Raw genomic sequence first — 57,671 nt, forward strand, 5'->3', positions numbered from 1 at the left:
CTCTTTGAAAATCCATATCTCAAAAGTACATTTTTAGAAGCTAAAAGCGAAATGCACTAAAGTACATAGTTTTAACTATTTTTGGGACCAATAAACTAGAGCGTCAAAACAATATAAAAGACGGAGTAAACCTTTTAAAGACAAAAGAAGAACGACTAGATTATTTAGAAACTCTAAAAATGAATCTTTTTCAATTACTAAAAAGAGGTTTTAATCCTTTTCAGAACAATAGTGCTCTTAAAAAAGAATTATTAAACACCAAAAAAATCGATGAACCAGAAATGGTGATTCCAACTCCTGAAATGGCTTCACAAGTCATTAAACCTAAAATCGAAGTTCCTGAAATTTCTATTCCTCAAGAAATGACAATTCGAGAAGCGTTTGATTTTGGATTAAAAATTAAAGCCAAAGTCATAAACAAAACTTCTTATAGCGGATTACAAGGAAGGATCAACCGCTTTTTGAAATGGTTGGATTTAAACAATGGCTCTCAAAATGGTATTTCAACTTTAGACAAAAAAACCATCATCACTTACCTAAATTTGGTTTTAGAGAATACTAGTGCCCGTAATAGAAACAATACCCGTATCGATTTAAGTTCTTTGATTCAAGTACTGGTTGACAATGAAATCATAAAAGATAATATTGTAAAGTCTATCAATACATTAAATTCAAAGCCTGAACGAAACAAAACCTACTCTACCAATCAAGAGATCGATCTATTAAAATACTTGCACGAAAACGACGAAATTCTGCTTTTGTTTATACAGTTTATATACTATAATTTTTTAAGACCTGTAGAAGTTTGCAGACTTAAAGTAGGTGATTTGGACTTAGAAGGTAAAAAACTTTTTGTTAGAGCCAAAAACAAAGCTGTCAAGATTAAAATCATACCTCAAAAGCTAATCGATTTACTCCCTGATTTATCAAAAATGAATCCAGAACATTTACTATTTACCCCTACTCAAATTGGAGGAGAATGGGATGCGGAAGAAAAGAATAGAAGAGATCATTTCTCCAAACGATTCAAAACCGTAAAAGATCAGTTTAAATTAGGTAAAGATTATGGGCTTTATAGTTTTAGACACACCTCAATAACCAACTTATACAGAGAGCTAAACAAAAAATTGACTCCATTTGAAACCAAAAGTACTTTAATGCAAATTACGGGACATCAAACTATGGAAGCGCTTGAAAAGTATCTACGTGATATTGATGCTGCCTTACCTGAGGATTATTCACATTTGTTGAAATAAAAAAACAATGAAAAATTATATAATAAACTATAACGGAGAACATTTAGACGATGTACTCCAAAAAATTAATTTAATTTAAGGGATCCCATTGTCAGATATTAAAATTAAGGACTTAGTATTCAATCGTGTTGATGGAAAACCTATTCGAACAGGTTGTGGAGTTTATATATTTAAGAACTCAGAAAGAACATATTACATAGGTAATTGTGTTGCAAGGAATTTTATTGAGCGTATTCCTGCTCATTTTGACATCAGGCATGTTGGATGGTTTAATAGCTTATTGAAGGCAATAATTAAAAATAAAAATATTTTAATAAAGGATATGATCAGCTCTGAAATCAATTACGAATTAGAAAATTCAGCCCAATTTGCTTTTGATAATCTTAATTTAATTTTGATGAATTTTCCAACCTACAGCAAAGATCAAATTAATAATCTTGAAAAATTATTAGCGGAAAAACTCATTCCAATAAATAAAAGATTTAGAAGGTTAAAAAACAATACTATTCCCTTCACAGTGCAGAATTCCATATAAACTACCCAAACCCCTCCAACTTCTTTTTCCAACGCTCCCACAACGGGTTTTCTTTGGCCTGTAAGTCAAAGAACTTCTGTGTATGGTTGTGGTGTACTAAATGGCAAAGTTCATGGATAATTACATACTCAATGCAGCCTTTTGGCGTTTTGATTAATTCAGGGTTTAAGATAATCTTACCTTCTGGAGTACAACTGCCCCAACGGGTTTTCATTTCTTGAATATAAATACCTGTTGGCTCTACATTGTATTTTTTGAACTTTTCTATTATTGGTTCTGCAATGAGTTGAAATTTTTCTTTGGCTTTGATGCGATACCAATCATTTAGCAACTCTTTAGCTTTGTTTTTATTTTTGGTATTGATCTGAATGTAGCGTCCTTTGTAATGCACTTCATTCTTATTGTCTTCAATGATTTCAATACGATATTGCTTTCCTAAATAGAAATGAGATTCTCCAGTAACATATTTTTTGTCGTTGGGTTTTGGATGAAAGGTCAAAAAGAATTTGAGCTGCTTGATAATCCAAGGCGCACGCTTTCTAACTTTAGCTTCTATCAATTCTAAAGACGTATCCTCAGGTGCTTTTACAACGATCCCCATATCTGGATTGACTATAATACCTAATGTCTTACGTTTTGTATACAAAATGGTATACACTATTTCCTTAGAACCAAAATTAAGGGTATACAACATGATTATTTATAATTTAACTTAGCAATCTCAATACATTTCTCTGCCATTTCATCGGCTTTTTCTATTGAAATATGCAATTCGTCAATTAAAAATTCCCCAATATAAAAGGTCATTTTTCTAATAATATCTGGTTTTGTGCTCCAATCTACAATCGAATATTGTTTGATAATCTGATCTACTTCCACAGCAAACGGAATAGTATAATCATCCGAAATAAAATCATTTGCTTTTGCCAGGCGATAAAACGGAATCGCTTTGTCATTTTGTGAAATAGCTTCTGGAATATCATCCGACTTTTTACTGATCGCCTGTTCTCTTAATTCCTTCAATCTATTGATCGCTACAACATCCGAAATACGTAATGCACGCAAGTCAGAAATAGTTTCTCGAATCAACTCAGATAGTTTTTTGTAAAAAATTGGATCTTCATCCATTCGCTCCGAAATATGTTTTGCTGTTCTGCTCGCAATCGTTTCTGCTTTGGCACGTGTACCAACTACTTTTTCGAGTTCTTTTTCGAATGCTTTAGCATCCAAAATAGAAACTTGCTCCGTCAATCGAATCACCTCTTCGGTGGTTACATGTTGATCTAACAGTTTTTGCAATTGCTTTTCGTATTTCTTAAAATCAATTTTATCCGAATAGGTATTTATAATCGAAATTCTTAATTGTGCGTAAAACTTAAAATGTGTCTTATAAAGTTCTTTTGTTTTATCAGGTGTATTATTTTCAAAATCTATAGAAGAAAAAGCTAATTTTAAAATCTTGGCAAACTCCAAAAACTTTTGATAAAACTCTACTCGAATCGCTTCATCTGTTAATAAGGCTGCATAACTACTAATATCCCATTTATTAGCTACTTGCTTAAAAATAGCGTTTAGTTCGGTATGCAATTGCGGTAATTTTGCAATCTCTGTTTTAATATCGGTAAAAGTCCCTGCTAAATCATCGTCATCAAACTCGTTGAAATCCGAATAGGCATTCATCGCTTCGTCTAATTCTCCAATGATTCCTTCATAATCTACAATAAAACCATATTCTTTGCCCTGAGCCACACGGTTTACTCTCGCAATCGCTTGTAGTAAGGTATGGTCACGTAATTTTCGACAAACGTACATGACTACTACTCTTGGTTCGTCAAAACCCGTTAGCAACTTATCAATTACAATTAATAATTCTGGATAGTCTGTTTTTTTAAACTGACTGATTAATGTTTTATAAAAATCTTTTCCGTGTTTGACCTCCATTTGTCGCCAAAAAGCAACTACTTCATTGCTGGGTTCTCCATGAATATCGTCATTGCCCTCACGTGTATCGGGTGCAGACATAATTACTTCACTGGTCACTTTACCAATCAGGTCAAACGCCTTTTTGTATTTGACCGCTGTGGCTTTATCTGGTGTTACCACCATTCCTTTGAAACCACTTCGCTCCCCTGTTTTGTCTAATCCCCAGTTTTGGGTATAATGATCGGATATATCTCTTGCTATTTCGTCAATTCGTTGTTCTGTTTTCGAAATTAAATTAGCTCTACTAAATTTCTTTTTCAAATCGACCTTTTCATAATCGCTCAATGGTTCAGAAACACTATCAAAACCACGGTCTAATGCTTTTTGATTAACATCTTGAATGGCATGACGGCCTTCGTAAATAATGGGTACAATAGCACCATCTTCTACCGCTTGCAAAATAGTATAGGCATCAATGATTCCACCAAACTTTTGTGCGGTACTCTTTTCTTTTTTCATCAAAGGCGTTCCTGTAAAAGCTAGAAAACAGGCATTTGGCAACACCTTTTGCATTTTTACATTGAAGGTTCCGTATTGCGTTCTATGGCCTTCATCAATCAATACAAAAATATTTTCGCTTTCTAATGGAGTTGAACCCAATTGATTTACAGCTGCTTCAAATTTATTGACAATCGTAGTCACCACAGCATCACTTTTGCTCTGTAACAGTTCTACTAATTGGTTTCCTGTTTTGGCATTATGTACAGGCACTTCTACACTCCTAAAAGTATCTGTAATCTGCGTATCTAAATCTACTCTATCAGTAACTAGAATAATTTTAGGATTTCTGATAGTTAGGTAAATCTTTCTTGCCAACATGGCCATTGTGAGTGATTTTCCGCTTCCTTGGGTATGCCAAACCACGCCACCGTTTCGCTTTCCTCCTTCAGTTATCTGGATTCTTTTGATGATTTTATTAATGGCAAAAAATTGTTGGTAACGAGCAATTTTCTTTCGATTACCGCCTTCAAACAAAACAAAATCTTCAATTAAAGCCAACATTCGCTCTGGACGACAAAGAAAATACAAATAGCGATCTTGTTCACTTACAGCAATCTGCTCCTTTTCTTTAAGCTCAATAATGCGTTGCTCCCACTCTTTTCTGTTTTGGAATAATTTTGATTTTTGGGTAGCACTCAAAGGTTGATTTATTAAAGCTGAAATTATGCTTTCATTGGCATCGCTTTTCTCTTTCCACGAAGCCCAAAACTCTTCTTTGGTATCGGTTGTTGCATATTTGGCTTGCAAAGTAGCAATACTCAATAACAGTTGACTGTAAATATATAAATGTCGGATTCCATCTTCCTGTTGGTTTCGGGTATGTTGCGAAATCGCTTCGGTAATGGGATCTTTTATATCGGGGCGTTTGCATTCGATAATAGAAAGCGGAATACCATTGACAAACAAAACAATATCGGGACGGTAATGATCCTTGCTTCCTGTGCGCATCACACTAAATTCCTCGGTAACATGAAACACATTGTTCTCAATATTTTTCCAGTCAATATATTGCATGGTAAAACTCTTTTTGTCGCCATCAATACTTTGCTCCAAAGCTTTACCCAGCGTAATCATTTCGAAGATTTTCTTACTGGCAGCAATGTAACCTTCGTTCATAGGAATGTCTTTGAGTGCCTGAATACCGTTTTCGATATTAGCATCACTAAACAAAGCCATTTTTGTAGAACTGACTTGAATACTATTGATTTCGTTAAGCTGTTTTCTAAGAATAGGTTCCAAAATAACCGAAGCCGTTTTGTTGCCACGAAGATCATCTACCTCTTCTGGACTTAAATAAGTATAGCCTAACTTTTGCAACAGTTGCAAGGCTGGAATTTGTGATACTTGGTCTTCTTTGAATGATGGTGTACTCATTATTACTCTGCGTTTTTGGATTGATTGTACAACTCTCCTAATTCGTGTAATTTATCTCTGAGTAGTTTTTTATCAATTAATTTAGTGGTATACTCCGCTACTTTTGTTGGCGATAGCGAACGACTCATTGCAATTTCTACAATTTCATCGTCTTTACTTTTGCAAAGGATTATTCCAATACTTGGGTTTTCGTGAGGTTGCTTGTGCTCTCTGTCAAGTGCTTCCAAATAAAAATTCATTTTCCCTAAATATTCAGGTTTAAAATCAGTAATTTTTAATTCAAAAGCGACCAAGCACTGTAGAACTCTATGGTAAAATAACAAATCTATTTCGTAGTCTCTGTTGGCGACTTGCACTCTGTATTCTTCTCCAACAAAAGAAAAGTTGTTTCCAATTTCTAAAATAAATTTTTTCAGATTTCTAACTATTGATTTCTGTAAATCATTTTCGCTAAAATCATCCCCTAGTTCTAAAAATTCTAAGGAATAGATGTCTTTTAGATGCTCATTTACATTGGTTGGCAATTGTGTCGGCAGTGCCGACATATTTGTATTGCTTAGTGCAAAGCGTTCATAAAAACCACTTTCTATTTGTCTTCTTGTTTCCCGTTGACTCCATTTTTCTTTTGAAGCCATGACTAAGTAAAACAATTTTTCTTGTGGCAACTTACAAAGCATAATCTCTACTTTTATCCATTAATACAAAATACTTTCTCACTTCAATCATCTATTTATATTTAAATCAAAATAAAACCTACCTTTGCATTGCTCATTCTGCCATATTAGGAGAACTGAGTTTCGAGGCTCGTTACATCACGAAATGTAACGAGCCTTGCGGTTTTTATGCCTTGGCCGTTTCTTCCCGTCATCAAGACCTGTATCAATCTAATTTCTTTAATCTGAATTAAGTTAATCTTTGTTTTCTCTTAATCCTTCTCTTAATTCTTCTCTTAACTCTTCTCTTAATCCTTCTCTAACCTCTTCTCTTAATCCTTCTCTTAACTCTTCTCTTAACTCTTCTCTTAATTCTTCTCTTAACTCTTCTCTTAACTCTTCTCTTAACTCTCTTCCCTTAATTCTTCTCTTAACTCTTCTCTTAACTCTTCACTTAATCCTTCTCTTAAACTAGCATTAGATTAATATTAACTTAATTCCCATTTTGAATCTTTAAAATTACCTATGTTGTGTATTTTATCTTCTTTTCGTAATTCAGAAAGTAAATTCCCTACTTTATTCTTTTTTTGATTATCATTCATCCAATCAGGAAGTTTGTTCCAAAGTAAATCATCTATTTCTTTTCTACTCAAAATCTTATGTTGTTTTAATGCCTTTATAATAAGGTCTAAATAATACTGTTTATTAAAAGCTTTGTTTTTGGTATATGCTGCTTTTTCCCCTGTTTTCTCTGCTACCTTTAAACCAATGAAAAAATTAGGTTTTCTGCCTTCAATGAGTTTTTTGTTTTTTAGTAGTTTTTCTTCAAATGAAGTAAGTGGTATTTTTTTCTGAACTTTATCAAGCATCATTATTTCTTCTAAGGTCAATTCTTTATGATTAGCTAGTAAACGAGCATAATCCATATCGAGAATTTTACCTGAAATCACAACTTTTACTTTCTCCTCAGACAGATCGTAATCTGGCATCGGAAAATAACGTGCTCTTTGATAATTGAAAATTTTCTTAATTCCACCTCCTGCAGTATCTACCATTTTCAGGTTAAACATTGCAGTTGCTAAAAATCTATTTCGATAAAATTCTTCTGGAGCATCTTCAATAACTACTTTTTCTACACTTCCAGGAATAAAAGAACCTTGATTTGTAAAAATCAACTGGTCATCCATTTCTATTACATTAATTCTTGCATTTTTTGTATAATCTTGATGCGCAATACAATTGTTAATAGCTTCACGAATAGAGAAAGGCTCATATTTTGCAACTTCAGCAGGAAAAATTGTCCCCTCTTGCATATATCGGTATTTGATATTTCTAATTTTTGCAAAAACTTTTTCAACTGATAAAATTAAAGGAAGTCCAAAAATATCATAATCAATGTCAATACCATTATTATCAATCAGTTTCCAACGAATTTTTCCTTCTGCTGGATTAAGAAAATGTTCAGATTCGTCCTTTCCTAACAAAATTAGAGCTGTTCGAGTTATTTTACCTTTGATAGTAACTTTAGCTTTATTCAAGAAGGTTATTGTATTCCAACCCTCCATATCTTCTGCATTTTCTGGAAATTTATTTTTATAATTTTTTCTTGCTAAAGCAATGGCATCGTCGTCTAAATCTTCTATTGACGCCTCAGTAACTATAACTGCACTCCAATCTTCTTTAATTGATTGCGCTCTTATGCGTTCAATTTTTTCAATATTTAATGGCGCTAACTCTTCGCCTTCTCGTGCATAATAATGGCCATCAAAAGCAACTGGGATTCCTTTTGGTGCAGCAGGTATTTGAAACATAAGTACCCTACTATTTGATTTGAAAATTTCATGAATTTCTATGAATGAAATAGCGTTCGTTGTTTTTTTTGCTATTTCACCTTTTAGACTATCTAAATCTTTACGATGAATACGGAATTGTGAGCCTACAATCGAATGCTTTTTATCTTCGACACCAAAAATGAGCCAAGAAAAAGCTTTTCCTTTCAAGTTTGCCTCATTAGATAATGCTGAAAAATATTTGCCTAACTTAGAAAAATCATAGTTTTTACTAGCTTCTTTAAACTCTACAACTTCGTTTTCTGCTGTTAGATTGCAAAGATTTTCTAAAACAGCATGTAATTGTTCTTCTGTCATAACTTTTATTTTAATACACCAACCTTTTCTTCCCAGTCAACAACACCTGCATTAACCCTTTTTTCTGGTCTTTGAGTTGTTGTAATTTCTTTTTTAATAATTGTATATCTTCATCGGCACATTGTAAAATATTGGCAATGGCGGTTTGTTCTTCGATTGACGGAACTTTAATTTCTAATTTAAGAAAGTCCTTTTTACTCATTACTCTGTTTCTACCTGCTCCACCAGGAGAAATTAAATCCAACATACTTTTAAACTTACTTCCAAGAATAAAAAATTTAAAATATAGAAAAACTGCACTTTTAAAATTAAAAGTATACGTTGGAAATCTATGAGATACCAAACCTCCTTCATCCTTTTTCGAAGCTATTGCAACGGCTTGTTCCCATGCAAAAGTTATATTTATAACTAAATCATTTTCTTTAACTACATATAATTTATCCATTGCGATTGCTTTTGGATCAAAATCAATTTTATGAAAAACGCCTTTTCCGTGACTTCTCAATCCTAATGCTAAAAATGGTGTTAATGGTTTATCAACTTCTCTTGGCGTGTAAATTAATAAATCACCTAATTTTTTAACTTCCCAATTTTTAGTAAACCCTTTCAATCTTTTTTTACCAGAAAGCAATTGTTGCATTAGGGCTTTTTTACGCAATTCTTTTTGCGCAATGATTTGGGTTTGGGTTGCAATGGCTTTGTCCCAAGTAGAAAGACAATTGGCAATGGCGGTTTGTTCTGGGAGTGGCGGGACTGGTAGCTTTAGTTTTGATAAATCTTTAGAATAAATATGAACTACAGAATTCCCTTGTCCTAGTACTCTTTTTTGTTTCTTAACAGAATCAATTTCTAAAATGTATGAAATACATTCTACATTTATTTCATCATTTGTATTTAGAATAATTACATCACCACCAGCAAATGCTTTTTTATCTCCTAAGTATGCAACTGCTTTTCCAATTTCCTCTACAGTTTCACCTGAACCTGCAAATAAAATATCTCCCTTTTTAATTTCTTTACTTTCCGATGCTACATTTTCATTTATAAATGACTTGAACTTTTTAATAATAAAATCGTGAGTTGTATATATTTCACCATATCGAATACAAGGAAAACCTGTTTCTGACAACTGGTCTTTTGTAATTCCTTTCCCTTTAGAGAAACTTCCTAATTCACCTAAACACTTCACTTCCCAATCCTCAGGAATTAAACCTAAAGGGGAGTTTTTGTATTGGGTTTTATTTTGAGTTACGTTCATTATTCTTCTTTCTTTTTGGGAGTTGCAATTTTCTTTTTCTCGCTATTCTCAATTTTCTTAATACTGCCTTCTACTGGTAGGTTTTCGGGCATGGTACCACCTAATTCTTGAATGGTTTTTCGAACTTTTTTACCCACTTCAAAATGGGTTTTATTGGCAGTGGTTTTCCCTTTTACATTATCACGTAGTAGTTTCTCTTCTGTTTGCGTAGCTCGGAAGAGATTGGCTGCTAGTTCTGTACTACCCATGTGATCCAGAATTTGTTGGCTTTTTTTCAAGCCCTTTTTGGCATGAATATCCTTTGCCCCCAAACCTCCGTACAATCCCATATACCCATGATTTTGAAAAATGGCATAATCAAGAGGTTTGATTACTCCAGCATTTTTAGCGGCTTCTGCCAATTGTAAGTTGTGCTTTTTTAATTCATCCCGCAAAAACAAACGTTTTTCGTCTTCGGTAGAGAGACGGTTGTAATCGTCCATTTGCTTGATTTCCTGCAAACGAGTTTGAATCGCAAAATAGGTTTGTCCCTGTGCCACCACTTCTTTGGATGGATCTGCATTTTGAACAATGAGGTAACAGGCAAAACGAGAAAGTTTTACACTTTCCATTTTTCTCTCTGCACCAGAACCAATAGCAACCATCTCGAGGTAATCCTCGAAATGGTCTGCTATATTATATTGACTATTTTTACACGCTTCTTTAGCACGATCGACAACAGGAAGAAAATGTCTAAACTCAGAGTATTCAAGGATTTTAGATAATTTTCTTGCTCCCCAAAACTCATTTCCATTTTCATCAATTTCTTTTATTTGCTCAAAAATGGTATCATTTGTGCTTTTTAGCTCCTTTTTCATAATAAACTCTCCTTTAATCGATTAACACTTTTAAATACTCTTGCATCTGTAATTGCACCTCTTTCAACTCTGTTTCTAGTTTCCCTATTTCTAGTTGTACAGCATGAATGTCAATCGCTTCCTCTTCTTCAAACGTATCTACATAACGAGGAATATTCAAGTTATAATCATTTTCGATAATAGCCTCTACTGTGGCTACAAAACTGTATTTGTCTTCTGCAATTCCGCTTTTTAATTTTCCGTTATGAAAATCATCGTAGGTCGCTACAATTTTGGCAATGTCGCTGTCACGTAGTTTGTTTTGGTTTTTACCACTTTCAAAATGTTTGCTAGCATCTACAAACAAAACATCCGTATTTTTTCCTTTGTCTTTATTGAAAACCAAAATAGCTGCTGGAATCCCTGTTCCAAAAAACAAATTGGCAGGCAAACCAATTACGGCTTCCAACAAATTATCTTCAATGGTTTTTTGACGAATTTTACCTTCGCTACTTCCTCTAAACAAAACCCCGTGCGGAACTACAACACCTGCTTTTCCTGTTTCGTTCAAGGTTTCGATCATGTGACTGATAAAAGCCCAATCGCCTTTACTCTTAGAAGGCACACCACGCCAAAAACGGTTATAGACATCGCTCACCGCCATATCGGCTCCCCATTTATCTAATGAGAAAGGAGGATTGGCTACCACGGTATCAAATTTCATTAACGCATCGCCTTCTTTTAGTTTTGGGTTTCTAATGGTATCTCCCCAACGAATGGTTGCATTATCAAATCCATGCAAAAACATATTCATGACCGCCAAAGCCCAAGTGCTTCCGTTGGCTTCTTGCCCATAAAGCGAAAAGTTATTGCTTCCTACTTCACGACCTGCTTTTATCAACAACGAACCCGATCCGCAAGTAGGATCACAGATTCTTGCTCCTACTTTAGACCTAGTTAATTTGGCCAATAAAGTAGAAACTTCACTAGGCGTAAAAAATTCTCCTGCTTTTTTTCCTGCATCGCCTGCAAAGTTGGCAATAAGGTATTCGTAAGCATTCCCAATAACATCTTCACGCTCCAAATGCGACGGACTTAAATCGAGTTCGGCAAAATCACCTAACAAATGTTTCAGTCGAGTATTTTTGTCTTTTACATCACCAAGGTTGCTGCTGTTGAAATCGATGTTTCTAAAGATTCCGCTACCGTCCTCGCTGCTTAATTTCTCACGATTGGCTTCTTCCAAATCAGCCAAAGCAATATTGATTAATTCCCCAACATTGGCTTCGCTTCGATGCTCATATAAATAATCAAAACTGCAATGCTCAGGAACTTGAAAACGTTCCATTTTCAAAGCTCGGTCTGTTCTCGCTTCGTCACCATTGTATTTTTGCAAATAGTCATTTCGTTTTTCTTTGTTTACATCACTTATATATTTCAAAAACAACATGGTCAAAATGTAATCTTTGTATTGTGAAGGATCAATAATACCTCTAAAGGTATCACAGGCTTTCCAAACGGTTTGGTTAATCTCTTTTTGATTTATTTTGGCACTCATGTTATTGTATTGATTTGTATGTTAGTTCGTTTAAATATTCTTGTTTCAATTGCATTATTTGCTGTTGTAGCTTTCTTTCCTGTATTTGTAAATTTGAAAACTCTAAAATAGAATTTTGTTTTGACAAAGAAGGTATTGGAATTTCTATTTGTTCTAATGTCGATTTGCTAATAGAGCTAATTGCTGTTCCTCTAGCAAAAGTAGTCAGGAGTAATTGTGTTTTGGTATGATTAAGAAACCATACAACATACTCTGGAAGTACATTTTTTGCCTGAACCTGCAACACTAAAAATGTAGATGAAGCTACGGCAGGCTCATAGGTTCCGTCGTAAAGCACAGCAAAAAACTCTCGCCCTTTGGCAGCAAAAAGAACATCTCCTTTGTTCAAAAAATGTCGACTTAAAGTAGTGGCTTTACTCAAAACAGGACTAAGGTTTGTAACCCACTTTTTATCTGAATCAAAGTCTGTTGACTGGATATAATAGAGGTCTGGATTTGTATCGCCTTTGGCAAACACTCCCGATTTCATCCTTACTATATCAATTAGTTTGTAGCTCATAATTTCATTCAGTACACCGTATACTTAATTTTTTTTGTAAAGTTAATGAATTTTAATTAAGTTTGACATAGAAACTGGAGTATGTTTCGTACTAAAAAACATTCACAACATAGGTGTAAAAGCAAAGAGGCTGCCTAACTAGACCGCCTCTTTATTGAATTTGATTTACAATACCAACTGCTAAACTTAGCAGAATAGACAGTTCTTAATCTGTAACTACCGAAAACCCTTTGGCTATTAAGGCATTCTTATCTATAATCCCCTGTCCCGTTGGAGGTGCTTTTGGGTTTTGACTATATAGATAAATAGCTTTTGCAGACAAAGCCGCAAATGTAATTGTATTATTGAAACTACTCAATAATTTATTCACTTCTAAAGTCGTTAGAGAATTCCCCGTTAACAACACAAAATTTGCCGCATTGACATAAGTTAAATTAGGAATTTTTATATTCACTAATTTACTGTTGTTCATTACCGCAATATCACCATTTACAGCATTGAGCGATGGTAATTCAAGAGACACTAAAGAATTTCCTGTAATTGAAATACTACCACTAGTAGTCAGTAAAGGTACCGTAAGAGATGTAAGTAAAGAAAGCCCACTAAGACTTAAATTACCAGACTTTAATTGAGGTAGACTCAAAGTTGTTAAAGATGCACCACTTACTGAAATATTTCCAATACTAAGTAAAGGAGTTGACAACGTTGTTAATGAAGATAGGCTTGATACGTTTATGTCACCCGATTTTAACTGAGGTAGACTCAAAGTCGTTAAAGTCGCACCACTTATTGTAATATTTCCAATACTTAGTAGCGGAGCACTTAAAGAACTTAGAGCAGACATCCCTCCAAAAAGTTGTAGTGAACCATATTTTAATTGTGGCAAACTTAATGAAGTTATGATTGGACAATAATTTATACTTAAATAAGAGGAACTTATAAGATTATTGAGCGAAACTGATTGAAGTTTGCTTTCATTATTTATCGTCAGACTATTTATACTTTGTAATCCATTCAAGTTAACCGTAGTTAAGTCATAATTGTTATTTATATTTATTTCCCAGACAGAAGATAAAGTACTAAGATCTATAGCCGTTAATCCACTTGTGTATCCAACACTAATATGGTTGTATTTGTTCCTGCTTCCTGAGCTATTTGTGCTGCGGCTTGTTGATTCGTGAGGTTTCCTGTTATAAAGATGTGTGTTTTTCCCAGACTAGTTATAGTTCTATTGGCTCCATTGGTTCCGCTAGTTCCATCTGTACCATTAACCCCGTCTTTTCCTGCTACTCCCTCTTGTGTACATGACAATACACAAAACAGTACTGCAATTCCTAATATTATTTTCTTCATTGTTATATTTTAAATTTGAAAAATTATCTTTTTACCTAACAATTACAGTGTAATTTACATCTGTAGATTGACTTTTGTAATAAGCTACAGCAATGTCCTTAACAGCGTTTACTCGTTGTTTTTCAAGTCCTACTGCATCATTATATTGTTTCATTTGAAAATCCCATTCTTTCTTTTCCTCCGCCGTAATTTTTGACTCTACCGATTTTGCAATTGATTGTGCTTCTTTAAAACAAGGCGACGCTGGATCAACATCTAACAGCAAGTTTAGCGTTTCATTATACTCTTTCATAGCCATTGCATTTTTGGCCAACTGAATTTGCTTTGTACAATTTATTTTTTGGAAGCTTTTGTAAGCTTCAATTGCTTTTAGTTGAATTTGACTATAGCAGCTCGTCCCTTCGGGAACAGACATAAGCAAACCTATTGCTTGTTCAAATTGTTGTGTTTTGACCAAAGCATCTGATTTGTTGCTAATTTCAGCGCATTTCGACTCATAATAACTGATGATTTTGGTTTTACTTTTTTCTATAAAAGCTTTGAAAGCAGCATCGTTTGTACTTATTTGCACAATTGCATTGGTAATTGCTAATTCCTTAGTCCTCCCACTACCTTTAATCGTTTTACTAACTGTTGCAAACAAAATATTTCGTTCTATTTGCTTGACAAACAAACTCAAATCTGCACTTACAACCGTTATATTCTGCATTCCACCTTCGACCACGTTTGTTTCATTAATGGAAATTTTTGGATAAATAACAAAATTATTAGAATACCCTGAATCTGATACGCCCGCTGAAGTTACTATCTGAGCAATTTTTGTTTCTAATTTTGACAACTGAGATTCATTTAAATCTGTAAAATAGTCAGGCATAACAACTGACAGCGCTATCTGACCAATTTCATTTGTTGATTGTGCATTAGATGCAAAAGAGCAAAGCAATAAACTGAGTATAAAGTAATAATACTTCATCATTTAATTATTTAATAGTTATATAAATGGTATTGCTTTTAATATCTTTTGCAGGCTGTAACCCGATCCCTTTGAAGAACTTAAATAATTCTAAAGCAAATTTATTTGGATTGTAATTATTCCCTGTGGCTTGGTCTTTTAATGGGATTTTGACATCATCAAGAATCATTCTTAGGTCAGTTGTCCCTTGAATATGATAATTGTTTTTAAACGCATTTTTCTCCATCCACATTTCGATTTGATCTGATAATGGAAGACCATCGGAACCAATTTCGGAAGAAGTCTTGTATTGCGAACCTGCATCAAAACTAATATCTACTATCACAGATTTACCATTATTTACAATGTCTGTAAACTTGGCTTGCATGACATTCAAAAAATCCTCGACACAACTTTCAACCGCTTTAGAGGCTAATTTATTGAAATCATCGGTGTAAAATCTACCGCTTTCGCCTACTTTATTGGACAATGAATTCCCTGTTGACGCTTCATATCCCGTAAGAATAAGTTTTACCGAATTTCCGCCCTCTCCTTTTTCAGCAATAACTTCGGCTTGTACATAAACATCTGCACCTGACATTTGAATAATTTGTGATTTTATATCGGTTTGATTATCCGATGTAAATACATTGTTGTCTTTTGCTGCCTTTAGTTTTGCAATAAAATCTACAGTAGTAAAACTTCTACTATCAAAACCTTCCTTGATCTTTGTGATTGCAATTCGTTTGTTGGCATCAGCTTCCAAAATGGTTCGTAAATCCTCACCTTCTTTAGTATAAGGAATAACCATGATTTTGGGCTGTACAGTAGTGACCAATCCTCCGCTATTTGTTGCCGAATTTTGACCAAAACTTATGTTTGAATAACCAACTATGACAAAAAATACGATGTAATTAAGAAATTTTTTTTTCATGAAATATGTTTTAAAATCCAAACTTGCGGATTATATTATTTTGCTCTAAATCCTTTCGCAATGCGACCAAGTTGATTTTAATATCTACTGCCAAACTTTTTGAAACACCATTTTGTTTAGACAAAATACTCACTGGAATACTAGACATTACAAACGTTTTATATCTCATTTGAGAATAAAATTTATCAAAATAGGATTTGTTTTTCGCTAACTCTTCTGCTTCATTGGTTCCAACTAAAGCTGTTTTTTGTTCCGATTCAGGAAGCCCTCTGAATAAAATCACATTGAAAGCATTTCGTTCTGCATCACTGATTCCGTCTTGCTCTTTTTGTCCATTTCCTATTGCTCTCATGGTAATCGTTCCGCTGTTTCCTGATATGAAATTAACCTCAGACGTTGGTAGTGTTTTTTTACTACACCCCACAGAGCTAACTACTAGGATTGCAAATAATAAGCTACTTAATTTTTTATATGAAATCATTCGGATTACTTTATTAACAGTTTGCAGGTTAATTTCTCGGCAGCATTGAATCTCGCTAAAATTTCTTTACCTCCATCTAAAACGGTACACTCAGAAAAATCAGCACCAGCGATTTTATTAATTTTGAGCTCTCCAATTTGCGACGGATAAGGTTTACCATCTATCATTTCGTTTTTCTCCACAATAAATTTATCACCTTCTTTTAGGCCTAATTCCGTACCCCCAGAAATTAAAACTGTCGATGCGGACTCTTTTTTTGAAGTAAGGACTCTGCTTATCTTTGTTTTAACTGGAAACGTTTTGGTGAAATAACTAGTTAATTTCGGCTCAATTGACTTTAATGCCTCATTCACTGCACTTTCAGGAGAAAGCATCAAAGGACTTACTTCTGTTTGAAAACTTTCTGCTTCGGTGGTTTTCCCACTTTCCACTTCATTGACTTTTAAAGTAAAGGCCACACTAGATTTATAGCCATTTACACTACCATCAGAATTTTTCATAGCATATACACTCATCTTCAAAATATTACCAACAATCATGCTTTCTGCTGCAAGAGCAACATCTTGTTTGGCTGTATTTTTGGTATCAAGAAATGCTTCTGATTTTTGAAATTCCAATTCTTGTTTGACTTTGTCATAACTAGTTCTGTCAACAACGGTAAAACGTTTTGTGTTAGTGACAATTTGAACTACTTTCTCTGCAACGGCAGTGGCATATTTTGAATTCACTTCTGAAGTAAATTCTGCAACTCCAACAACGGGTTTTGTATCTATTTGTGAATAGCCAACTAGGCTATTCACGAAACAGAATACAACTAAAATAAAATTCTTCATTTTATAAATTATTAGAAGATTTCATAGTTGCAATTAAATTATTGATAACTTTTAGGTTAAGACTTAATTCAGGTAGCACTAAAGACATAACATCTTTTGAAAAATTTAATGATTTAGTTCCTTTTGGAAGCTGCATCATCCCAGCACTTTTTAAATCTGTTGCAGCTGAACTTACAGAAGCTGTAGCAGCAGTTACCGCAGTGATTTGTGACGCAATATTCACACCTACTGTCGCAAGTTCTTCTAGACTTGGTTTCTTAACCGTTACATCTGCAACTCCATCAACCGACTCCCCAATTGTTCTTTTGTACATTTCAGGAACTATAGTATTAATTTCTTTTGTAGAAAGTAACATTTTTGATGAACTTGCAGCTAAATCATCTACACTAGAAATACCAGAAGTTTTTGGTTCACTTAATTTCTCGAATTTAATTTTGCGTTCTTCAGCATCTTTAGATCTCATTTCAGATTTTAATACTTCTAATTCTGCTTTCAATTCGTCCTTTGTTTTTTCTTGTGCAAAAACATTTTGTTGCATTACTAAAATTAAACCAAGACAAATAACCGATCTGAAAATTGTTGTTTTAAACATTATCATTAATTTTATATTTTTCTTACTCTTATGGATTTTCAGGTACTCCCCGTTTTTATTTTTGTGGTTTCTGGACTCCACAGGATTCTATTTAAAAGTTGTTTCAAATAAATATTGTCCAAACATACTACCATAAAAAACACCGTCATTACGGGAAACCGTAACGAGGTTAAAAAACTAAATAATATTATTATTCCTATTTATTAAAGAACTGATTTATTGATTGTTCTGTAATTGTAATTTGACAAAAGAGTGATGCTTTTTTTAGGCTTAGAGTAAAAAAACAAATTAAACAAAGATTTGTTTTGCTATTTTGATGAAAGCAGGTAAAGTTCAAATTTGAAAAAAAGGGATTTACTAGCAATAAATTTACAATTTTCAACTCTTGAAATTTATTTTCTTGTTTGGGTCATTAACATCAATTAAAATTGATTAATTTAGCTTAAAATTTTAATATTAATCAGTACACGATTTCGTACACACTTTTGATATATATCTAGTAAAACAAGGATATTTTCGATAATTTTTAAGAACTTTTATCGAATTCATAACCCTGAGGTCACGAGTTCAAATCTCGTTCTCGCTACGGAAATAAACCCTTAAACAACAATTGTTTAAGGGTTTTTTATTGCGATAAAGTCTGCTGAAAACTGGTATGTTCTGCTTTTTAAAATTATGAAAGCTTTTAAATTATTCACAAGATCATTCACCGCGGCGAACTCAATACATAAATAAACCCTTAAACAGTAACTATTTAAGGGTTTATTATTATAATTAAGTGTCCTAAAAACTGCAATATTCAGCTATTTTAAATCTTTTAAAGCACTTAAATACTTCACATGATCATTTGCCACGGCGATCTCACTACAATCTTTTTTAGATAGGATATTTTTAGCAATTTGAAATTCACTTGTGCAAATTTACCACAAACTATATCTTCTTTCCTTTACTCACCTGTATGTCATCACCTATCCTACAATTATTTTGTACCATTATTAAAATTCTATAAATCAATCAAAGAATTATATAACAAAATAACAGTGTAACCATTGCAACTTTGTAGTATGCTGAATTGTACCATAGCTAAGACACGAAATTGCTCAAAACTGATTTGTAGCTTACAAAATAAAAAACCACATTATGAAAACACTATCTATAACTTCAAGTAAAATTGCCACAATGTTTCAAGACATAAAATTACAGTTAGGCGGAAAACTAGTGGCCAATTCTAAAGAATACAGATTAGAAATTGACAATGAAGTTGCCAAAGGTACCATATCGGGCATTTGTGTTGAGAGTGCTATTTCCTATTTGGAATTTGATATTGTTTTTCATCACGATCTTTCGGTTGTACATCAACCAGACCAATCTGGTTTTATTCATTTTGGCTATTGCTCGAAAGGACAGATAATACAAAACTTAGGAACCAGTAGCAAGCGAACTGTATTGGGTCAGTTTCAAACAGGTATTTACTCCAGTTCTATCAAGAAAAGTAGTTTTTTAGGTTTCGAAAAGAAAGAAAATATTAAAGTCTCCATTATAACTGTTGATGTTTTATCTGTATCGGATACTGAATTTAGATCTCAATTGAGAAAAACATTCTTTAACAAACCAGAAAGCACTGATTTTTTATACATTGGTTCTTTAAATTTAAAAATCTTCGACAAGATTCAATATTTAAGTACTATTAGTCAAAATGGATTGGTGCGTAGTCTATTAACCAACAGCACAATTTACCACATATTGGCACTAGAAATTGAGCAGCACAAAATGGATTTATTGAATTCAGAAATAGCTGCCAATCAATTAACACAATCAGAAATGGAAGCAGTCAAAGTGTTGTCTGACTATATTTCAAATAACCCTGAGATGCCGTATAGTCTAAAGTATTTAACCAAAAAATCTGGTTTATCCCCGCTTAAATTACAAGAAGGTTTTAAAATTTTACACAATAGAACCGTTACCGATTATATTAGAAATGTAAGAGTTGAGGTGGCCGAAAATTTAATCCGAACCTCGGAACTCAATATTTCTGAAATAGTATATACTGTTGGACTTACCAGTAGAAGTTATTTTTCTAAAATTTTTAAAGCAAAGTACAATTGTTGCCCAAAACACTATCAAAATAACTTAGCGGTGTCAGCCTAAAAATATTTAAAAAACGCTCTAAATTTAAATACTCTAAGGCGCAAGTAAGCGATGTAATTGTATTAATCACTTTTTTTACAATATTCAAGCATTAATCATGAGAAATAATCGACTTGCAATTATAGGGTCTGGCCCCACTTCCATCTACTTATTAAAGAAAATATCTGATAACATAGAGATCCTAAAGAAGGACATTAGCTGTATCACCATTTTTGAAAAAGGAGCCATCTTAGGTATGGGTATGCCATATAGTCCAGAGAATACAGACATACATAACCTTGCAAATATCAGCTCAAATGAAATTCCAGAACTCCCTCAAAGTTTTGGAGAATGGCTACGGCTTCAAGAAAGATCAGTATTAAAATCATGTAACATCGATGATAAGAAAATTGATGATAATGCATTTTATAGTCGATTAGCTTTGGGACAATACTTTCACTCACAATATAAGCTACTATTAAAAAAATTGAGAGCTGGAGGAATTGTAGTGAATGAACTAGCTAATCATGAGGTAATTGATATTATTGCTTATCAAGGTAAAAGCACGGTAGAAATTGAAGTAAAAAAAGATCATTTCTATACATTTTCGAGAGTAGTAATTGCTACCGGTCATAGTTGGACAGAAAAGGATCAACCATACAAAGGATACTACGCTAGCCCATGGCCGATTTCTAAATTATTAAGCAATAAAAAGTATTCCAATTTTAAAGTGGGTATCTTGGGCGCCTCATTAAGTGCTTTTGATGTGGTTACCACTCTTGCCCATCGTCATGGAGTCTTTATGGAGTCAGAAAAAGAATTGGTTTTTCGTCCCCACAAAAATTGTATGGATTTTAAAATTATTTTGCATTCATCTCAAGGTTGGCTTCCTAATTTACAGTATGAGCAAGAAAAATTAATCCGTGAAATTTATAGACATACTACTCGTGAGGAAATATTAAGCTTAGTCGATGATCATGGGTTTCTAAATATTGATGTATATTTTGACGCCATTTGTCGCCCTGCTCTTATTATTGCATTCGAAAAAGATAAAAAAAATGAATTAATAAAAGTACTAGAAGACCCTTTGATTCGATTTGAGGATTTTATTAATTTAATGACCAATAAGCGGAATTATATAGATTCCTTTCTTGGAATGCAGCGCGAAATGGAGTTTGTTTTGGAAGCATTAAAGAATAATGAACCCACACACTGGATGGAAACCCTAGACGATTTAATGTATTGTTTAAATTTTCACGTTGAATTGCTTCCGGCAGAAGATCATTTATATTTTAAAAAAATCATCAGACCATTTTTAATGAATGTCATTGCTGCAATGCCAATTGGCTCTGCAAAAATATTACTAGCCCTGTATGATGCTGATTGTATAGACCTGGTAACCGGCAAAGTAACTATCTTAGAAGGAAAGCCTGACGATAAAAAAACAAGTATTGAAATAAAAGGAAATAATGATATAGTGACCTCTACCTCATTTGACCTGTTTATAAATTGTAGTGGCCAAAATAATATTCCATTCGAAAATTACCCTTTTCCTTCCATGATTAATTTGGGTATAATTAGAAAATCACGAGCAAAATTCAAAACTCAACCCTCCATTATTGAAATAAAATCTCTAGCAAAGCCTGAGAATTTATTTTATGACCATCAAATGGCCTTTTTACATATTGATGGAATCGATATTGATGCTTCTTACAGAGTTGTTCGGCAGGATGGTAATATAGAAACTAAAATTCATGATCTGACATTTACTCATACCAGTGGTTGTAGGCCTTATTCATATGGCTTGCAAGCGTGCTGCGCTACAAGTACTATTTTAGTTGATTCATGGATTACACTGGGTGCAAATAAAAATAAAATAGACATCGATACCATCACCGAAATATATGAAAATGATATCGAATTGTAATCGAAGATCATTTCACTTTTATACTAGTCCTACTATTACACAATCGTAGGTTTCACCCTCTACTAAATACATAAATCACTATAAACCAATAATATTAAAAATATATTTTATTTTTTACGGATTAATTTTTTTACGGATTGAGTTACTTTATTCACATAAAAAAATAGAATTTCGTGAGACAATATAAGCACTAATACACAATTAAAATTGTTCTATTGTGAAACTTTTAAAACAACATTACCATGGCTAATGATAAAAAAACAAATTCTGAATCAAAAAAAATTAATGACCTAAAATCTTCTGAAAAAGAGTTTAAGGGTTCCGTAATGACTACCAATCAAGGATTGAAAGTTAATGACACAAATAATTCACTCAAATCTGGGGAAAGAGGTTCTACCTTACTAGAAGACTTTTTATTGCGTGAAAAAATTACCAGCTTTGATCATGAACGCATACCAGAACGCATTGTACATGCACGAGGAAGTGCCGCTCATGGCTATTTCGAATTATACGAAAGTATATCCCAGTATAGTAAAGCAGGGATTTTTACTGATGTGAATCGAAAAACTCCCGTTTTTGCACGATTCTCTACAGTTGCTGGATCCAAAGGTTCACCAGACCTAGCACGTGACGTACGAGGGTTTGCGGTAAAATTTTATACACAAGAAGGTACTTGGGACTTAGTAGGTAATAATATGCCTATCTTCTTTATTCAAGATGCTATGAAATTTCCTGATCTAATTCACTCAGTAAAACCTGAACCTAACAAAGAAATTCCACAAGCAGCCTCGGCACATGATACTTTTTATGATTTTGTTTCTCATGCGACTGAAACACTTCACAACCACATTTGGGTGATGAGCGATCGTGCAATTCCGCGTAGTCTTAGAATGATGGAGGGATTTGGAATTCATACTTTTCGATTCATTAATAGTAAAAACGAGTCTCACTTTGTACGTTTCCACTGGAAACCGAAATTAGGAGTTCATTCTATCACTTGGGATGAAGCCGTTAAAATTAATGGAGCCGATTCAGATTTTCATAGACGAGACTTATGGGATGCGATCGAAGCAGGACACTTTCCTGAATGGGAACTTGGAGTACAAATAATTCCTCAAGAGGATGAATTCAAATTTGAATTTGATTTATTAGACCCTACTAAGTTAATTCCCGAAGAAATGGTTCCAGTGAAAATTATTGGAAAGATGGTCTTGAATAAAAATCCTGAAAATTTCTTTGCAGAAACAGAACAAGTTGCTTTTTTACCTGGTCATATTGTACCTGGAATTGATTTCACCAACGATCCCCTACTTCAAGGGCGTTTATTTTCCTATCGCGATACCCAATTATCAAGATTAGGAGGTCCCAATTTTCATCAAATTCCGATTAATCGTCCTGTTGTTGACACACACAACAACCAACGTGATGGAATGATGCAAACAGAGATCCCAAAAGGGCAAACAGCTTATTTCCCAAATAGCTTGACTGGAGGTTGTCCCCATTTGGCAAAGATAGCCGAAGGTGGATTTCATTCTTATGAAGAGCGAATTGATGCTAAAAAAATAAGAACAAGAAGCGAAAGTTTCAATGATCATTTTTCTCAGCCTGCACTTTTCTATAGAAGTTTGGCAAAATGGGAACAGCAGCATGTAGCAGATGCTTACACATTTGAATTGGGGAAATGTAATCACGATCACATTAAAGAACGTATGCTTTGGCTCATTGCTGAAATTGATAGTACGTTAGCTAAAAAAGTTGCTGAAGGATTAGGCCTAGAAATCCCAACATCTATAGAGCAACCAGTAAATCAAGCCATTGGTGCAGATGAAGAAGTAAGCAAACATCAACCTCCAAAAAAGAAAAATTATCTTGATCAAGCGCCAACATTAAGCCAATCGAATACTAAGTTTGATAGTATCGCTACGAGACAAATTGCAGTAATAGTAGCTAATGGTTTTTCGATGAAAAATTTCAAAAAAATGAGCGATGCGCTAGAAAAAGAAGGTGCTATGATAAAATTGATCGCACCACATGGAGGAACAGTTAAATGTGATGAGGGCATGTCTCACAAAATAGACGCTGCAATCATTACTACCGAAAGTGTATTATTTGATGCCCTTTACATCCCTGGAGGTAAAGATGCTGTTGTTAAATTAATGACCGAAGCAAAGTTTATTAAATTCATTAACGAAACATTGAAACACTGTAAGGCCATTGCAGTTGATCAAGAAGGTGAGGATTTAATTGATAAAACATTTGCTATCAATTTTAAGAAAGATACAGCTGTTTTGATTAATAAAGAGCCAATTGACTTTATCAATGCCATTAAAAAACATCGTAATTGGGAACGAAGTGAACTTGTTAAAGATATTCCGGTTTAATGTACAATAAATTTAACTTGTTTTTTTAATAGCACTTTGACAGAGGCTTCAAGTAAACCCTATAATAATTAAATAGTATGGTACCCATTAAATACACAGAACAGATAGTTACAAAATTGCAAAATCTTCTGGAAGGAACCTACCAAGCTGAAAAAAGGTTTAAAGAGGCTGCAAATAGTACAGCAGATGGTTTTTTATCAGTTTATTATGAAAAGAAATCTATGGAAAGATCCGATTTTGCAAAGGAATTATATGTAGAGATGAATCACTTAGACATAAAATTGGGACATGCCCTAGAAGTAGATCTAGCCATAAACAAAGCTTATTTTAGCCTGAAGGAATTTTTCTCAGTAACTACTGAAGCAGTGACTTTACAGCAAATTATTAAATTAGAAAAAATCGCCTTAGATGAATACGAGAATGTACTTAAGGAAACTTCACTGCCGTTTATCACCTATGCTACCTTGTTAAAACAAAAAACTGCTATTGAAAGTGATATGATAGAGATTAAAATCCGAAATTGTATCTAGTAATATGATTGTCAATGGCAATCTATCTTCATACATGTATCCTATTTATAAGGTAATAATTCAAATAAAAAAAATAGTTATTCTTTTTGCATTTGCGTTAAAAACAAAATTAATAGTGTTAATTCATTACTTAAAATCGCCTTAAATTTGATTTATAACGGAGTAATTATCAACACTCTCTATAAATTTATACTTATTTATTAACTTAAAATTCAAAATTATGTTACGATGGACAGTCACATTTATCATCTTAGCTCTTATAGCGGGTGTATTAGGTTTTGGTGGTATTGCCGCTGGAGCAGCTAGTATAGCGAAGGTTTTATTCTTCATATTCTTGGTATTATTAGTGATTTCACTATTTACTGGAAGAAAGAACATCTAGTTAAAAACAAACAACAATTATTTAATTTATATACCGTCAAAAAATAAAAGGATTAATTTTATATTTTGACGGTTTTAAATGGTTTATTTCATATCGCTGATTATCCATTTAAAACGTTGTTTTGAAAAGTTACTATTAGTGAATTAAATACTATTTATAACAAATAGATAACGTTACTATTCATTGAATCCTCCATTACTTGTTTGTCTAAAAAGCTTAATACATTATCATATTTAAAAATTTAAAAAAGGAGAGAAGTTTCATTGAGATTTATTAATAAAATCGATTTAAAATAAATTTTCATTTTGAATAATGAATTTATCAATTTAGAAAAAAAATAACTTGCGAGCTTTATGATAAATTGCAAATCCTTGAAAAATTAATATACCCTTAATCCTTTTCGCCATCACCTGTAAGCACGCTAACCAATCCACTTTGAACGTTAATCCATAAGTAATTAAAAAATGATTTAGTAGCATCTCTTTCAGCTTCTATGTCTCCGTAACGAAAACCATGATCTTTATTACCATCAGATCCTTTCTTAATAAAAAGGCTTCCAACTGCGGTTAAAATCTGGTTCACTTTGGAACTGTTTTTACGAAGAATTTTAACTTTAAAATCTCCGTATTTCATTTTCATTCCTCCCTTAGAGGCTATTCGATCTCCTTCAAAAGTGAAGTACATCTGTTTTAATGTTCCTTCTGTCAAAACATTCATATTTCGTTTCAAAAATGGATCTAACACAGTAGCAGGCAAATTCATTACAGCTCCTGAAACAAAAACAGCATCAGTTTCATTATTGACATCAAAACTCCAATTTAGTTCCAGGGAAGCAGCTCCCATAAAAGTAGAATTTATTTTGATTTCTGTTTTCTTCGTTTCTTTCCTATTCGATATATTATCCAACGTAGCGGATACCTTTTCAAAATATAATTTTCCTGCGTTACTATCCGTATCGACCCTCTCCGTATACGAGATATAGCCATCTTTAATTTTAGTTTGACTAATCTCTAAATCAAAAGCTAAATTACGTAATGATTTGCTGTACAAAGATTTAACAGATTGATCATCAGGCACCAATTTATCTCGATAAATCTCCAAGTTAGGCTTTATTATTTCTACTAATTCTGCACTACAGCCTATCTTATTTTCTTGTAATTGTAGACCAATCGCATCTATTGTAATTTTAGGAATGCTCAATTTGACATAATCACGCTCCGTTTCCAGGTGCTTAGAAAGCTCTACTTTATCATATTCAGGAATTATTTTAAAATTTCTAAAAACAATCTTATTTTTATTAAGGGTTAAACTATCAATAGCAAATTTTTCAAAATCAGTGTTTTTAAAATAAACTTTTTGAGCCGATATTTTTACATCTTTTAGGTTAAAAGGCAACTCCTTAAAGGGATGTTCAGTACCGTTAAAATTAATAATATTTAGGTTTAAAGATCCAATAGCAACCGTAGCATCCTCTTTATTATTAAGTACTTTCAAACTTCCGTTACTCATTATAATTTCTCCAATATGAATGGCTTTCGAATCATTGTTTGAATGGTCCTTTTCGACTGGCAAACGAAGATCTGGATAGTACGCTAAATCTGGGTTCACAAAAGACAACTCACCAAGAGACAATCGGTCAGTAAAGAGTAAATCATAATAGTCAATACCCCTTAGGTGCAATGCCTCAAAATACAAAACGGAGTGAAATTCGGTTGCTTTTTTACTTCTAATATTAACTGAAACACTATCCAAAACAATAGAACGTTTGAACAAATTAACGTTTAAATCCGTATAATTTAATGTGACGGTAGAAGGGATCTTTTGCTCCAAAAAATTTTTTAAATATCTTTTTGCATACCATGGAACTATGAAAAACCCAGATAACAAAAAAATACCCAAAAATAAGAGTGCAATACTTTTTTTGTTGTTTTTGATTTCCATATTTTTTTATTTTTAAAGACTTTCACATTGCTTTTATATTATAATTACAATGGGCATAACGTTAAACACCTCCTAAAACTGAAGGATAAGATACAAAGAATACGGTACACATTGTACTACTCTCCCTTTTAATATACATTATAAATTGAGAGAAGTAATTAAAACATGTACCGTATTCTATTTCAACCAACGAGGATTTGATTTTATGATTTCATAGCTTATCCTGAATACCTTACTTAAGAACTACATCAATAATTTTTTTGATAAATGCTGGTAAGTCACCAGGATTTCTGCTTGTAACCAATCCATCATCTTCGACAACCTCTTTGTCTTCCCATTGAGCTCCTGCGTTAATAACATCTTGTTTGATACTTTTATACGATGTAACGGTTCTATTGGATATCACACCAGCACTTATTAGCAACCATGGCGCATGACAAATTGCTGCTACAGGTATACCTTCTTTAAAAAATTCTTTAACAAAATTGAGAGCATCCTCATTAACTCTTAATAAATCTGGATTAATTACACCGCCAGGTAACACTAGCGCATCGTAGTCTGCTACAGTAGTATTTTGCACCAATTTGTCTACAACTATAGAAATGCCCCAATCTTTCTCATCCCAACTTTTTATTTCGCCTTCTTTTATTGAAATAATATGCACTTCAGCACCTTCTTTTCGTAAACCTTCTAGCGGCTCAAATAATTCAGATTTTTCAAATCCATCTGTGGCCAATATTGCAATTTTTTTATTATTTAACTTCATCTTAATTATTTTTTAAACTTAATTATTACTATTTAATTACCTCATCATTTATAAGGTTGAATAAAGGTAATATTGAGATTGTATAAGGCCGTGCTCTATCGCATTTTTCATTAACCTGAAAAAATATCCTGTTTATTACTTTTATGTACCCTAGGCTTTACTAATTATATGGTTACCTATTTAAATAAAATCGTTATCTATTTTAGTAAAAAACAAAAAAGTAGAATTGAGCTCTATTTCTATTATTTTATAGTCCATCCAATACCTTGCTAAATTCCAATATATTAAGCAAATGAAAATTGTATAAACTATCACCGATATTTTGTAATTAATTAAGGCGATCTACTTCGTTACTTTGTATTACAAACAATTGAATAGTAGAATTCAGAAAATAAATTCTTATCATTTGATCAAAATAATATTGATAAAAATTAGAATATAATAATAAATAAAAACAAACAAAATGAAAACAGGTAACACAATTATTAGCGTATTAGGTGGAGTTATAGTAGGAACGGCTTTAGGAATTTTATTCGCTCCAGACAAAGGAACAGCAACTAGAAAAAAAATTGCAAAAAAAGGTAATGATGTAAAAGAAGAAGCTATGGGAAGTATTACTGATCTTTTGGGTAACTTATCTGAAAAGTGTAATTCAATAGTCGAAAAAGGAGAAGTTTTAGTCCAAAATGGTATTGAATCCATACAAAATGAAATTGATTCTGCTAAAAAGCAAATGAACTAAAAAATAAGTACAGATATGGAAAATATTGCAACAAACATCGAATTATTATACGAAAAAGCTAAAAACTATGCAGAGGTTAATTTAGAATTAGCGAAGCTTAATACTATTGATAAAACGGCAGATGTAGTTTCGTCTCTGTTGGCCAGATTGTTAGTAATTATGGTTGTTGCAATGTTTTTACTATTCTTTAATATCACGATTGGGTTGTATTTAGGAGAAGTTTTGGGTACCGATTACTTAGGATTTCTGGTGGTATCTAGTATCTATTTAATTTTAGCATTGATCCTCCATTTCAAAAGAGATTCTATCATAAAAGTCCCTTTAACTAATGTAATTATTGCAAAATTATTAAAATCAAAAGTAGTAGCTAATAACTCTAAAGAAAGTACAGATGGCAGCTTATAGAAACCAAAATACAGAACTAGAACATGCAATTACTCGTCTTGAACTACAAAAAGCAATTCAATTACGGGAATTAAAGAAGCAACTCACACTAACCTATGAAAGCGTTAAGCCGTTAAATATTCTAAAAGAATCTCTAACTGATTTGAAACATATGCCCGAAGTAAAAGAAAACCTTGTCGAAACTGCACTCAGTTTTGCCGGCGGATATTTTTCTAAAAAATTGGTAATGGGAAAATCCAATTCTTTGTTCAAAAAAATAATGGGGTATGCTTTACAATATGGTGTCTCTAAATTCATTTCGAACAAAGTTCATACAAAAGCTTAACTCACCCAATAAAAATAACTCTTACTCCCCTATTCTTTTTAATTCATCATTTCGTTACAATATTTGCAACTATAGATTTTATCAAAATTATGAATTTGGAAAGGGACCGATCTGAATAATACTACCTCTATAACTTCTTTTAAATTGGAATTTATAATGGCAAATACAAATAAAATTTTACTCCACAAAAAAAGCCTCTCATTTCTGAGAGGCTTTACTTTCTGGGTGGAAGACGGGACTCGAACCCGCGACACTCGGTACCACAAACCGATACTCTAACCAACTGAGCTACAACCACCATATGTATTGCGGTTGCAAAGATACAACTAAACTTCATATCTGCAAACGTTTTTACAAAAAAAAATAAATAAAATTATTTCAAATCGCTTAAACTATTGACTGCCAAATATCTTTCTACCGTAAAACCTTCAGCATATTCTACTCCTGCTAACCTTCCAAGGTCTCTTGAACGGTAATTTATACTTTCCAAAAAGGTTTTAGAGGTAATTGGCGACTCAGGTTCTTTTGAATTCGGGTCATAAAACTGTGAACCATAAGCCAAAATCGCATCTTCTTTTTTCTTTTCATAACCAGTTATATCCACAACAAAGTCTGGAACAATATTTTTCCATTGAATATAGTGGTACACTAGCTTTGGTCTCCAAGCATCTTGTACCTTACCGTCTACAATTGTTTCTATCATTCGCAAGCCCGACAAAAAACAAGCATCTGATACTAATTTACTACCTTTTTCGTGATCAATATGTCTATCATCAATCGCGTTACACAAAACAATCTCTGGTCTGTATTTACGAATCATTTTAATCACTTCTAATTGATGTTTTTCATCGTTGACAAAAAAACCGTCGCGCATTTCTAAGTTCTCACGAACGGAGACTCCCATAATAGTTGCGGCAGCAGTAGCTTCTTGAAGCCGAATCTCTGCCGTACCACGAGTACCTAACTCTCCTCTAGTCAAATCTACAATTCCTACTTTTTTCCCTAAATCAATCTCTTTTAAAATTGTTCCAGAGCAACCCAACTCAATATCGTCAGGATGTGCTCCAAAGGCTAATATATCTAACTTCATTTTTACTATTTATAATTTATTGCAATCTTTTATTTTTATTTTTGGTTTTATAGATTTATAAAACTCTTTTCATCGTGGTGGCTTTGTTGACGCTTTCTTTCCATTCTTTAGCAGGTACACTATCTTTTGTGATACCACAGCCTATGTACAAATGGGCTTCTTTTTTCTTGATTTGCATACATCGCAGATTAACATACAAATCAGATTTAGTTTGATGCTTATCAAATTCCTTTATATTCAACTCTCCCAAAAAACCTGTATAATAACTTCGATCGTAATTCTCATTATTCAGAATAAACGATTTAGCATCCTCTTTTGGTAATCCGCAAACGGCTGGCGTTGGATGCAAAACTTTAACTACAGCACTCAAATCTGAGTTTTCGTTAATTACCCCTTCAATATCCGTGATAATGTGTAACAACTTACCTGCTTTTAAAGTGTACGGACTAGAAACAGCCACTTCAGATGTTTTATCTTTTAAATTATCTAAGATAAAATCAGTTACAATTTGTTGTTCCTCCTTTTCCTTTGGTTGCCATTCTACCTCATTCACATCATCTCCAATTTTCGTTCCGGCTAGTGCCATAGTGTAAAATCGTTTTTTATTCGCCTTCAACAAGCGCTCGGGACTAGCGCCCATCCACAAACCAATTTTTGGATGGTACCAACAATAGCAAAAGGCACTGGAGTAATTTTGTATTAACTTTTTAAAAACAGTTACCAAATCAAATTCAGGAACAGCTACAATCTCCTCTCGAGACAAAACTACTTTATGAAAAAGCCCATTTTCTATTCCTTCGACCCCTTTAGAAACTAAGTTTTCGAAGTATGATTTCGCATCAGGTTCATCTTCTCCAGCCACTTCAATATCATTGATCGAAAAATCGTTAGAAATAGTAATTTTGGTCTCCCATCTCACTGCTTCCTCTTTGGGAATAAGTAACATTTGATTACCATGAAAAGGAGCAAATACGAAGCCTCTTTCTTTGAAGTTTTCTGCAAAATACAAATGATCGTTATTCTGAAAAAAACCAACTAATTTCTTTTTATTTGGTTTTTTAAAAATAACAAATGGCAAATTTTGAGCTTCTTGTTGTTTTACTTTTATAAAAAAATCAATCATATTGTATACCTAATTGTATTTGTAAAGTCTATTTTATTTAATCTGTGGTTTTTTATCTAAAACGATATTCGAAAGCTTACATAGTGAAATCAAATCACCCGCTTCATTAGTGATTTTAATCTCCCAAAGATGAATCGTTCTTCCTTTATGGATCAATTTTGCTGTGCCGTATACATAACCCTCACGAATACTTTTGAGGTGATTAGCGGAGATCTCAATCCCTCTTACTTCTTGTAAATCGGAATTAATAAAAAAATGAGAAGCAGTACTACCTACACTTTCTGCCAGAGCAACAGAGGCACCTCCATGCAACAATCCCATTGGTTGATGAACTTTAGAATTCACCGGCATACGCGCTACCAAGAAATCTTCGCCGGCATCTACATATTCAATATTCAAAGTTTCCATTAATGTGTTTTTGGAAATGCCATTGCATTTTTCCAAAATCTTGGCTTTGTCTAATGTCATAATTTTAATTTTATAGAACGTAAAAATAAGAAAAAGTTACCGACCAAAATAATAATCACAACTGCTTTTCTACAGGCAAAACTAAAAATCATGTTCAAAACAATTTTCTTTTTTCTTATTTTTACAAAAAACTAATTCCATGCGTCATTTTACTCTCTTGTTATTTATTGGTATCTTACTTTCTATTTGCTCTTGCCGCACAGATTTTGAAACCGTTACCAGTACAGGAGAATTAGCTTTTTCGAAGGACACTATATACTTGGACACTGTATTTACAAACATTGGTTCCAGCACTTATACATTAAAAGTATACAATCATTCTAAGAACGATATTAACATACCAACAATAAATTTGGGCAAACGGTTAAATTCCAAATACCGCATGACCGTAGATGGATTGACCGGTACACAAGGAAAAGAATTCACTAATGTGACTTTACTTGCCAAAGACAGTTTGTATATTTTTATCGAAACTACCGCTTCAGCAAGTGATGCCAATTCAACCGATTTTTTATATACGGATGAAATCCAATTTGGTGGTGGAACCAATCTGCAAAAAGTAGCCTTAGTAACATTAATTCAGGATGCCGTATTCTTATACCCTCAAAAATTTACAGACGGCACCACAGAAACGTTAATTATTAACGATGAAAAAACATATGGATTTTACCTAGACGAAAATGATCCTACCCATGGAAACGAACTCAACTTTACCAACAAAAAACCCTATGTTGTCTATGGATATGCTGCTGTTCCTGAAGGAAAAACTGTCACCTTTGATGCTGGGGCTCGTGTGTACTTCCATGCCAATTCGGGTTTAATTGTATCCAAAGGGGGAAGTTTAATAATCAATGGAACTGCGTCCTCAACAGAAAAACTGGAAGGAGAAGTAGTCTTTGAAGGCGACCGACTAGAGTATTTATACGATGATATCCCAGGACAATGGGGGGCAATTTGGCTACAAAACGGTACGAAAAACAATAGTATCAATCATTTGACTTTAAAGAATGCAACAATTGGATTATTGATCGAAAATAATACAACTGTTATACCTATTAAAAATAGTCAGTTTTACAATTGTACTAATTATGGGATTTTGGCGAAAAATGCAAAAATAAATGGAGAAAATATCGTGATGAACTCCGCTGGACAAGCAAGTTTGGCGTGTACGTATGGTGGAGATTACAAATTCACCCATTGCACCTTCAATAACAATTGGAATGGAAATAGTCCTACTTCAGTCAGTGTGAGTAACTTTGAATCGGGAGCCAATCCAGAGGTAAAGGATCTAACCCAAGCTACTTTTAATAACTGTATTATTTATGGTTCGTATTCAAATCAATTAACTTTAAACAAAAAAGATGGAGCAACTTTTGAATATAGCTTCAATAATTGCTTGATTAAGTACTTTGGGAGTACTACTACTGGCCTGTATCAAGTTACCACAGATACTGCCCATTATACAAACATAATTTTAAACAAAGACCCCGATTTTTACAAAAGCAGTCTTAATAATTTTAATATTGATGCTACTTCTAGCGCTTTCGCAAAAGGAAATACTTTATACTTAATTTCGACAGATATAAATGGTACAACACGAACTTTACCACCGGATTTAGGTGCTTACCAAAATAAAGAATTCCCTAAAAAAACATAAAAAAGTTACCTTTACTTAACACAACTACGTACTAACCATAACCAAGATGTATTATTTTTGCATCCTTATTTGAATACTAATTAATGCGTACATATGAAACTAAATTTACTTTTTCTATCCCTATTACTCACCGTAGTAGGTCATGCCCAAATTCCGGCCAATTATTATAGTTCCGCTACTGGTACAGGCTATACTTTAAAAACCCAATTGTACAATACTATTAAAGACCACACTGTAAAAACATACAGTGAATTATACACGACCTATCAAACTTCGGATAGAGATTATTATTATGAAAATGATGGGACAGTTCTAGACATGTATTCTGAAAAACCATCGGGTACAGACCCTTACAACTATTCATCAGGAAGTACACAACGCTGCGGTTCGTATGCTGTAGAAGGAGATTGCTACAATAGAGAACATATTGTTCCACAATCTACTTTTGGATCTGCTTCTCCAATGGTATCAGATGCACATTTTATTGCACCTACAGATGGAAAGGTAAACGGAATTAGATCAAACTATCCTCATGGAGTAGTTGCTACCGTTGACATAACAACATTAAACGGAAGTAAACTAGGTTCAAGCGCTGTACCTAATTACACAGGACCGGTTTTTGAACCAATTGATGAATTCAAAGGAGATATTGCTCGTATGTACTTTTATTTTGCTACGCGTTACGAAACTACGGTTTCAACCTACCCGTACGCAATGTTTAACGGAACAAGCACTCAAGTGTTCACGACCGATTTCTTGAACATGCTTTTGGCATGGAGCGCAATGGACCCCGTAAATCAAAGAGAAATTGATCGAAACAACGCTATCTATGCACAACAAGGTAACAGAAACCCCTACATCGACCATCCTGAATATGTACAAAAAGTTTGGAATGCAGATCCTGACACACAAGCACCAACAGCCCCTAGTAATTTGATGGTAACAAGTACAAATGCAACAGCAATAACTCTTAGTTGGACTGCAGGAACAGATGATGTAGCTGTTACAAGTTATGCCATTTATGTTGATGGAGTTTACAAATCAGCAAGTACAAAGACAACTGCAACGATTCAAAACCTATCTTCTTCAACTTCCTATTCTATCTACGTACTAGCAAAAGATGCTGCAACAAATGCTTCACCAACTAGTAATACAGTAATCGGAACTACTACCGCTCCCATTATCGATACCGAAAGCCCAACGGCTCCAACCGCTTTGGCTAGTACCTCAAGCACCTCTACATCAGTTACGTTGAGTTGGAGCGAAAGCACAGATAATGTAGGTGTTACTGGATATGATGTATACGTAAATGGTACATTAAGTATAAGTACAACGGGTAATACGGCGCATATTACAAACTTAACAGCATCGACTGCCTATACATTTTATGTAATTGCAAAAGATGCTGCTGCAAACTATTCAACTGCAAGCAATTCTATAATGGTTACTACTCTAGAAAAATCAGCTGTAGCAGAATTTTGCGCCACTGAAAATTTTGATAATGTACCTACCACATCACCAAGTAGTTATACAAATCGCACTTGGACTAGCAACGGGATTACTTGGACCGCTACCGATGCTCGTGCCGACCAATCCTTGAATACAACTAAAGCAATTACTATTCGTAACGGATCTTTAACCTCATCAACAGTAGAAAATGGAATTCATGACCTTAAAGTCACTACTCAACTTATTTACTCGGGTACATCTGGGACATTTATAGTTCGAGTAAATGGAAATGCAGTAGGAACGGTACCTTATAGTGATACTGCCACAACTACCACAATCCCTGGAATTGACGTGACAGGAAATGTGGTGATCAGTTTTACAGACAACAGCAGTAGTAATAAAAACAGAGTAATTTTTGATGATTTGAGTTGGTCTTGTTATACCGAAGATTTGGCAGTGAATGATTTTGATAGAAATACGTTTAGTGTATATCCAAACCCAGTAAACGATCAATTGTTTATTGAAAATGATAGTCAACCGTTTTCAATAGAGATCTATTCTACCATAGGTCAACTAATTAAGAAACAAACTAGCACTGACGGCGCTAGAATTACTGTAAAAAACTTGAACAAAGGAATCTATTTTGTTAAAGTTAAAGCGGGTAAAAAATCAGTAACTAAAAAAATAATTGTGAATTAAGGTCGGTTTCAAAGACAGTTCACGTTTATTAAAAACTATAACTTCCCTATTGTTTACCTAATTATTCTAGGTAAATAAAAGGGAAGTTTTTTTTATGCTTATTTTTCATTATCGAAAGTTAGAATTTGAAGTAGTAGCATATACTCACTAGTGTGGCTTGCGTGAGGGATAGAAATGAAAATCCTTTTTTGAGGCTTTTTTTTGCCTCAAAAAAGATTGTAATGAATAGCCCGGCCCGTAGTTTTTTTACGGAGGGACACGCCCAAAAAAAACAACTATTAAAATGCAATACAATCCCTATTTTTAGTCACTTAAAAATAGGTTTACAAAACTGTTGTATAACCTTATTTTTTTGTTTTATCTTAAATCTAAATTAACTAAATTTGCACCGCAATACAACAAAACTACCATGATGATTCATTTCTTTGAAAACCAAAGCAAAACCATTTTTGCCGTACAGACGCAAGACAAAATTTCGGCTGAAAACATATCAAAATTAAACTGGCTTTTTGCAGACGCAAATAAAATAGAAAAATCCGCTTTGACGGATTTTTTTGTTGGTCCACGCGCCACTATGATTACGCCATGGAGCACCAATGCGGTAGAAATTACCCAAAATATGGGAATTGAAGGAATTATTAGAATTGAAGAATTCCATCCTGCGACTGCAGATTTCAATGATTTTGACCCAATGCTTTCGCAAAAATATCCCGAGCTAAATCAAGATATTTTCACCATCAACATCGCTCCCGAAGCTATTTTGGAAATTGATGATATTGCGGCTTATAACAAACAAGAAGGTTTGGCTTTGAGTCCAGAAGAGGAACAATATTTGAATGATTTAGCGACTAAATTAGATCGAAAATTAACCGATTCTGAGATATTTGCTTTCTCACAAGCAAACTCTGAGCACTGTCGTCACAAAATTTTCAACGGAACTTTTGTAATTGATGGCGAAGAAAAAGATACTTCTCTTTTCAAACTAATCAAGAAAACATCACAGGAATTTCCTGGTGCTATCGTTTCGGCTTACAAAGACAACGTTGCTTTTGTAAAAGGTCCAAAAGTGCAGCAATTTGCACCAAAAAGTGCCGATAAAGCCGATTTTTATGAGACCAAAGAATTTGATTCGGTAATCTCATTAAAAGCAGAAACACACAATTTCCCAACCACTGTAGAGCCTTTCAACGGTGCTGCAACTGGAGCAGGTGGAGAAATCAGAGACCGTTTGGCAGGTGGACAAGGTTCGTTACCACTTGCAGGAACAGCTGTGTACATGACTTCGTACTCGCGCCTTGAAGCCAATCGCCCTTGGGAAGAGGCTATGACCGAAAGAAAATGGTTGTACCAAACACCAATGGATATTTTGATCAAAGCATCTAATGGAGCATCTGACTTTGGAAATAAATTTGGGCAACCGTTAATTACAGGTTCTGTGCTTACTTTCGAACATGAGGAAGACGCTCGTAAATTGGGTTTCGACAAAGTCATCATGCAAGCAGGTGGAATTGGATACGGAAAACTAGAGCAAGCATTAAAACATACCCCACAAGTAGGTGACAAAATCGTTATCCTTGGTGGAGAAAATTATAGAATCGGAATGGGTGGAGCTGCGGTTTCTTCTGCAGATACAGGTGCTTTTAGCTCTGGTATTGAGTTGAATGCTATCCAACGTTCGAACCCAGAAATGCAAAAACGTGCTGCCAATGCTATTCGTGGAATGGTAGAAAGCGATATCAACCCAATCGTATCGATTCACGATCACGGTGCAGGTGGACACTTAAACTGTTTGTCTGAACTTGTTGAAGATACTGGAGGTTTAATCGACCTTGACAAATTGCCTGTTGGTGACCCTACCCTTTCGGCTAAGGAAATCATCGGAAACGAATCGCAAGAAAGAATGGGATTGGTTATCGCTAAAAAAGACATTGACATTTTGCAGCGCATCGCCGACCGTGAGCGTTCGCCAATGTATCAAGTTGGTGATGTAACGGGTGACCACCGTTTTTCTTTCGAATCAAAAACTACGGGTGCAAAACCAATGGATTATGCTTTGGAAGACTTCTTTGGTAGTTCGCCAAAAGTGGTTATCACAGACAAAACTATTGATAGAAAATATACGGAATTAGAGTATTCAGTAAAAAATATTTCCACTTACCTAGAGCAAGTACTGCAACTAGAAGCCGTAGCCTGTAAAGACTGGTTGACAAACAAAGTAGACCGTTGTGTGGGTGGTAAAGTAGCCAAACAACAATGTGCTGGACCTTTGCAATTGCCGTTGAACAACTGTGGTGTTATGGCCTTGGATTATTTAGGTAAAGAAGGAATTGCAACTTCAATAGGACACTCTCCTATCGCTGCGTTGATTGACCCTGTGGCTGGAAGTAGAACTGCCATTGCAGAATCACTTTCGAACATTGTTTGGGCCCCTATCAAAGGTGGCTTGGACGGACTTTCATTATCTGCCAACTGGATGTGGGCTTGTAAAAACGAAGGGGAAGACGCTCGTTTGTACGCAGCTGTAAAAGGTTGTTCTGACTTTGCAATCGAATTGGGAATCAACATTCCGACTGGAAAAGATTCGCTTTCTATGAAACAAAAATATCCTAATGACGAAGTAATTGCACCAGGAACGGTTATTATTTCGGCAGCAGGAAATTGTACAGATATTAAAAAAGTAGTAGAACCTGTTTTGCAAAAAGACGGTGGTTCTATTTACTACATCAACTTGTCGCAAGACGAATTCAAATTGGGAGGTTCTTCTTTCGCACAAACGTTGAACAAAATTGGAACTGAAGTACCAACTATCAAAGACGCTGCTTTCTTCAAAAAAGCATTCAACAGCTTGCAAGAATTAATTGGTGACGACCAAATCTTGGCAGGTCACGATATCGGAAGTGGTGGTTTGATTACTACTTTACTCGAAATGTGTTTTGCAGACGTGAACTTAGGAGCTAAAATTGACTTTTCTGTTTTCGCAGAAAAAGACATCATCAAATACCTTTTTGCAGAAAATATCGCAGTGGTTTTCCAAGCCAAAGACGATGCAACGGTTGAAGCATTATTAAACAAAAACGGAGTTGAATACTTCAAATTAGGAACTGCAACTACAAACGGAATATTAGATTTCGGTCCTTGTGGATTAGACATTGCAAAATATAGAGATATCTGGTTCAAAATTTCTTTCCTTTTAGACCAAAAGCAATCTAAAAACGGAACAGCACAAGCGCGTTTCGATAATTATAAAAACCAAGCGTTACAGTTTACTTTTCCAACTCATTTTACAGGAAAAAAACCAGTAATCGACGCTTCAAAACCACGTCCTATTGCAGCAGTAATTCGTGAAAAAGGAAGTAATTCGGAGCGTGAATTTGCAAATGCAATGTACTTGGCCGGTTTTGATGTAAAAGACATTCACATGACCGACTTGATTTCGGGTCGTGAAAACTTAGAAGACGTACAATTCATCGGTGCTGTTGGAGGTTTTTCTAACTCAGATGTTTTGGGTTCTGCCAAAGGTTGGGCGGGTGCTTTCTTGTACAACGAAAAAGCAAACACCGCTTTGAAAAACTTCTTCAAAAGAGAAGACACTTTATCTGTTGGGATTTGTAATGGTTGCCAATTGTTCATGGAATTGGAATTAATCAATCCTGAGCACGAAGTACACGGAAAAATGTTGCACAACGACAGTCATAAACACGAAAGTATCTTTACCTCTGTTACGGTAAATGAGAACAAATCGGTAATGTTATCTAGCCTTGCAGGTAGCACATTGGGTGTTTGGGTATCGCACGGGGAAGGTAAATTCAATTTGCCGGAAGCCAAAGAAAACTACAACATCGTAGGAACTTACGGTTATGACAGCTACCCAGCCAATCCAAACGGATCTGACTACAATACGGCAATGCTTTGTGACACCACAGGTCGCCACTTGGTAATGATGCCACACATTGAGCGTTCGACTTTCCAATGGAACTGGGCAAATTATCCAAAAGATAGAAATGACGAAGTTTCGCCTTGGCATGAAGCGTTTGTTAATGCTAGAAAATGGATTGAAAATAAATAATAGTAAGATTCAAAAATACGAAAGCGGTAAATTTAGGTTTACCGCTTTTTTTGTAGAATAAATAAAATTTGGGCGTGCCACCATCCCCAAAAAAGAGCTATTTTGTTTGCGCTCAGAGGCTCTTTTTAGGGTATGCTGTCGGGCTTTACGCTATATCTTTTTGGTCAGGCAAAAAAGCCTAACCAAAAAGGATACCACTCCCATCCCTCACGCAAATTGGGCTAGAATTGAAGATTGTAATTTTCAGAAAATAATTTGATGTTTTTTTTGAAAGATGATGAAACCAAGTTAAACTTGTAGATGCAATACAACTTATTAACATCTCCCTATAAACCGAAATTAAATGGAAGGGCTTTGGATTTTACCTTTATATGTATTAATTCCCATTAAAGGAATTACATTAATTATTACTGGATTTTTCACCTATAAAAACACACGAAATCACAACAAGATACTTACAGGAGTGGCATTACTATTAGTCCCCATTGCTCATTTAACTTTAATAAAATTTATAGAAATCAATTTAAAATCAAAGGTTATTGGTGAATATAAAATCAAAGGACATGAAAAAACGGTATTATATCTATTCGAAAACGGAACATTTCAATTACAAAATTCAACAGCGTTTTCTAAAAACGGAAAAGGAACTTGGGATATCTTACGTTGGGATATTGATGAACTAAATTTGCATTTTAAAAATGCACAGGAAACAGAAATTGGATTTGAAATCATGTCTTCTGGAAAACTACGTTCTATTGATTATTCATTTGAAAACAATGAAATCGAATTAATAAAAAAATAAAACCTTATTTTTCATTTGCTAGCTGTTTAGAATGATATCCGTTTTCAATTACAAACAATACAGTGGATGTAATTGATTTTGACATCCTATTGAATAATTTTTCAAAAATTCTTTATAAATAGAAACATGAGATTCGTTCAGAAAGACAAACTTGTTAATGAATACTTTGTGAAACTCTGTGGTAAATCTTTGCCAAATAAAAAACATTTACTTACTATGTAGCTTCATAAAATTAATTACCTCATCAAAACGATCACTCCAAGGCCAAAAATATTGAGTTGCCATGGGTACATGTTTCTTATTCAAGAATATCGGACTTACTTCTGGCTGAAAAGGATGTAAGGCTTTCAGAAATGCGCTATTACTATCTTTTATTGAAGGATAGGTTTTCTCACCAACATACATTAAAATTGGAGGTGTATTTTTATCTATAAAATAAATAGGAGAAGCGTCTTTCCAATTTTCAGGATTATTGGTCCACGTAGCCAAATAGTCATGATCTGTAGTAGGTGGATATTCTTTTAGATAATTATTCATATCCAGTCCTGCAGCATCATTAAGTATTAGTCCAGCAATAGTAGTTGGGTCAGTACCATACTTGGGGTTCATTACTGCCAGGGCTGCTAGATGTCCACCAGCAGAATGTCCTGTTATAAAAATTTGTTTTGGATTTCCATTATACTGGCCTGCATTTACTTTTACCCATTTGATCACAGCAGCAATTTGTTTTGTCATTTCGTCATAATTAGCAGCTGGACTCAACGTATAATCTGGAATTACAGTAACAATCCCTCTACTAGCAAAATTTCGTCCCAACAAATCATAAGTTCCTTTTCGCCCACTATTCCAGTATCCTCCATGAACAAAAATTAAAATTGGTGCAGCTACCTTTGTATTCCTAGGAACAAAAATATTCAGTTTTGGTTCGTTATCTCCATTGATGACAGATGAAGGCAAATAAGACTTGTCTTTAATCTTCTTTGACCTACAACTTACTAAAGAGATTGATAAAACTAAAACAAGAAAACACAATAAATAACGCATATCTTTTTTTAACAAAGATATCAATTTAAAAGTGTACAAGACTCTACAACTACATAAACGGAAGTTAAAAAAACCACAAATGTAATTTTCTTTATTAGTAAAAAAGACATTAAATAAAACAAATCACAACCTATTAACTGCTAAAAATCAGATGATTACAAAATCTATATTATAATATCGTAACTTTAAAAAAAAATCATATAACAGGATTATTTATACATTGAATACCTTTATAATAACTTAAAAACATAAAGATATGAACTCACAAAATCACAATCCACAAAAACCCAATCAAAAAAGTTCTGATAATCGAAGTGACATGAGAAAGCACGAATACAAAGACTTTGAAGATGTATTAAAAAACGATGAAAATTATGATGAGGATACACAAAAATTTAAAGGAGAGCAACCAGATTGGGACGACAAATTAAATAATGAAGAAAAAAAGTAATTGTAAAAACAAAATGCCTCCCTATAGTATAGGAAGGCATTTTTATTATTATTTTATTAATAATACTGAAGAGAAATTAAATATTTACTCTTTATCTTTAAAATACCTAAAAACCAATTGTTTTAATTTTTCCGATTTTATAGGTTTAGTAATATATTCATTTGCGCCCGCCGCTATTGCTTTCTCCTTATCACCAGATAATGCATAAGCAGATTGTACAATAATCATAATCTCTTTATTGAATTTCCTTATTTCTTCCATTGCCTCATAACCGTCCATTTTGGGCATTTGTGCATCCATTAAAATCAAATCAATATCATGGTTATCCTGACAAGCAGTAACTGCTTCAAGCCCATTTTTCGCAATGATAATATCCCTTGAAAATTCTTTGATTACTTTCAAAATTAACATCCTCGAAATACTATCATCCTCGGCAATTAAAATTTTCAACTTTGGATTACAAATCAGACTAAGAGGATTTTTTACTGCTATATTAATTATTTTAGAAGAACCTTTTATATTTTGAAAAGGCAATGTAAAATAAAAAACACTTCCTCTTCCCTCTTCCGATTCTAGCCAAAGTTCTCCACCAAGCATCTCTACATATGCTTTAGAAATTGACAATCCCAATCCTGCACCTTGCTGTGCCATTTTGTTAGCAATATCAGCTTGAATAAACCGTTCAAAAATTGCGGATTGTCTATTTAGAGGAACTCCAATTCCACTATCTTTTACGTAAAATTCTAAAAAATCATTTTTTCTAACATAGCCAAATTCAACAGTACCACTTTGCGTATGATTTATAGCATTTTTTACTAAATTAGTCAAAATTGCAAACACTTTTTCACGATCAGTTGTCATTAAAGCATTTTCATTGGGTAATTCTTTTTTACATGATAATTGAATCTCTTTCTTTTCTGCTTCTAGTGTAAAAAAGTTATTAATATACTCTAGCTGCTCATTAATATTTGATTCTTGGGTATAGATTTCCATCTGACCAGATTCTATTTTTGAGATATTAATGATATCGTTAATAATATTGAGCATTCGAACACCGCTTTTCTCAATAATACGTATATACTTTTGTTGTTTTTTTTCTTTAAGATCGGGTTTTTTTAATAATTCTGCAAAGCCCAAAATACCATTCATAGGCGTACGGATTTCATGACTCATATTGGCCAAAAAAGCTGATTTCAAACGATCTGATTCTTCTGCTTTTTCTTTTGCTATTTTTAAGTCTATCTCTAATTGTTTTCGTTCACTGATATCAAATTCAATTCCGTCCCAGCACACCAATCCATTTATAATTCTAGGTTTAGCAATTGAATAAGACCATCGAATACTTCCGTCGGGATTAAATACGCGAATCTCAACAACATAATTAGACATTGTTTGAATAGCTTTCAGTTCTGCAGCCCTCATGATTGGAATATCATCTGGATAAATTTTTCTATAAATTAAACTAGGATCTTCCATTACTTCTGCAGCTGTACATCCATATAAATCAACAACTGTATCGCTCACATAATTAAATTTCCTATTATCTTCATCAATAGTAACAATCTGATAAATCATACCATTAACCAAATTACCCGCGATTAATTGCAGTTGATTTTCACTTTCTTCAGCTGTTTCTTTTGCGTTAAGCAATTGTTTTGTTTTAATTTTTATACTTTTTCGCAATAATAAAACAAAAGCCAAAGCAATAACAAGCACGCTTAAGGTTCCCCAAATAATCCATTTTAAATAATTTGGCACAACTGTTTTCGGATCTTTTTCCAACCAATGAAAAAGCGATTTGTAGTAACCCGAATCTGCATCATTCTTTAGAGAAGATATATTTTTATCGAATAATGCAACCAACTCAAGATTTTTATTTTTGGTAAAACCAAAATGCAACCCTAACGGCCTAACAACAACTCCTGTTGGTTTGATACTATTTATAAATAAATTTGAAAAAGCAAAAAATCGATCTGCAACAACCACATCAATTTCCTTTTTTTTAAGTGCATTTACTGAGCCAGTGTAGGAATCATAGGTATGTAACTTATACTTAACATCAAATTCTTTTGGTACAAATTCGATCATATACTTTTCTTCGATAGAACCTTTTAAAACACCAACTCTTAGGTTTTCCAAATCTAATATAGAATGTAAATCTAGCTCTCTTCTTGAAAATAATTCTGACCAAGAAGTCATTACAGGTAATTTGCTTAAGGTGAATATTGAATCTCTCTCAGCAGAGAAAACCATATCAGGTAAAATATCTATTTGACCAGTTTGTAATTTTTTATAAAGATGATCCCAAGTATCAAAGTGGTATTCAAATTCTATATTTTCGTTTTTACCTATTTCTTTAATTACATCAATAAAAACTCCATCAGGTTTACCTTGATCGTTTAGAAAAATTTTGGGAGGATTATCATAAACACCTATTTTTACAACTTTCTTTTTTGGACTATTACTACTTTGTGAAAACAGCATGTCAGAAACTCCAAATAGGATCAAAAACAAAAGTACGGGATAGTAAAAATATTTCAAATTCTTCATAATGTGGTATTCGATTCATTTGAGATTACTAAAATAGAAATTCCTAAGTGAAGAATAAACATATCAGTTAAATATCTAATATTTTTGAGGTCTATTTTTGCTTTTTGTTATTTTTTCTTATAAAATTAACAAATTAAAATTTTCATTATTTTAAAAGATTATTCTATAAAGTGAAAAGAAAGTTTTTCAACATCAAGTCGAACAAACCAAATATTTTTAATCATTTTACATTGTTATTCTAATTAGAAATACAAATAATAATAAGAAGTTTATTTAAACACAAAAAAAAATCTGTTCATCAAGACAAGTTTAGTTTTATAAATATTATTATAAGCCAACCAATGTTTATTTATTTTTTAAACACAACAGGAATTAGGTTCACTCATAAATTACCTATGAATTTAAGTTACTAATGGAATCAAATTTTCAAATCATATAAAAAAATTGAATCTTATCAATTCTATAATTTTGATCATTCAAATGATAATTGTCGCCATGATATACACAAAGCATCAAAAGAAAAACGAGCATTCGCAGGACTGGTGCTAGGAAGTGAAATGTATTTTAGATTCTTTTTTTTATCGAAATATTTATTAAAGAGTGCTTCAGATGTTCTACCGTTAAAAGCGATGATTTTCAAATTAGGATGATCTATTAAGAAGCTATCAATATCATTTGGTTCTTCATCTTTTATAGCACTGTCAAGACTTCCCGATCTATTGGCCCTCTGGGCTACATCCCAAAGACCAATTTTTAGTTTTTGTAAAAGGGCTAACTTGTCATTGTAGTTTTTCGGTAGTTCTTTATTAGAAATTGTAGCAATAATTTTCCAAAATCTATTTCGAGGATGACCATAATATTCGTTTACTTCAATCGATTTGTCTCCTGGTAAGGAACCTAGAATTAGAATCTCGGTATTTGGTTGAGAGATTGGTTGAAATGACGATTTTGTATTGATTAAAGAAGTTTCTGTTTTTTCAATTTTTGTTTTGTCTATTCTCATTCTTATTGTGTTGTTGGACTATACAAAGATACACAGAGAAGACATATGGATTTTCTCTAAAGCTCATAAGAAATCACAAAAAGTACTTTTCTTAAAGAAACTCAATCTGTCATAACGAAGAACAAGTCAATAACGGTTGCTAGATCAGGTTATGTACCTATTTTGTATACTTCATTTTAAGAAATTACCTTGTACTTGATAATGACTTTTTTTACTGATTAATTTTGTAGCGCTTTAGAATCGAAATCTTTTTGTTTACCTCATTGAAAGAATCTTATACTATATTTATAAACTCAAGAATACTACCACTACGTTGCGTGAAGGATAGAGGTAAGCTACCGAAGTAGCACCGAAAGCCTGACAGCAGTATAGAAAGGGGCTTTGTGTGCGCAGATAATCATTAGCCCCTTTTTATACTGGTGGCACGCCCAAATAATTGTTATTATTCGAGGCATTGTTTTTTGAACTTTGTAACTTTGGTTTTTTAAACAAAACGATATTATGAGTCAAGAAATAAGAAACCTAGAACCACAGGCTTTGTGGAATAAATTTGCTGATTTGAATGCAGTGCCACGTCCGTCTAAAAAAGAGGAACGTGTGATTGAATTTATGAAAGATTTTGGATCTAAATTGGGTCTTGAAACTTTTGAGGACGAAATCAGAAACGTGATTATTCGTAAACCGGCTACAGCGGGGATGGAGAATCGCAAGATGGTGACGTTGCAAGGGCATCTTGATATGGTACACCAAAAGAATAATGATACAATCTTTGATTTTGATACACAAGGAATAGAAATGTATGTTGATGGTGACTGGGTACGTGCCAAAGGAACAACTCTTGGTGCTGACAATGGTCTTGGAGTTGCTGCGATTATGGCGATTTTGGAAAGTACTGATATTCCCCATCCTGCAATTGAGGCTTTGTTTACCGTTGATGAGGAAACAGGGATGACTGGTGCTTTTCATTTAAAAGCAGGTATTTTGCAAGGGGATATTTTGCTTAATTTGGATACCGAAGAAGATAACGAAATTGGAATTGGTTGTGCGGGTGGTATTGATATTACAGCCGTGGCAGAATACGATGAGGAACCTACACCAGAAGGATCTATTGGGTACACAATTACTGTTAAGGGCCTGAATGGTGGACATTCTGGAATGGAGATTCATAAAGGTTTGGGGAATGCTAACAAGATTATGAACCGCCTCTTGTTTGATGGTTTTGATAATTTTGGCTTACAAATTTCGACAATTAAAGGTGGCAGTTTACGCAATGCAATTCCTAGAGAGAGTGTAGCTGAGGTAATTATTGCAGCTGTTTACGATGAAGCTTTTGAGTTTGACATGCAACAGGTGGTAAACGAGGTGAAAAACGAGTTAAAAACCATGGAACCCAATCTAGAAGTAGTTTTCGAGAAAATGAAAAAGGCTCCAAAAGCAGTAATGCCATCTATGGCGCAATACTATTTTGTCCGCTCCATGTATGCTGCACACAATGGCGTGTATAGCATGAGTGCTGATTTTGATAACTTAGTAGAGACATCAAACAATATTGCGATTGTGACTGTTGGCGAGGGTAAACTTGAGGTAATGTGTTTGACGCGTTCATCAGTTGAAACGGCAAAATATGATTTGGGAACGAGCTTGCAATCAGCTTTTGAATTAATGGGTTGTGAAGTCGAAATTAGCGGTGCCTATCCTGGATGGACTCCAAACCCAGATTCGGCTATATTAGCTGCTTTATTACCTATTTACGAAAGATTACATGATGACAAACCAAACGTTGCTGCTTGTCATGCAGGACTAGAATGTGGTATCCTAGGGGTGAATTATCCAGAGATGGATATGATCTCGTTTGGACCTACGATTCTAGGTGCGCATAGCCCAGATGAGAGAGCAAGTATATCGTCTTCTCAAAAATTCTGGAAATTTTTATTGGCTATTTTGGCAGATATACCAGTAAAAAAGTAAGATATTCTAAGTCCTATTTAAGGATTTTATTTAAGACCCTTAAATAGTGAAGATTTGAATTTTGAAAAATACTATATAAAAAACTCGCTTATCACTAAGCGAGTTTTTTATTGTTTTGATTCGTGATAGTCTTTGTTTCCAAACTGAAAATTACGACTAAATATTAGTCTCTCTTTGCACTGTTCTTTTTATCGCGTTTCTCCTCTTTCTTTTCTTTAGCTGTTTTAAGCGGCTCTTTTTTTACTGTTTTTTTTGTGTCTTGACCTTTTGACATAATAATAGTTTTGTTAGTGGGTTTGAAGTAAATATAATTAATTAAGCAATACAAAGGTCGTTTTACTTCATAATTTTAATCTAGTAAATATAGTTGTTATAGGTGGAATTATTTCATTTAAGATGTGGGCAATATCCTTAACTACTATTAGAAAAAAAATCCTAAAAACACAGCTGCATTTTCAGGATTCACTAATAAGGCCTTTATCTTTTTAAAATTTTGTATTCTTCATAACAACCACTTATGGCATCCATAATTTGGAGATCGTTGGCGGTTTGTATAAAAGATTCCGAGTAGTTACATCTTTGCAAGATTTCTGGAATCTCTTTTTTGTCAAGACCAAGCAATATAGCTAGTGTCTCACGGTCAAATTTGGAAGCTAATAAATTTCGGACGGTATCATCCTTTTTCATATCCTTCAACTTCTTGAATTCTTTTGCTTTATTACTAAAAGTATTATAGAGCATATCGGCTGGATTAAAAATAGAGCCTAAAATTTTATTGAAAGCGTTTGGTGCATATTCTCCAGTTTCATAAGCACTAGTTAAACCAGAAATACTGTAACGAAAATTCTCTTTTATTGGAATTGTTTTCGAATCTACCTCCAAATAGCCGGTTAGATTAAAGGGATTAATAACTACTTCTTCAAGCGCAATAGCTCTTTCTGTTAAGAAAATTTTGGCAACTTTATTTTTCAACCAGTCATTGGTTACTTTCACCCTTAATGATTGAAAGCCTAATAGCGAAATATGTAAAGTATCGTTAGGTTGAACATCTATTTCAAAATATCCTTTAGGATCGGTTTGAGCACCTCTCACCTTGTTTATATTGATGACATTGGCATCTTTTAACGGAAGCTTAGTATTGTCATTATAAATATACCCAGTAACTTTTTGAGAAAGAGAAGTCTCTTGTGCTTGGGTAACAAAGGATAGTATTAAAAAAAAGAAAACTACAAAATATCTCATAAACTGTTTTAAGACTCTAAAAGTAATAAAACGGCAGTAGATATTTTGTAGTTTCAATGTATAATTACAAGAAAATTAACAAAAAAAATTAATCTCTTCTTGGTCTTCTTGGTCTTGGTGCATCACCAAAGCTTTCAGAACGTCTTGGTGCTCTATCTGAAGAACCTTCTCCTCTTGAAGAGCTTCTTCCGCCAAATCCACCTTCTCTTGGAGCTGAACTTCGACCTCCGAAACCACCTTCTCTAGGAGCAGAGTTTCTGTCAGATCTAAATCCACCACCACCAGAACCTTCACGTCTTGGAGCAAAGTTCCCTTCTCTTCTTGGTGCAGAACTTCTTCCACCAAATCCGCCACCACCACCAGAACTTCTTCCGTTGTGATCACGTCTTCCGCCACCATCATTTTTAGAAATTTCAACATTGATACGACGTCCTTCTAGTTGTACGTTGTTCAATACTTCCATTACTTTATCTGTATGTTCTGGATCGGTGTTAAAGAAAGAGAAACCTTCTTTTACATCTACTTTAAAGACATCATCACGACCTAAGTCTAATGTTTCTTTCAAGTAATCTTTCAATGACATCCAGTCAAAATTATCTCTTGATCCAATGTTTACAAAGTATCTAGTTGCACCACCAGCATTACCACCTTCTCTTGGAGCGCTATCTCTTTCACGTCTGTCACCAGATTGAGTAGAAATATCTCTATTTTTCTTATAGTAGTTGATGAAACGGTTGAATTCTACAGATACAATTTTCTTGATCAATTCTTCTTTCGATAAATCTTCAAGAACATTGTTAATTGCAGGCAAGTAGTTGTCAATTTCGTGATCAACTTCTGTGTCTTTAATTTTTGTAGCTAAGTGCAACAATTGAATTTCGCAGATCTCGATTCCAGAAGGAATAGTTTTTTCTTCGAATTTTTGCTTGATGATTCTTTCGATTGAAGAAATCTTACGCAATTCACTTTTAGTTACAATAACAATAGAAGTACCTAATTTACCAGCACGACCAGTACGGCCAGAACGGTGATTATAAGTTTCGATTTCGTCAGGTAATTGGTAGTTTACTACGTGAGTAATGTTGTCAACATCAATTCCACGTGCAGCAACATCTGTAGCAACAAGCATTTGAATTTGACGACCTCTAAAAGATTTCATTACACCATCACGTTGCGCTTGAGATAAATCTCCGTGCAATGCAGCAGCACTGTACCCATCTTCTACTAGTTTTTCGGCTACAGCTTGTGTATCACGTTTTGTTCTACAGAAAACCACCGAAAAAATATCTGGGTTACTATCTGCCAAACGTTTTAAAGCTTCATAACGATCACGTGCATTTACTAAGTAAAATTCGTGAGAAACCGTTGCAGATCCTGAGTTTTTTGCTCCTACTGTAATTTCAATAGGGTCAGTCATAAATTGTTTACCAATTCTTGCTACCTCAGCTGGCATAGTTGCAGAGAACAACCATGTACTTTTACTATCAGGTGTAGTTGATAAGATGTTTACGATATCTTCGTAGAATCCCATGTTCAACATTTCATCTGCTTCGTCAAGAATACAATAGTTAATTTGAGTAATGTTTACCAATCCTCTATTAATCATGTCTTGCATTCTACCTGGAGTTGCAACAATAATTTGCGCTCCTCTTTTAATGTCTCTTGCTTGTTCTGTAATACTAGCCCCGCCGTAAACTGCTACCACATTAATACCTTTTTCGTATTTTGAGTAGTTTTTAAGTTCGTTGGTAATCTGTAAACACAATTCGCGTGTTGGAGATAAAATTAACGCCTGTGTATTTCTATTGTCAGCATCAATTTTCTGAATGACTGGAAAACCAAAAGCTGCCGTTTTCCCTGTCCCTGTTTGAGCCAACGCAACTAAATCTGTGTCTTTTTCCAATAATAGGGGAATCGCTTTCTCCTGTACGTCCGTCGGATTCTCAAATCCTAGATCTAAAATCGCCTTCAGTAACGATTCACTCAATCCTAATTGTTCAAATTTATTCATATGTAATTTTAAATAGGGTGCAAAAGTACCGCAAATTATTGAAATAAACTAATGAAATTCTAAGTTTTAATGATTTATTGATATTTGATTATCAGAAAGTTATCTTTATTTAAACAGATACACGAGTGTTTTCTGTTTGACTAAAGCATAGAAAGTGTCTGACCTAACAAAACTTTCAACAAAAAGAATCTCTAGAACTGTTTATTTTAAGTCGTTCAAAAATGCAATCAATAGTTGTGTAGCTTTTCCACGGTGACTTATTTCATTTTTTAAGCTCGAAGGCATCTCTGCAAATGTCTCCTTGAAACCGTTGGGACAAAAAACAGGATCGTATCCAAAACCCTCTATTCCAGATCTTACCATAGTAATACTACCTTTTGCAACTCCTTCAAAAAGCTTTTGCTTCCCTTTAAAATTCAAGGTTATCACCGTTTTGAATTGTGCTTCTCTGTTTTGTTCTTGCTGTAAAGCGAATAATAACTTATCCATGTTGGCATTTGAATTGGAGGGTTCACCTGCATAACGAGCCGAATAAACTCCTGGAGCACCATTTAGAGCTTCAACCTCAAGACCAGTATCGTCTGCAAAACAATCGTAACCATAATTTTTGGTAACATAATTGGCTTTCAAAATCGCATTTCCTTCTATAGTATCTGCAGTTTCTGGAATTTCCTCATGACAACCAATGTCAGCTAAACTCAAAACCTGAATAGTTGTTGGTAGAAGTTGTTGAATTTCTTTAATTTTGTTTTTATTATTCGAAGCAAAAACAAGTTGCATAGGTAAAGTTTTAAAGTGTATACCATCAAAGGTACGTCTTTTTTAAAGTGATTTCTTTTGTAATCGATTTATTGAAATATAATTAACCTTGTTTAATTTTTCCAAAAACAGTCTAATTAAACGGCTTGGATATAATTTTAGTATTTGCATTGTGCACTTTAACATTTTTTTACTTAACGTTTAAGATTTCTAAAACCTTGCCAAATCATTTTGCGTAGATTAGTTGAATATAAAACAAATCTATGCAATTATTTAGCCCCAAGACTAATTGTAATACGATCCTACTAATTGTTGCTCTGCTGTTTATTACAGTAATGTAAGGACAGTATGTATTCCAAAAAGATGCAATTCCAGAGAGCAATTCTCTTCAACCTTATGCAACTGTTGTTGATGTCGGACTCAAACAATTAGATGTTAAGCAAGTTATTCGTGACTTTGATGCATTACAACCTGCTGTAATAAATTTCAAATCAGATGATTTAGGTTTTACCAATCATTATTGGTGGGGCAAGATTCCTATTCAAAATGCTACCAATACCCATTTAAATTATTATTTCGAAACAGCAAGGCCTATCACTGATCGTGTAGAATTATATGTGGTGAACTCCAAGACCGGTGCCATGACCAAAACGGTTAGTGGTGACAAGATGCCGTTTAAGGATCGCGCCTATCGTAGTCGTAAGACTATTTTCAAACTCGATATACAACCCAATTCAAAGGTAGATTTATTTGCATCTCAAGAGTGATGGTGAGGTGATTAAGATGCCTTTACTTTTGAGCGATTCGGATAGTTTTAATGACGCTACTGCTTTTAAGCAATTTATTTTCGGAATCTTTTATGGTATCTTACTTATTGCCGCCATTATATATTTCTTCTTTTATTATGCACTTCGAGAACGTACCTTTTTATATTACAGCCTGTATGTTTTATTAGTTGGCTGTATGCAATTGTCATTGGATGGCTTTTTTTATAAATATATCGATCCAAGTGGTGGTTGGGTCTCTCAGCATGCGGTGTTGATCTTTGCAATGTCAACCGGTATATTATTGGGTAAGTATAGCGAAGTATTTTTAAAAATTAAAGAACATAGCCGTTTTCTATACCTTGCCTTTAATGTTGCTTTTGGTTTGGCTTTTGTGCTTATCGTAGCTGTTGTATTTGTGCCTGCTGCTTTGCCACTTTGTTATCCCATTGCAAATTTGCTCGGATTGTTTATTTTAATCTTAATCATTAGTTCAATTGTTTCTTTAGTTCGAAAGAAAATAAAAGTAGATGCCTTTCTTGCCGTTGGTATTTTATTCTTAATACTTGGTTTCGGGGTATTTATTTTAAATAATTTTGGTTTGATGCCCAATAATTTCTTTGTTCAAAATAGTTCGAAATTTGGAACAGGTCTTGAAGTTATCTTTCTATCCTTATCTATGGCCAATTTAATTCGAAATCTCCACAACGAACCCTACTGTGTGATTACGATGGAGTTTCCTTTAGCACAAAACGGAAAAATAAATATTGTCCAGGAGCTACCCAAGCTTTATAATATGCGTAGAAAAACCATTTTGGTCGTTGAGGATAATTCGATCAACCAAATGGTAATTAATATGATTCTGAAAAAATGGAGCAATACCAAAGTTGTTTTTGCAAATAATGGTCAAGAAGCTTTGGATGCTTTTACAACACATACCATAGATATCATTTTGATGGATTTACAAATGCCCGTTATGGATGGTTATGAGGCTACAATTGCTATCCAGAATGGTGTTACTGGGTTACATAATGCCAATGTACTTATAATTGCAGTTACGGCTGATATGTTGGAATCAACAAAAAATAGGGTTTTTGAAATTGGAATGAATGATTATTTAACCAAACCTATTAAAAAGGAAACGCTGTTTGAGGCTGTTTCCAAAATTTTGCAGTTGACTTATGTTAAAAACCTCTCTGCTTAATAACTAATAAAAAAAAATGTTTGTCCCTATTGATACGTAAGTGTTTACAGGATTTTTTTTTAAACTATGCAGTTTGTCGTATTTTTTCCTTCGCCAAAGGGTTTTATTTTTTTTTTAAGCTTTTTCATCTACACTGATTTACAGTTCATCGACAGCTAATTGTTGTCAAGTCGATAGTTTAACTATTAGCTGCAATATCTGTTTATCTCTTTTCATTATTAAATAGAAATAGTTCTCTGATAATTTTTTGTGAAACGAATTATACTTGATACCTTATTATTATTCTCGCTAAGCGGATTTTATCAATATATATCTGAAGGTAAAAAACGGCCTGAAAAAGATTTGGCTTTAAAAGTCAAATGAAATTTTTGAACAAAACTTAAACAATGTGCATAATGTTGCATTTGTTACTTCAATCTACCATTCAAACACATCATTAACATCATTATTACCAGGTATTTTTTTGTAGTTTTATCTTATTATTTATTTACAAAAATCCATTTTACTCTATTAACCAACACCGCTTTTACATAATTTATTTTCGAAATAAAGATTAAAGTACCCAACCAAATCCTATGACTTAAAGCTAGAAAAATGTTCTTTTTTTATATCTTATTTATTTTATTAATTATTTTTCAATAATTAATAAAACCAAAAAAGGTTTATTATCGTAAGTATTTACATCAATGCTAAATATTATAAAGATGCAATTATTTAATTCTAAGACCAATTGTAAAGTGATTCTCTTTTTTATTATTATGTTTTTTTCGTCGAAAGCAAGTGCGCAGTATATATTTAAAAAAGATTCCCTACCCAAAGAAGTTTCTTTACAACCCTATGCATCAGTTGTTGATGTAGGACAAAAAAAATTAGCTATTGGGACTATAATTAAAACATATGAATCATTAAAACCTAATAAGTTAAAATTTAATACTGAAGATTTAGGCTTTTCTGATCATTATTGGTGGGGAAAAATAGCTCTTCAAAACGCTACGGATAAAAATTTAAACTATTATTTAGAAACAGCGCGTCCAATTACAGATAGGGTAGAATTGTATATTGTGAATAAATCATCCGGCACAATCATAAAGTCGGTAAGTGGTGATAAGATGCGTTTTGAAGAAAGAGCCTTTGCAAACAGGAAAACAATTTTTAAATTAAATATAGAGCCAAATGCAAACATTGACTTGTATTTACACCTAAAAAGTGATGGAGAAGTAATTAAAATACCATTAATTCTGAGCTCTACTGATGTTTATAATGAATCAGTTGCTTTAGAACAATTTCTTTTTGTGATTTTTTATGACATTTTAAGTATAGTATCAATTGTTTACTTCTTTTTCTTTTTTGCGCTCAAAGAACGTAACTTCCTTTATTACAGTTTCTATGTTTTTTTGGTCGCTATGATGCAATTGTCTTTAGATGGTTATTTTTATAAGTATTTTGATCCTAGTGGTGGTTGGGCTTCTCAGCATTCAGTATTGATTTTTACAATTTTAACTAGTGTCCTGTTAGGAAAATATAGTGAGATTTTTTTAAAAATAAACCAATACAATAAGACGATATGCAATTTGTTTCAGTTCACTTATTTTTTAGCTTTTTCATTGATTCTTTTTATCATTTTTGAACCAATTGTTTTGCCTTATTGCTATCCCGTAGCCTATTTTTTAGGGCTTATTATCTTATTTTTGATTGTAAGTATGATTGTATACTTGATTCATAAAAAAGTTAAAGTTGATATGTTTTTTGTTTCCGGTATTTTGTTTTTAATATTAGGGGTTGGTGTTTTCATTCTGAACAATTTCGGCTTACTACCAAATACTTTTTTAATTCTCAATAGTACAAAACTAGGAATAGGATTAGAAATATTTTTTTTATCCCTGTCGATGGCAAATCTGATTCGAAATCTTAAAAATAAAAAAAATGAATTAATCCGTTTAGCTTTAGTTCATTCTGAAGAAATGAATGACTTAAAATCCTATTTCCTATCTAATATTAGCCATGAATTAAGAATACCATTAAATGCTATTATGAATTTAACTGATTCTATTTCTAATGAAGTGAAAGGCGAAAAAATAAAAAAAAATTGCCAAGTAATTAAATACTCTTCTCTTAGTTTATTGAGTTCCGTTAATGATATTCTAGAATTTTCTAAAATTGAGAAAAAGGAAATAATACTTAACAAAGATTGTTTTAATCTCCTTTCTGTTATAAATCGTGTAAAAGAAAATGCAATAATGAAGGCCAAAGATAAGGGACTAGAGTTTGAATTTTTCAGTAGAGGAGACTTCCCAAATTTGGTCATCGGTGACGAAATGCGTTTAACGCAAGTAATTAACAATGTTATAAGTAACGCAATTAAATTTACATCGGTGGGTTTTGTTAAATTTGAAGTAGAATCCATTCAAAAATCTGAAACTGTAGCAAGCATAATGTTAACTATTTCAGATACAGGGATTGGAATTTCTAAAGATAAGATGTCAAGCATACTTGATTCATTTATTCAGCACAATATTGATAATAAAAGAAAATTTGGTGGATTAGAATTAGATCTTTACATTGTTAAAAATCTAGTTGAAATGCAAGGCGGAACAATTGAAATGAAAAGTTACATAAATAAAGGAACTAGTTGTATAATAACTTTAGATTATGAAATTTTTGAAGAATTTAAAGTAGAAACTAGTATGTCTTTGCCGGAAGTTTATGATGCGGACGGGAAAACTATTTTAGTTTTTGAAGATAATTCTATTAATCAGATAGTATTAAAGATGGTTTTAAAAAAACGGAAAAATACAGAAATAATTTTTGCCAATAACTGTCAAGATGGATTAGACGCCTTTAAAGGTCGAACTATTGATATTGTTTTAATGAATTTAAAAATGCCCTCGATGGATGGTTATGAAGCTACAATAGCTATCCGAAATGGTAAAGTGGGACAAGAGCATACTAATATCCCAATAATAGCTATAACAGCCGACTTTATAGAAAAAACCAAAGCGCATGTATTCGAAAAAGTAATGAATGATTACTTAACTAAAACCTTCAAAGAGAATAATTTATATCAAACTATTAAAAATCACTGTTATATTTCTCAGTAATAGAGTATATAATTGTACACACCTGACACAATTTATACAAATTATATAATAATAAATATCATTTTATTAATTAGCGTATTTCGTAAAGTTATTCGGGAAATATAAATCAGACAGATGATTGAATTCGTCACCTCGCATAAAAATGCTAATATCTACATCGGCAAAGTTAGTTTTTCCAGTTGCTGCCAATAACTCATTTGCGGCATGTAACGTATTTTTATGAAAATGGTAAACTCTTTCAAACTTATCAGTAACAACCAAACCTTTCATGAGCATTTTGTCTTGTGTTGCTACACCAGTTGGGCATTGGTTATTGTGACAACGTAGCGCTTGGATACATCCCAAAGAAAACATGAACCCTCTTGCGCTATTGCACAAGTCTGCACCTAAGGCAATGGCTCGCAAAACCGCATAACCCGAAATGATTTTTCCGCTTCCGATTACTCTAATTTTGTCTCTAATTTTGTAATCAATCAACGTTTTGTTTACAAAAATTAAAGCCGGTTCAAACGGCATTCCTACACCATCTGAAAATTCCAAAGGTGCCGCTCCAGTTCCTCCTTCGGCTCCATCAACTGTAATGAAATCAGGGTAGCAATCTGCTGCGATCATTTCAATACATAAAGATTCAAATTCAATGGTATCACCAATACAAAGCTTAAAACCAATTGGCTTACCATTAGAAAGCGTTCTAAGTTCTTTTATAAACGAAATTAATCCTTTCGAATCTTTAAAAGCAGAATGAGAGGGTGGTGAAAAAATAGTAATATTGGGTTGAACACCTCTTATTTTAGCGATTTGTTCTGTGTTTTTTGCTGCTGGTAATACACCACCATGACCGGGTTTTGCACCTTGTGAGAGTTTAATTTCGATCATTTTCACGCTTGGTAAA

The 57,671-nt window shown here is 33.5% G+C and carries 46 protein-coding genes and 1 tRNA gene (1 of these 47 running past the window's edge); 19 read left to right on the top strand and 28 right to left on the bottom strand.

Going from position 1 to position 57,671, the window contains the following annotated elements; all coding sequences use genetic code 11:
• Positions 1–179 precede the first annotated feature (179 nt).
• The gene (locus tag M2326_RS11190) at positions 180–1,256 is read left to right on the top strand and encodes a tyrosine-type recombinase/integrase (protein WP_264619647.1); all 1,077 of its coding nucleotides are present in this window, start codon (positions 180–182) and stop codon (positions 1,254–1,256) included.
• Between the two features lie 88 nt (positions 1,257–1,344).
• Complete coding sequence (locus M2326_RS11195) at positions 1,345–1,791, top strand: hypothetical protein (RefSeq protein WP_264619648.1); 447 nt, start codon at positions 1,345–1,347, stop codon at positions 1,789–1,791.
• 1 nt (position 1,792) lies between these two features.
• Here the strand turns inward: M2326_RS11195 and M2326_RS11200 are convergent, their stop codons facing one another.
• From M2326_RS11200 to M2326_RS11270, 15 genes are all read right to left on the bottom strand, one after another.
• Positions 1,793–2,485 carry a M48 family metallopeptidase gene (locus tag M2326_RS11200; protein WP_264619649.1) on the bottom strand — a complete coding sequence of 231 codons (693 nt, stop codon included), beginning with the start codon at positions 2,483–2,485 and terminating at the stop codon, positions 1,793–1,795.
• A gap of 2 nt (positions 2,486–2,487) precedes the next feature.
• A complete protein-coding gene (locus M2326_RS11205; RefSeq protein WP_264619650.1) occupies positions 2,488–5,649 on the bottom strand; it encodes a type I restriction endonuclease subunit R in 3,162 nt (1,053 codons plus the stop codon).
• 2 nt (positions 5,650–5,651) lie between these two features.
• Positions 5,652–6,326, bottom strand: coding sequence for a PDDEXK nuclease domain-containing protein (locus M2326_RS11210; protein ID WP_264619651.1), 675 nt, complete (start codon positions 6,324–6,326; stop codon positions 5,652–5,654).
• Between the two features lie 464 nt (positions 6,327–6,790).
• On the bottom strand, positions 6,791–8,449 hold the full coding sequence (locus M2326_RS11215) for an ATP-binding protein (RefSeq protein WP_264619652.1): 1,659 nt from the start codon (positions 8,447–8,449) through the stop codon (positions 6,791–6,793).
• Between the two features lie 10 nt (positions 8,450–8,459).
• The gene (locus M2326_RS11220; RefSeq protein WP_264619653.1) at positions 8,460–9,707 is read right to left on the bottom strand and encodes a restriction endonuclease subunit S; all 1,248 of its coding nucleotides are present in this window, start codon (positions 9,705–9,707) and stop codon (positions 8,460–8,462) included.
• Positions 9,707–10,564: a DNA damage-inducible protein D gene (dinD, locus tag M2326_RS11225; RefSeq protein WP_264619654.1), complete on the bottom strand. Its 858-nt coding sequence runs from the start codon at positions 10,562–10,564 to the stop codon at positions 9,707–9,709. The genes M2326_RS11220 and dinD overlap by 1 nt, the downstream gene beginning before the upstream one ends.
• Before the next feature lie 13 nt (positions 10,565–10,577).
• The gene (locus M2326_RS11230; protein ID WP_264619655.1) at positions 10,578–12,101 is read right to left on the bottom strand and encodes a type I restriction-modification system subunit M; all 1,524 of its coding nucleotides are present in this window, start codon (positions 12,099–12,101) and stop codon (positions 10,578–10,580) included.
• A 1-nt stretch (position 12,102) separates the two neighbouring features.
• A complete protein-coding gene (locus tag M2326_RS11235) occupies positions 12,103–12,660 on the bottom strand; it encodes a restriction endonuclease subunit S (protein ID WP_264619656.1) in 558 nt (185 codons plus the stop codon).
• 205 nt (positions 12,661–12,865) lie between these two features.
• Positions 12,866–13,546 carry a hypothetical protein gene (locus M2326_RS11240; protein ID WP_264619657.1) on the bottom strand — a complete coding sequence of 227 codons (681 nt, stop codon included), beginning with the start codon at positions 13,544–13,546 and terminating at the stop codon, positions 12,866–12,868.
• Between the two features lie 209 nt (positions 13,547–13,755).
• A complete protein-coding gene (locus tag M2326_RS11245; protein ID WP_264619658.1) occupies positions 13,756–14,013 on the bottom strand; it encodes a hypothetical protein in 258 nt (85 codons plus the stop codon).
• A gap of 31 nt (positions 14,014–14,044) precedes the next feature.
• The gene (locus M2326_RS11250; RefSeq protein WP_264619659.1) at positions 14,045–14,989 is read right to left on the bottom strand and encodes a hypothetical protein; all 945 of its coding nucleotides are present in this window, start codon (positions 14,987–14,989) and stop codon (positions 14,045–14,047) included.
• Between the two features lie 4 nt (positions 14,990–14,993).
• Positions 14,994–15,899: a DUF6175 family protein gene (locus M2326_RS11255; protein ID WP_264619660.1), complete on the bottom strand. Its 906-nt coding sequence runs from the start codon at positions 15,897–15,899 to the stop codon at positions 14,994–14,996.
• Positions 15,900–15,909: 10 nt separating this feature from the next.
• A complete protein-coding gene (locus tag M2326_RS11260; protein ID WP_264619661.1) occupies positions 15,910–16,380 on the bottom strand; it encodes a hypothetical protein in 471 nt (156 codons plus the stop codon).
• A gap of 5 nt (positions 16,381–16,385) precedes the next feature.
• Positions 16,386–17,213, bottom strand: coding sequence for a penicillin-binding protein activator LpoB (locus M2326_RS11265; protein WP_264619662.1), 828 nt, complete (start codon positions 17,211–17,213; stop codon positions 16,386–16,388).
• A 1-nt stretch (position 17,214) separates the two neighbouring features.
• A complete protein-coding gene (locus M2326_RS11270; protein WP_264619663.1) occupies positions 17,215–17,805 on the bottom strand; it encodes a hypothetical protein in 591 nt (196 codons plus the stop codon).
• Positions 17,806–18,945: 1,140 nt separating this feature from the next.
• On the opposite strand from M2326_RS11270, the gene M2326_RS11275 reads away from it, so the two are divergent.
• From M2326_RS11275 to M2326_RS11295, 5 genes are all read left to right on the top strand, one after another.
• A complete protein-coding gene (locus M2326_RS11275; protein WP_264619664.1) occupies positions 18,946–19,953 on the top strand; it encodes an AraC family transcriptional regulator in 1,008 nt (335 codons plus the stop codon).
• A gap of 97 nt (positions 19,954–20,050) precedes the next feature.
• Positions 20,051–21,859, top strand: coding sequence for an FAD/NAD(P)-binding protein (locus M2326_RS11280; protein ID WP_264619665.1), 1,809 nt, complete (start codon positions 20,051–20,053; stop codon positions 21,857–21,859).
• Between the two features lie 242 nt (positions 21,860–22,101).
• Positions 22,102–24,240, top strand: coding sequence for a catalase (locus tag M2326_RS11285; RefSeq protein WP_264619666.1), 2,139 nt, complete (start codon positions 22,102–22,104; stop codon positions 24,238–24,240).
• A 77-nt stretch (positions 24,241–24,317) separates the two neighbouring features.
• A complete protein-coding gene (locus M2326_RS11290) occupies positions 24,318–24,770 on the top strand; it encodes a PA2169 family four-helix-bundle protein (RefSeq protein ID WP_264619667.1) in 453 nt (150 codons plus the stop codon).
• A gap of 220 nt (positions 24,771–24,990) precedes the next feature.
• Complete coding sequence (locus tag M2326_RS11295) at positions 24,991–25,152, top strand: DUF1328 domain-containing protein (RefSeq protein ID WP_264619668.1); 162 nt, start codon at positions 24,991–24,993, stop codon at positions 25,150–25,152.
• Between the two features lie 390 nt (positions 25,153–25,542).
• Here M2326_RS11295 and M2326_RS11300 read toward each other — a convergent pair whose 3' ends face one another.
• Together M2326_RS11300 and M2326_RS11305 are read right to left on the bottom strand one after the other, a co-directional pair.
• The gene (locus M2326_RS11300) at positions 25,543–27,093 is read right to left on the bottom strand and encodes an AsmA family protein (protein WP_264619669.1); all 1,551 of its coding nucleotides are present in this window, start codon (positions 27,091–27,093) and stop codon (positions 25,543–25,545) included.
• Between the two features lie 232 nt (positions 27,094–27,325).
• Positions 27,326–27,859: a type 1 glutamine amidotransferase domain-containing protein gene (locus M2326_RS11305; RefSeq protein WP_264619670.1), complete on the bottom strand. Its 534-nt coding sequence runs from the start codon at positions 27,857–27,859 to the stop codon at positions 27,326–27,328.
• Positions 27,860–28,322: 463 nt separating this feature from the next.
• On the opposite strand from M2326_RS11305, the gene M2326_RS11310 reads away from it, so the two are divergent.
• The 3 genes from M2326_RS11310 to M2326_RS11320 are packed head-to-tail and all read left to right on the top strand — an operon-like array spanning position 28,323 to position 29,331.
• A complete protein-coding gene (locus tag M2326_RS11310) occupies positions 28,323–28,601 on the top strand; it encodes a YtxH domain-containing protein (protein WP_264619671.1) in 279 nt (92 codons plus the stop codon).
• Between the two features lie 15 nt (positions 28,602–28,616).
• Positions 28,617–29,006: a hypothetical protein gene (locus tag M2326_RS11315; protein ID WP_264619672.1), complete on the top strand. Its 390-nt coding sequence runs from the start codon at positions 28,617–28,619 to the stop codon at positions 29,004–29,006.
• Entirely contained in the window at positions 28,993–29,331 is a 339-nt protein-coding gene (locus tag M2326_RS11320) for a hypothetical protein (RefSeq protein ID WP_264619673.1), read from the top strand. The genes M2326_RS11315 and M2326_RS11320 overlap by 14 nt, the downstream gene beginning before the upstream one ends.
• Positions 29,332–29,554: 223 nt before the next feature.
• On the opposite strand, the gene M2326_RS11325 is transcribed toward M2326_RS11320, so the two are convergent.
• From M2326_RS11325 to M2326_RS11340, 4 genes are all read right to left on the bottom strand, one after another.
• A tRNA-His gene (locus M2326_RS11325) sits at positions 29,555–29,630 on the bottom strand.
• Between the two features lie 74 nt (positions 29,631–29,704).
• Complete coding sequence (gene bshB1 / locus M2326_RS11330; RefSeq protein WP_264619674.1) at positions 29,705–30,421, bottom strand: bacillithiol biosynthesis deacetylase BshB1; 717 nt, start codon at positions 30,419–30,421, stop codon at positions 29,705–29,707.
• Between the two features lie 55 nt (positions 30,422–30,476).
• Positions 30,477–31,544 (bottom strand): isochorismate synthase, encoded by a 1,068-nt coding sequence (locus tag M2326_RS11335; RefSeq protein ID WP_264619675.1) that lies wholly within the window; start codon positions 31,542–31,544, stop codon positions 30,477–30,479.
• A gap of 33 nt (positions 31,545–31,577) precedes the next feature.
• Positions 31,578–32,012: a PaaI family thioesterase gene (locus M2326_RS11340; protein WP_319800843.1), complete on the bottom strand. Its 435-nt coding sequence runs from the start codon at positions 32,010–32,012 to the stop codon at positions 31,578–31,580.
• A 139-nt stretch (positions 32,013–32,151) separates the two neighbouring features.
• On the opposite strand from M2326_RS11340, the gene M2326_RS11345 reads away from it, so the two are divergent.
• From M2326_RS11345 to M2326_RS11360, 4 genes are all read left to right on the top strand, one after another.
• Complete coding sequence (locus M2326_RS11345) at positions 32,152–33,669, top strand: right-handed parallel beta-helix repeat-containing protein (protein ID WP_264619676.1); 1,518 nt, start codon at positions 32,152–32,154, stop codon at positions 33,667–33,669.
• 93 nt (positions 33,670–33,762) lie between these two features.
• Positions 33,763–35,817, top strand: coding sequence for an endonuclease (locus M2326_RS11350; protein ID WP_264619677.1), 2,055 nt, complete (start codon positions 33,763–33,765; stop codon positions 35,815–35,817).
• Between the two features lie 412 nt (positions 35,818–36,229).
• Positions 36,230–39,883: a phosphoribosylformylglycinamidine synthase gene (purL, locus tag M2326_RS11355; protein ID WP_413603268.1), complete on the top strand. Its 3,654-nt coding sequence runs from the start codon at positions 36,230–36,232 to the stop codon at positions 39,881–39,883.
• 343 nt (positions 39,884–40,226) lie between these two features.
• The gene (locus M2326_RS11360; RefSeq protein WP_264619679.1) at positions 40,227–40,685 is read left to right on the top strand and encodes a hypothetical protein; all 459 of its coding nucleotides are present in this window, start codon (positions 40,227–40,229) and stop codon (positions 40,683–40,685) included.
• A gap of 207 nt (positions 40,686–40,892) precedes the next feature.
• On the opposite strand, the gene M2326_RS11365 is transcribed toward M2326_RS11360, so the two are convergent.
• Positions 40,893–41,744, bottom strand: a complete 852-nt coding sequence (locus M2326_RS11365) for an alpha/beta hydrolase (RefSeq protein ID WP_319800844.1) — start codon at positions 41,742–41,744, stop codon at positions 40,893–40,895.
• A 241-nt stretch (positions 41,745–41,985) separates the two neighbouring features.
• On the opposite strand from M2326_RS11365, the gene M2326_RS11370 reads away from it, so the two are divergent.
• Entirely contained in the window at positions 41,986–42,180 is a 195-nt protein-coding gene (locus tag M2326_RS11370) for a hypothetical protein (protein ID WP_264619680.1), read from the top strand.
• A gap of 84 nt (positions 42,181–42,264) precedes the next feature.
• Here the strand turns inward: M2326_RS11370 and M2326_RS11375 are convergent, their stop codons facing one another.
• Together M2326_RS11375 and M2326_RS11380 are read right to left on the bottom strand one after the other, a co-directional pair.
• Complete coding sequence (locus M2326_RS11375; RefSeq protein ID WP_264619681.1) at positions 42,265–44,730, bottom strand: ATP-binding protein; 2,466 nt, start codon at positions 44,728–44,730, stop codon at positions 42,265–42,267.
• A 472-nt stretch (positions 44,731–45,202) separates the two neighbouring features.
• Positions 45,203–45,733: a DNA-deoxyinosine glycosylase gene (locus M2326_RS11380; RefSeq protein ID WP_264619682.1), complete on the bottom strand. Its 531-nt coding sequence runs from the start codon at positions 45,731–45,733 to the stop codon at positions 45,203–45,205.
• A gap of 501 nt (positions 45,734–46,234) precedes the next feature.
• Between M2326_RS11380 and M2326_RS11385 the strand changes: the two genes are divergently transcribed.
• Positions 46,235–47,701 carry an aminoacyl-histidine dipeptidase gene (locus M2326_RS11385; RefSeq protein WP_264619683.1) on the top strand — a complete coding sequence of 489 codons (1,467 nt, stop codon included), beginning with the start codon at positions 46,235–46,237 and terminating at the stop codon, positions 47,699–47,701.
• Between the two features lie 477 nt (positions 47,702–48,178).
• Here M2326_RS11385 and M2326_RS11390 read toward each other — a convergent pair whose 3' ends face one another.
• The 3 genes from M2326_RS11390 to M2326_RS11400 all read right to left on the bottom strand — a co-directional run bounded on the left by M2326_RS11390 (position 48,179) and on the right by M2326_RS11400 (position 51,734).
• Positions 48,179–48,943, bottom strand: coding sequence for a carboxypeptidase-like regulatory domain-containing protein (locus tag M2326_RS11390; RefSeq protein ID WP_264619684.1), 765 nt, complete (start codon positions 48,941–48,943; stop codon positions 48,179–48,181).
• Between the two features lie 88 nt (positions 48,944–49,031).
• Entirely contained in the window at positions 49,032–50,954 is a 1,923-nt protein-coding gene (locus M2326_RS11395) for a DEAD/DEAH box helicase (protein WP_264619685.1), read from the bottom strand.
• 201 nt (positions 50,955–51,155) lie between these two features.
• Positions 51,156–51,734 (bottom strand): non-canonical purine NTP diphosphatase, encoded by a 579-nt coding sequence (locus M2326_RS11400; RefSeq protein WP_264619686.1) that lies wholly within the window; start codon positions 51,732–51,734, stop codon positions 51,156–51,158.
• A gap of 518 nt (positions 51,735–52,252) precedes the next feature.
• On the opposite strand from M2326_RS11400, the gene M2326_RS17600 reads away from it, so the two are divergent.
• The 3 genes from M2326_RS17600 to M2326_RS11410 all read left to right on the top strand — a co-directional run bounded on the left by M2326_RS17600 (position 52,253) and on the right by M2326_RS11410 (position 56,779).
• Positions 52,253–52,480, top strand: coding sequence for a 7TMR-DISMED2 domain-containing protein (locus M2326_RS17600; protein WP_413603269.1), 228 nt, complete (start codon positions 52,253–52,255; stop codon positions 52,478–52,480).
• Positions 52,464–53,681, top strand: coding sequence for a 7TM diverse intracellular signaling domain-containing protein (locus M2326_RS11405; RefSeq protein ID WP_264619687.1), 1,218 nt, complete (start codon positions 52,464–52,466; stop codon positions 53,679–53,681). Before M2326_RS17600 ends, M2326_RS11405 begins: the two co-directional genes overlap by 17 nt.
• A gap of 704 nt (positions 53,682–54,385) precedes the next feature.
• Positions 54,386–56,779 (top strand): 7TM diverse intracellular signaling domain-containing protein, encoded by a 2,394-nt coding sequence (locus tag M2326_RS11410; RefSeq protein WP_264619688.1) that lies wholly within the window; start codon positions 54,386–54,388, stop codon positions 56,777–56,779.
• A gap of 66 nt (positions 56,780–56,845) precedes the next feature.
• Here the strand turns inward: M2326_RS11410 and M2326_RS11415 are convergent, their stop codons facing one another.
• Positions 56,846–57,671, bottom strand: the 3' portion of a protein-coding gene (locus tag M2326_RS11415) for an FMN-binding glutamate synthase family protein (protein ID WP_264619689.1). 680 nt of this gene lie beyond the right edge of the window; 826 of the gene's 1,506 nt are visible here — the last part of the coding sequence; the start codon falls outside the window, past its right edge; its stop codon occupies positions 56,846–56,848.

It is taken from the genome of Flavobacterium psychraerolatum (assembly GCF_025960985.1).
Classification (GTDB): Bacteria; Bacteroidota; Bacteroidia; order Flavobacteriales; family Flavobacteriaceae; genus Flavobacterium.

Bases quoted from the DNA above. Each gene is read 5' to 3' on its own strand.
- M2326_RS11305 (WP_264619670.1), bottom strand. From the start codon at position 27,859: ATGAAGTTAAATAATAAAAAAATTGCAATATTGGCCACAGATGGATTT.
- M2326_RS11230 (WP_264619655.1), bottom strand. From the start codon at position 12,101: ATGAGTGCCAAAATAAATCAAAAAGAGATTAACCAAACCGTTTGGAAA.
- M2326_RS11335 (WP_264619675.1), bottom strand. From the start codon at position 31,544: ATGATTGATTTTTTTATAAAAGTAAAACAACAAGAAGCTCAAAATTTG.
- M2326_RS11250 (WP_264619659.1), bottom strand. From the start codon at position 14,989: ATGATGAAGTATTATTACTTTATACTCAGTTTATTGCTTTGCTCTTTT.
- M2326_RS11255 (WP_264619660.1), bottom strand. From the start codon at position 15,899: ATGAAAAAAAAATTTCTTAATTACATCGTATTTTTTGTCATAGTTGGT.
- M2326_RS11265 (WP_264619662.1), bottom strand. From the start codon at position 17,213: ATGAAGAATTTTATTTTAGTTGTATTCTGTTTCGTGAATAGCCTAGTT.
- M2326_RS11320 (WP_264619673.1), top strand. From the start codon at position 28,993: ATGGCAGCTTATAGAAACCAAAATACAGAACTAGAACATGCAATTACT.
- M2326_RS11310 (WP_264619671.1), top strand. From the start codon at position 28,323: ATGAAAACAGGTAACACAATTATTAGCGTATTAGGTGGAGTTATAGTA.
- bshB1 (WP_264619674.1), bottom strand. From the start codon at position 30,421: ATGAAGTTAGATATATTAGCCTTTGGAGCACATCCTGACGATATTGAG.
- M2326_RS11380 (WP_264619682.1), bottom strand. From the start codon at position 45,733: ATGAGAATAGACAAAACAAAAATTGAAAAAACAGAAACTTCTTTAATC.
- M2326_RS11275 (WP_264619664.1), top strand. From the start codon at position 18,946: ATGAAAACACTATCTATAACTTCAAGTAAAATTGCCACAATGTTTCAA.
- M2326_RS11260 (WP_264619661.1), bottom strand. From the start codon at position 16,380: ATGATTTCATATAAAAAATTAAGTAGCTTATTATTTGCAATCCTAGTA.
- M2326_RS11215 (WP_264619652.1), bottom strand. From the start codon at position 8,449: ATGACAGAAGAACAATTACATGCTGTTTTAGAAAATCTTTGCAATCTA.
- M2326_RS11375 (WP_264619681.1), bottom strand. From the start codon at position 44,730: ATGAAGAATTTGAAATATTTTTACTATCCCGTACTTTTGTTTTTGATC.
- M2326_RS11345 (WP_264619676.1), top strand. From the start codon at position 32,152: ATGCGTCATTTTACTCTCTTGTTATTTATTGGTATCTTACTTTCTATT.
- M2326_RS11235 (WP_264619656.1), bottom strand. From the start codon at position 12,660: ATGAGCTACAAACTAATTGATATAGTAAGGATGAAATCGGGAGTGTTT.
- M2326_RS11300 (WP_264619669.1), bottom strand. From the start codon at position 27,093: ATGGAAATCAAAAACAACAAAAAAAGTATTGCACTCTTATTTTTGGGT.
- M2326_RS11350 (WP_264619677.1), top strand. From the start codon at position 33,763: ATGAAACTAAATTTACTTTTTCTATCCCTATTACTCACCGTAGTAGGT.
- M2326_RS11190 (WP_264619647.1), top strand. From the start codon at position 180: ATGAATCTTTTTCAATTACTAAAAAGAGGTTTTAATCCTTTTCAGAAC.
- purL (WP_413603268.1), top strand. From the start codon at position 36,230: ATGATTCATTTCTTTGAAAACCAAAGCAAAACCATTTTTGCCGTACAG.
- M2326_RS11395 (WP_264619685.1), bottom strand. From the start codon at position 50,954: ATGAATAAATTTGAACAATTAGGATTGAGTGAATCGTTACTGAAGGCG.
- M2326_RS11290 (WP_264619667.1), top strand. From the start codon at position 24,318: ATGGTACCCATTAAATACACAGAACAGATAGTTACAAAATTGCAAAAT.
- M2326_RS11410 (WP_264619688.1), top strand. From the start codon at position 54,386: ATGCAATTATTTAATTCTAAGACCAATTGTAAAGTGATTCTCTTTTTT.
- M2326_RS11220 (WP_264619653.1), bottom strand. From the start codon at position 9,707: ATGAACGTAACTCAAAATAAAACCCAATACAAAAACTCCCCTTTAGGT.
- M2326_RS11360 (WP_264619679.1), top strand. From the start codon at position 40,227: ATGGAAGGGCTTTGGATTTTACCTTTATATGTATTAATTCCCATTAAA.
- M2326_RS11200 (WP_264619649.1), bottom strand. From the start codon at position 2,485: ATGTTGTATACCCTTAATTTTGGTTCTAAGGAAATAGTGTATACCATT.
- M2326_RS11390 (WP_264619684.1), bottom strand. From the start codon at position 48,943: ATGAGATATTTTGTAGTTTTCTTTTTTTTAATACTATCCTTTGTTACC.
- M2326_RS11400 (WP_264619686.1), bottom strand. From the start codon at position 51,734: ATGCAACTTGTTTTTGCTTCGAATAATAAAAACAAAATTAAAGAAATT.
- M2326_RS11295 (WP_264619668.1), top strand. From the start codon at position 24,991: ATGTTACGATGGACAGTCACATTTATCATCTTAGCTCTTATAGCGGGT.
- M2326_RS11280 (WP_264619665.1), top strand. From the start codon at position 20,051: ATGAGAAATAATCGACTTGCAATTATAGGGTCTGGCCCCACTTCCATC.
- dinD (WP_264619654.1), bottom strand. From the start codon at position 10,564: ATGAAAAAGGAGCTAAAAAGCACAAATGATACCATTTTTGAGCAAATA.
- M2326_RS11205 (WP_264619650.1), bottom strand. From the start codon at position 5,649: ATGAGTACACCATCATTCAAAGAAGACCAAGTATCACAAATTCCAGCC.
- M2326_RS11270 (WP_264619663.1), bottom strand. From the start codon at position 17,805: ATGTTTAAAACAACAATTTTCAGATCGGTTATTTGTCTTGGTTTAATT.
- M2326_RS11210 (WP_264619651.1), bottom strand. From the start codon at position 6,326: ATGCTTTGTAAGTTGCCACAAGAAAAATTGTTTTACTTAGTCATGGCT.
- M2326_RS11245 (WP_264619658.1), bottom strand. From the start codon at position 14,013: ATGAAGAAAATAATATTAGGAATTGCAGTACTGTTTTGTGTATTGTCA.
- M2326_RS11285 (WP_264619666.1), top strand. From the start codon at position 22,102: ATGGCTAATGATAAAAAAACAAATTCTGAATCAAAAAAAATTAATGAC.
- M2326_RS11340 (WP_319800843.1), bottom strand. From the start codon at position 32,012: ATGACATTAGACAAAGCCAAGATTTTGGAAAAATGCAATGGCATTTCC.
- M2326_RS11370 (WP_264619680.1), top strand. From the start codon at position 41,986: ATGAACTCACAAAATCACAATCCACAAAAACCCAATCAAAAAAGTTCT.
- M2326_RS11315 (WP_264619672.1), top strand. From the start codon at position 28,617: ATGGAAAATATTGCAACAAACATCGAATTATTATACGAAAAAGCTAAA.
- M2326_RS11385 (WP_264619683.1), top strand. From the start codon at position 46,235: ATGAGTCAAGAAATAAGAAACCTAGAACCACAGGCTTTGTGGAATAAA.